This is a genomic window from Dactylosporangium sp. CA-233914, assembly GCF_050942935.1.
Lineage (GTDB): Bacteria > Actinomycetota > Actinomycetes > Mycobacteriales > Micromonosporaceae > Dactylosporangium.
In genome coordinates this window covers 1-56,797 of the sequence record NZ_CP192030.1, presented here as the reverse complement: position 1 = coordinate 56,797, position 56,797 = coordinate 1, and the positions used below count along the sequence as shown (strand labels likewise).

Here is a 56,797-nt window from a genome sequence, read left to right as displayed (position 1 = left end):
TGCGGGTTCCGCTTGCGCGTTCTTGAATTCGCCTCGCTTCGCCTCGGGCTTTTCGGCTTGGCTGGTTTGGGGCGTCGGGTTCGTGACTTTGGGGCGCTGGGCTTGCGACTGTTGCTTTTGTCAATGCCTGGTGTGGGGCGGTCTCCGCTAAGCACACCGAGCCGGACTGGTGAAACGGCCGGGGGCCGGCGTTTGATGGGGCTTTGTCTGGCGGGTCTGCCGTCCGCTGGCGCACTGTGTGCGCGGGTATGCTGCCGTCTCGTGAGCGTTGCACTTGTCACCGGGTCGGCCGGACTCATCGGATCTGAAGCCGTGCGCCACTTCGCCTCGCTGGGGCTGGACGTGGTCGGCATCGACAACGACATGCGCAAACGGTTCTTCGGCGCCGAGGCGTCCACCGCGTGGAACGTGGTCCGCCTGACGAGTGACCTGGCCGAGAGCTACACCCACCAAGACGTGGACATCCGGGACCGGGACGCGCTCGCGGCGATCTTCAAGAAGTACGGCAAGGACATCGCCGTCGTCATTCACACGGCGGCCCAGCCGTCCCACGACTGGGCGCTACGCGACCCCTTCACCGACTTCGACGTCAACGCCGGCGGCACGCTCAACCTGCTGCAGAACGTCCGCGAGCACTGCATCGAGGCGCCGTTCATCCACTGCTCGACCAACAAGGTCTACGGCGACCGCCCCAACTCGCTGCCCTACGACGAGCTCGAGACCCGCTGGGAGATCGTCGCCGGCCACGAGTACGAGAACGGCATCAAGGAGGACATGTCGATCGACGCCTGCCTGCACTCCGTCTTCGGCGCCTCCAAGGTCGCCGCGGACGTGATGGTGCAGGAGTACGGGCGCTACTTCGACATGAAGACGGCCTGCTTCCGCGGCGGCACGCTCACCGGCCCCGCGCACTCCGCGACCGAGCTGCACGGCTTCCTCGCCTACGTCATGCGGTGCAACATGGAGCGCCGCACCTACAAGATCTTTGGGTACAAGGGCAAAATGGTCCGCGATGCGATCCACTCGCACGACGTCGTGTCGGCCTTCGAGGCGTTCTTCCGCAACCCGCGCTCCGCGGCCGTCTACAACCTCGGCGGCGGCCGGCACTCCAACACTTCGCACCTCGAGGTCTTCAAGCTCGCCGAGCGGATCACCGGCAACGAGATGATCACCGAGTACCACGAGGCCAACCGAGTCGGCGACCACATCTGGTGGATCGGCTCCAACGAGCGGTTCCAGCTGGACTACCCCGACTGGAAGCAGGTCTACGACGTGCCGATGATCTGCCAGGAGATCTACGAGGCCAACGTCGGCAAGTGGACCCCGGCAGCCTGACGTGATCGACCAGGGCAAGCGCAACGTTCTCGGGGTCGAGGTCAGCGCCGTCGACTACGACGGCGCGGTGGACAAGGTGATGAGCGCCGCCCGCGAGGGCCGCCCGCTGGCCGTCACCGCCCTCGCCGTGCACGGTGTCATGACCGGCGTGCAGGACAAGGCCCATGGGGCCCGGCTGAACTCCTTCGACCTGGTCACGCCCGACGGGCAGCCGGTGCGGTGGGCGCTCAACCTGCTCCACCACGCCCGGCTGGCCGACCGCGTGTACGGTCCCGACCTCACCCTCAAGGTGCTGGAGGAGAGCGCCCGCGAGGGCCTGCCGGTGTACTTCTACGGCTCCACCCAGCAGACCCTGGACCGGCTCGCCGCCAAGCTGCACGAACGCTTCCCCGACCTCAAGATCGCCGGGATGGAGCCCTCCAAGTTCCGCACCGCCACCGCCGGCGAGCCGGAGGAGATCGCGGCCCGGATCAAGTCCTCGGGCGCACGGGTCGTCATGGTCGGCCTCGGCTGCCCTCGCCAGGAGATCTTCGTCTACGCGATGAGACCCTTGATCGACGCGCCGATGCTAGCCGTCGGCGCCGCCTTCGACTACCACGCCGGCGGCCTGAAGAACCCACCACCGTGGATGCAGAAGTACGCTCTGGAGTGGCTGTGGCGCCTAGGCCTGGAGCCGAAGCGCCTCTGGCGCCGATACATCCTGCTCAACCCCAACTACCTGGCCCGCCTGGGCGCCCAGAAGGCCCACCTGTGGAGGGCCGCACCACCAGCTCCAGCCACAGAGCCACTGAGAACCTTCGCGGTCTAGGCCGGGCCAGGCCCCACGGCACCCGCTGGCCGGCCACCATCACCAAGCCGGTCCGGAACCGCCCTCGGGCTGGTCCTCAGCGGCTGGATCGCGAACCCGTCCCGCTCACCGCTTCTTGCCGCCAGCGCCAGGGCCGCCAGCTTTCGAGACAAGCCAGTCCCGGAACCGCCCCTCGGGCTGGTCGCCGGCGACTCGGTCACGAACCCCGCCACGATCTGCTCCGCACCGCTGCTTGGTGCGGGCGCCGGTCCGGCTGCCTTCAAAGAAGGTCGGTCCGGTCCTGCTCAGGTTGGCCCGGTCGTTCGGCCCTGTGCGAACACTGGCATCCCCTCGACGGGCGGCCGCCATCCGCCGCCACGCCCAACCCGTCGGCTGGGCCGCGCGGCTTCTCACCGGCCGGGCGTCTGGGCGTTTGGTCACGGACATGCCGATGGGCGCTCTTGAGGCGGCCATTCGCGTTATCCCGGAAATTTTGGGATATCTCACACTTACGACAGATTGTCCGATCAAGCCGGTTCAGCGGCCGGTGAGGGCGTCCACCTTGGCCGTGCGGCGCTTGAACGTGCCCCGCTTGTCGAAGGCGCGCTCGGCCGGCCACAGCATCAGGGCCAGCGGCGCGGCGATGTACCAGCGGTCGAGCAGCACGTAGGCGACGATGTTGGCCACCACGCCCAGGGCGTACAGACCGATGAGCCAGTCGACCCGCTTCTCGCCGAGCCCGCGCTTGTTGTACGCATCCAGCACACCGAAAGCGCCGATGCTCAGGGCCAGCAGGCCGCCACCGCTCACAAAAGCGAAGATCAGATCGGTCACGTCACTCACCCTTGCTCCCCGCTACACCGGCAAACTCCGACCCAAGCTAAGCGGACATTTCACGATCGACCATCAACTTTGCGACACGCCGATCAACCGAAGGTGGCGCGACCAATCGGACATTCAGCCGATATCACTGATCTTGCGCTTGGTCAGGATCGGGCTGGTCAGGATCGGGAAGCGCCGGAGCGGGTGCTCATGACGGGCCCCGGCCACGCGGCCCGCGCATCCGGAGCCCGTCCGACCTCCCCAGGTCGAGTCCTCCCTGCGTTTCTACAGGGTGTGAATCGACCTGTCGATAGACAGGCGGGATGCGCTCGGCGCACTACTTGAGCTGACGGGACTCCTGGGAGTAGATGAGCTCCAGGATGCTGCGAGCCGCCTCGAACCAGCGGTCCAGCCACTCCTGCTGCGGCAGGGTGCCCTTCGGCGGCAGCTCCATGAGCAGGCCGCGCAGCAGCGGGTGGTCGGCCATCGAGCCGCTCGGCGTGTCCAGCCAGGAGTCGCGGCCGAACATCGGCTCGGTCAGCGGGTTGGTGTTCAGCGAACTGCTGCTGAGCGAACTGCTGCTGAGCGATCCCCCCGTGAGCGGGCCGAGGTCCGCGACCAGTGAGGACTCGGGGAGCTTGGGCGGCGTCATGTCCAGCGGCATCGACGCCCGGTCCAGCGGCGAGCCGTTGCGCGGGGACAGGTCGTCGAGGGGCCCGTCGCCGATGCCGTCCCGGCGACCGCCCGGACGGTAGCTACCCAGTTGCCCGGAGAAACGGTCGTCGGTCTTCGACGATCCGTTGCCGAAGTTGTCGGGGCCAATGTTCACGGTAGGAAGCCTTATCTCACTCGGGGGAAGTGCCCGTAATACGGTGGATTCGCGGCACTCATACCTATAACGACGGTCCTGGTGGAAGGGCCACGCTCCCCCGACGAAAACGGCCGGCCCGCCCCGCAGGCATTACACCGCGGAAACGGGCCGGCCGGCCGTGCCCGGCGTGTCGTCACGCCAGGTCGAATTCCCCGCCCTTGGTGCCGTCGACGAACGCGGTCCACTCCTGCGGAGTGAACAGCAGCACCGCACCGGCCTTGTCCTTCGAGTCGCGGAGGGCCACCGCTCCGCCGGCGAACGCCACCTCAACGCAGTTGTCCGAGTACGGACCGCTGCGAGTGCTCTTGCGCCACGCGGCACCCTCGAGGTCGACGATGAAGCCCTTGGCTTCGATTTCCACTACAGCTCCTTTGTCAGTTTCACGAACATGGACACTGACTCGTCCGGACGGAGTGCGTTGGCGCGCAAGTAGTCAAAGATGAATCCGTAGCGCTGAAGCTCGTCGTCCTTCTCGAGAAAGAGACCGCCGGCCGCGTGCGAGGCGAACACGAAGTTCTGCCCGGCAGACTCGTCGTACAGCAACATCGTGAATGCCCCGTCCATCCCGGCGTGCGCGCCGGCGGAGAAGGGCAGGACCTGCAGCGTCACGTTCGGCCAGCCGGCCGCCGTGCTCAGGTGCTCAAGCTGGCGACGCATGACCGCCCTCCCACCGACCGGGCGGCGGAGGACTGCCTCGTCCAGCACCACCCAGAGATCGATCGGGTCATCCTGAGTGAGTAACGATTGTCGGCCCATCCGGACACGCACCCTTTTCTCGACATCTGTGGCACCGATGTCGGGGCGGGCGGCATGGATCATGGCCTGGGCGTACTCCTCGGTCTGCAGCAGGCCGGGAACGACGAGAGCTTCGTACGAGCGGATGTGGTCGGCGGCGGCCTCGAGCCCTACGTAGGCGCCTGTGAGCACGTCGCCGTACAGCTGCCACCAGCCCTTCTGCCGCGCCTCCCGCGCGATCTTGAGCAGCTGGTCGGCGTATTCCGGATCGACGCCGTAGATGTCCAGCATGTCGCGCACGTCGCGCGGCGTGACGCCGGTCTGGCCCGTCTCGATCCGGGAGATCTTCGAGCCGGAGCATTCGAGCCGCTCGGCGACCTGGTCGATGGTCACGTGCGCCGCATCACGCAGCCGGCGCAGTTCCATCCCCAGCTGACGGCGCCGGAGGGTCGGGCTGCCTCGTCGACTTGCCACGGTTTGTCGCACCTCCGCGCCGCAGACCTACGTAGATAACTTACGTATTGATCAGCGCTACATCGTAGAGCCGCGCAGGGCGACTCGGTACGAGAATCTGCGACTCATACGCGCGGTGGAACCTTCTTCTTGCAAGTTGCATAACTGACCGCCGTGGTGCAACCTGTCCGTACTGCTGGGATCACGGACTGTTCACGTAGCGGAGCAACCCGCCCCTAGGTGGACGCGACGACCAACGATTCGGACCAATCGGCGGTTACGGACCGCACCCCCGCGAAGGTGCCCCGTTGCCGGCCTTCCCCCCAACAAGCCGAGACGGAAGACGGGAGTCCCACCGTGTTACCGAGGACCGGTGATGTGCTGCGCGTGACGAAGACCGCGAGCGTGCAGTTCAAGCAGCCCATGCTGTTCCGGGTGATCCGAGTGCACGACTGGCAGACGTACGACGGCTGGGCCTGGCTGGACGGCTACCAGCTCAACGCCGCGGGCGACGCGGTCGAACGCCGCTCGATCTTCGTCCAGCTCCAGGGCCTGCAGCCGGGCTTCGTTTCCCGCAGCCAGCGCGCCGTCACCCCGTTGCGGGCCGGTCTGCCGGTCCCCGTCGGCTGAGTCGCGGCTCGACCGACAGGGCGCAAGCCGGCTCGTCGAGGACCTCGCTGCCGCTCAGCCGGCTCGTCGAGGGCCCCGCTGCCGCTCAGCCGGCCGCCGAGGCACTCGGGCCCGGGCTCGACGGGACGGTCGAGGGCGCGGCGGCCGCGACGATGAGCGTGACGGTGTCCCCCGGGTCGACCGTCTCGCCCTCCCCCGGCTCCGACGCCAGCACTTCGCCCGGCGGCAGCGAATCGTCGGCGCGCCGCTCGACCTTCACGTTGAGCCCCAGCACCTGCAGCTTCACCGTAGCCTCGGCCAGGCTGTCGCCCCGCAGCGGCGGGATGACGACCGGCGCGGGGGCGGGGGCGCTGGACGAGGGGGGCGCCTCCGAGGACGGCGCCGCCGACGACGGAGCCTCGCTGGAGGCCGGCGGGGGCAACGGCGAGGCGGTCGCCGCGGTCGACTCCACCCCGCCGGGCGCGTTCTGCCCGTTCTCCGTCGCGCGATAGATGAGGTACAGCCCGAAGCTCAGCGCCGCCACCAGCACCAGGGCGACGATGCCGACGATGACCGGGGTGAACCAGGACCGCCCCTGGTACGGATCCTCTTCCTCGTCCACCCACTCCTGGGGCGCGGGCCGGCGCAGGCCGGGATCGCCGGGCGCGGGCACCCCGGCCCGGGCCGACCACCGCTCCCGCTCCTCGACGGGCGGCTGAACCCCAGTGGCGTCGATCGGTCGCTGGGCCCGGGTTTCGTCCGCGGCTCGGGGGTGCACCTGGGTGGCGTCGGCGTCCTGTTCCTCCTCCACCGCGTCGCCGCCGGCGAAGGGCCAGAACGGCTGCGTCGAGGACTCGTCGGAAGGATCGCCGGCACGGTTCACCATGTCTCCCAGTTCACCACCTTGTCCGACTTGTCCGGCGGTTCGCCGCTACGGCGCCACCCATCTACTCTCTCCCGACACGCTACGCGTCCGGAAAACGGCGGAAAGTGGCAGGCGCTACGAGGCCGGACGGCGATCCGGTGACGGCAAGGCAGACGCTGCGGGGCGAGGACCATGACGGGAGGCCGGCCACCGCGCGTGCGAGGTCGCCGCGCGATGGCCGGTATGGCGCCGGGAAGACGCTGCGTGGCCGGTCGGCGGCGGGGTGAGAGCGCCCGTTGACGTTCCCACGACACCGACTCGCCGGGGTGGACGGCTGGGCGTACGCTGCGCGGCATGGCGGCGAGAAGCTGGGCTACCTCAATATTCACGGCGATCGGCGTGTCGGCCGGCGCAGGTGCCGCGCAGCTCGGTCTCGGCTACGGCCTGGGCATCATCTCCTGGCAGCCGACGGGCGACAGCGCGACGGTCTGGGTGAGCGGCCTCGCCTGGGTGACCTGGCTCGCCGCCTCGTCGACGGTCATCGGCGCCGTCTGCGCCGACCGGCTCGCCGGCGGCGGCACCCCTGTCCCGGCCAACCCGGACAGTGTCGGCGGCCGGGCCCTGATCGTGGCCTGGCGGGTGGTGATCGCGCTCGCCGCCGCTGTCGGCTCGCTGATCATCGTGCCGCTGGTCGCCATCCCGGCGCGCACGCCGCGGCCGGACAACGCCGTGCCGTACTTCACCGCCGGCGGCTACGCCATCGCCGGGCTCATCGTCGGTCTGCTCGTGGCGGTCGGCGCCGTCGCCGCCCGGGCGGTCGCCGCGAACGTCATCGCCTCGTCGGCCTGGCTGTGGACCCTGGCCGTGGTCGCCGTCGCCGATGTCGTGCACGCCGACGGCGACACCGCGACCGCGGCGCAGCTCGGCACCTGGCAGTTCACCGACGCGACGTGGATCCGCGGGATGGTGAACCTCCCCAGCGCCCTGCTCATGATCGTTGCCGCGCTCGTCATCGGCGCCCTGGCCGCCTGGCCGGCCACCCGCCGCGGCGAGAACCGCGTCGGCGTCGCCATCTCCGGCTTGACCGGCCCGTTGCTGGTCGCGATCGCATACCTGCTGGCCGTCCCCGCCCTCGGCGAGCACGACCAGCACCTGTCGGCCTTCGTCATCGCCCCCTACGCCATGTTCGCCGGCCTGGCGGGGTCGATCATCGTCTCGTCGATCGGCCCGAGCGGCTCCCGGGCCCGCTCCCGCGCCGAGCGCCGCCGCGCCACCGAGGAGCGCGACGCCCGCTCCGCCGCCGACTACTCCGAGTGGACCGCCGCCCTGGCCGAGGCCGACGCCGCCGACAACCGCCGCCGCGGCTCGTCGCCCGACAGCGACGAGTCCCCGACCGACCCGCTGCGCCCGTCGGACTCCGCCCGCCCGTCCTGGTCGCGGGAGCCGGTCGCGGTCGGCGCGGCCCCGGAGCTCGACTCGGCCGTGGACCTGGAGTCGGACGCCTACGCGCCGTCGCGGGCCTACGGCAGCACGTACACCTCCGACTCCGCCAAGCGCGCCTACGCCGAGGACACCGTCGCGGAGGAGCCCGCCACCCCGCCCAGCTCCAAGGGTTCGACGCCGACCGGCACCGCCCGCGCCTCCGCCGCCCCGCTGTGGCCGACCGAGGCGACCACCGAGGCGACCACCGAGGAGGCACCGGCCAAGCCGCCGCGGGGCCGGGGCCGGGGCCGCGGCAAGTCCGCGGAGTAACCGGGGGCACCAAGCGACCCTGACGGGCCGGACGGATCGGGGGATGTCGGGGCGTACGCGAGGCGTGCTTGCATATCTCGATGTTCGCGAAACTCGGCGCGCTCATGGCCCGCGGGCGCTGGGTGGTGGTCGGCGTCTGGCTGGCGGTGACGATCGCCGGCGCGGTGTTCGGTGGCGGGCTGTTCGATCGCCTGGTCACGACGGGGACCAACCGGGCCGACAGCGAGTCCGCCGCCGGGCAGCGGCGCATCGACGAGGTGGCGCCGACCGGGTCGATCGTGTTCGCGGTGATCGAGGGCGTCGCGCCGTACGACCCGGCGCTCGTGGCCACCGTCAGCGACGCGGCCAAGGAGATTCGCGGCTGGCCCGGGGTCAAGGAGGTCCACGACCTCTACACCGGCGTCGGCGGGCGCATCGGCGCGGACAACCGCAGCGTCAGCGTCCAGGTCGAGCTCGAACCCGGCCTCGCGGATGCCCCGCGCGAGGCGCTCGAGGATCGGGTACGTGACCGGCTCGAGCGCATCGCGGCGCCGAGCGTGGCGGTCGGCGGTACGAAATTGGCGGAACGGGCCTTTGCCGACCAGTCCGTGCACGACCTCGCGATCGGTGAGAGCATCGCGTTCGCGGCGCTGCTCGTGGCGCTCTTCCTATTCTTCGGCGGGCTGCTCGCCGCCACGCTGCCGCTGGCCGTCGCGGTTGCCGGGGTCACCGGGTCGCTGCTGGTGCTGCTCGGGCTGAGTCACGTCACGCGGGTGAGCGAGTATTCACTGAACGTGGTGAGCCTGCTCGGCATCGGGCTCGCGGTGGACTACTCGCTGCTGATCGTCGCGCGGTACCGCGAGGAGCTGGCGCGTCACGAGCCCGCCGAGGCGCTGAGCGTGGCCATGGGCCGGGCCGGGCGCGCGGTGGCGATCTCCGGGCTGGCGGTGACGTTGACGCTGGCCGGGCTGACCGCGTTCGCCGAACCGCTGCTCGCCGCGGTCGCCCTGGGCGGGGCGGCGGTGGTGGCGCTGGCGACGGTGGCCGCGCTGACGCTGGTACCGGCGATGATCGCGCTGTGCGGATCGCGAATCCGGCCGAGGCGAGCGACCGGAACAGCGCGAGACCGGGCGGGTCTGCTGGCCCGGCTGGCAGCCCGGGCGCAGCGGGACCCCGCGCGGGTCGCGCTCGGGGCGACCGTCGGGCTGCTGGTGCTGGCCGCGCCGCTGCTCGGGGCGAATCTGGCCAACTCCGATGCCCGGGCGCTGCCGGGGTCGAACGAGGCGCGGCGGGCGTACGACATCTGGGAATCAAAGTTCTCCAACAGCGAGCCACCGGCGGTCACGGTGCTCCTGCGGGCCGGGCCTGAGCGGGCCGACGTCCGCGATCTGATGAACCGAATCGGCAACGAGCTGCACGGTGAGGTGCTGCGGCAGGACGTGCGCGGCGACGTGCCCGACGGGTGGACCATCCTCGACCTGACGCCCAAGGGCGGGGTCGGCGACGCGCAGGGGTACGACCTCGTGCGCCACGTGCGCGCCATGCCCACGCCGTTCGCGAAGTGGGTGACCGGGCCGGCCGCCGAGGTGGTCGACTATCGCGACTCGCTCGCCGGGCGCCTGCCCGCGGCGGCGCTCATCGTGCTGGTCGTGACCGTGGTACTGCTCTTCGCGCTGACCGGTTCGCTGGTCATCCCGGTCAAGGCCGTCCTCATGAACCTGCTGACCCTGGCCGCGACGCTCGGGGTGCTGGTCGTGGTGTTCCAGTGGGGCTGGGGGCAGATCCCCCTGTTCTTCGACTCCTGGGGCGGGCTCGACCTGACCACGCCGGTGCTGCTGTTCGTGTTCATCTTCGGTCTGTCGATGGACTACGAGGTGTTCCTGCTGGCGCGGATCAAGGAGGAGTACGACCGGCGGCCGGACACCGATCGCGCCGTGCTGCGCGGCATCGCCCGCTCGGGGCCGGTCGTCACCGCGGCGGCCGTGTGCATCGGGATCGTGTTCCTCGGCTTCGCCGCCGGCGGCCTGGTCGCGGTGAAGGAGATCGGGGTCGGCATGACCGTCGCGCTCCTCATCGACGTGACGGTCGTGCGCGGGCTGCTCCTGCCGTCCCTCATGAGCATGCTGGACCGGTGGAACTGGTGGGCGCCGCGGCTCCGGCGCCGACGTCTGTCATAATTGAGATATTGACAGGGGTCGCGGTCCAGTCGCTCGAGTACCCTTCCTCAACATGTCTCCAGTAGCGGAGGGCTTCGCCGCGGCGCTCCGAGCCGGCCGTCTGGCCAGGGGACTCACCCAGGATGAACTGGCGGCGCGGGCCCACCTCGGCGTCCGCACCCTCCGCGAGCTCGAGCGCGGCCGCGTCGCCCGCCCGCAGCGCAACACCCTGTCGCTGCTGGCCGACGCCCTGAACCTGACCGGCGCCGACCGCGACGCCTTCCTCAGCGCCGCGATGAACCGCCCCCAACTTTCGCCGCCGGGCGCCCCGGACCCCAGCGGCGACGACTCCCCGAACGGCGGCCGGCACCGCGCGAGCGCCCGCCCGGGCCGGGGCACGCTGCCGCTGCCCACCATCCCACCCATGTTCGGCCGCGACGCCGACATCACCGAACTGCTGGCCTTGCTCGCAAGCGACCGGCAGGAGCCCGGATCGGCCGCGGAGGTCGTCGCGCTGATCGGGATGGCGGGCGTCGGCAAGTCCGGGCTCGCGCTGGCGGTGGCCCACGCGATGGCGGCGGCCGGCCGGACCGCCGTCGCGGTGACCGTCACGAACATATCCCAGCCCACCGACATTTTCTCCGCCGTCGCCTCCGTCTTCGGGGTGGCCAGGGCCGAGGAGCTGACCGAGCGGTACGGCTCCCGAAGCGCGCCCCCGGCGTTGTTGGTGATCGACGGCGTCGACCGGGCCCCGAGCGCGTCGATCGAGGCGATCGCCTGGCTGCGCGCCCGGGTCCCGGCCATCCGGATTGTCGTGACGAGCCGGAGACCACTCGCCGCCGAGGTGCCGGGCGCCGTCGACTGGCAGGTCCAGCCGCTCGAGGTGCCGGCGACCCGGCCGCAGGACCCGGCGGCGCTGCGCCGGCTGCCGGCGGTGGCGCTGTTCGTGGAGCGGCTGCGCGCCGTGCGCCGGGAGCCCGCCCGCGACGACGAGATCCCCACGATCGGGGAGCTGGTGCGCCGGCTCGACGGGCTGCCGCTGGCGATCGAGCTGGCCGCGGCGCGGGGGCGGGTGCTGGAGCTGGGGGAGCTGCTCTCGCGATACGGCAACCGGATCCTGGACCTCGCGCCCACGGACCCGGCGGGGCGCCGGCTGCGTGACACCGTCGCGGACAGCTATCAACTGCTCGCCGATCGCGAGCAGGCGGCGCTGCGCCGGCTATCGGTGTTCCGCGGGAAATGGTCCGTCGAGCTGGCCGAGGCCCTGCTCGAAGGGGTGGTCGAGGACGTCGAGGCGGTCCTCGACCGGCTGGTCAGCCTGGGGCTGGTGAGCGTGCGCGGGCCGGGCGACCTGCGGTTCCGCCTGCTCGACGTGGTGTTCGACTTCGCCTCGGAGCGGTGCGCGGAGGCCGGTGAGCTGCGCGCCGCGCGGCAGCGGCACGCCGACGTCGTCACGCGGGCCGTGGTGCGCGTCTCGGCGGAGCTGACCGGGGCCGGCAGCGCGGCGGCGGTCCTGCGGCTGGACTACCTCAACAGCGACATCCGCGCCGCGCTGCGATACTCCGCGGTGCGTGACCCCGAGCTCGCGCTCCGCCTCGCCGGAGCCCTTCCGAGGTGGTGCCGGCTGCGCGGACGCGACGTCGAGGGGTACCACCTGCTACGCCGCCTCCTCGACGACCGCCGCACGCAGGCCTGTGATCCGGGCACGCGCGCGTGGGCCCAGGTCGGCGCGGCCATGCTCGCCTCCGCGCACGGGCGCGGGGCCGGCGAGCTGTGCGCGACCGAGTCGGCGCTGGGGGTACTCACCGATCGCGGCGACGTCACCGGCGAGCTCACCGCGCGGGCGCTGCTCGCCGGGGTCTGGCAGGCGCTCGGCGGCCCGGACGAGGCGCGCCACCACAACGAGGCCGCGCTCGGCCTGGCCATCCGCACCGGGCGGGCCCGCGAGATCGCCGTCGCGCAGAACAACCTCGCGTGGCTCGACGTCCTGGTCGGCGACCTGGGCACGGCGGCCTGGCGGCTCGAGGGCGCCGGCCGGCGCGCGGCCGAGGCCGGCGACGCCCGCCTGCGGGCCGTGATCGAGGCCAATCTCGCCGAGATCGCACGGCTGGACGGGCGCTTCGACGAGGCCGTCGCCCTGGCCCGCCGCGCCGCGACCGCGATCGCCGAGGTGGGCGACCCGGCCCATCGTGTGCGCGTCCTGGGCACGCTCGGCCAGACCTTCGCCGAGACCGGGCGCCACACCGAGGCGTTGCCGGTGCTGGCGGAACTGGCGTCAGTACCCGACAGTGCCGGCACATCCGCCCTGGTCAACGGCTACCTGGCGCTGTCGCGCGGGGAACGAGCCCAAGCGGCGAGCGCGTTCGAGGTCGCCGCGAACCTCCTGGCCGGCCGCGACGATGCCCGTGACGTGCTCGAGGCCCTGGTCGGCCTGGCCGTGACCGCCGGACCCGCCCGGCGCGACCGCGCCCTGCAAGAGCTGTCGGGCCTGCGTGAGCGAGCCCGCATCCGGCTCCTCCCCCGCGAACATCGCCTGCTCGACACCCTGGTGGGCACGGACGAAGACCCCCTGGGTGCGTGGACACGCCTACCCACCTAACTTCGCCCGTGCCCGCGGAAGGCTAGCCCGATTCCGAGTTGTACCGCACGCGCCGCCCAGACCTGCCGGTAATCCTGCCGGTAGGCGCCCGCTGACGCAGCGTCGCCAACGAAGGTGGAAGGTGTGATCGCTCAGGCGGCCGCGGAACGCATCGACGGCACACCCGAGGTCGCCTCCGGCCGGACCGCGTCGCGGATCTTGCGCAGGCCGCCCAGCAGGGCGTCCAGCTCTGCGGCCGAGAGCGGGCCGGTGAACCACGCGTCGATCAGCGTCAGGTGCCCCGGCAGGACCTCGCGCATCTTGGCCAGCCCGACCGGCGTGATCACCGTGAAGGAGCCCCGCCGGTCCGTCGGGCAGGCGCGCCGCGTCGCCAGGCCGTCCCGCTCCAGGCGATCGACGACCCGGGTCACGCCGCTGGTGGAGAGCCCGGTCTGGGCGGCCAGGTCCGTCATGCGCAGTTCGCCGCCCGGCGAGCGCGCCAGCCGCACCAGCACCTCGAAATCGACGTTACCGAGCCCGTGCTCGGCCAGCTGGACGTTGAGCCGCGCGTTGACACCGGAGAAGGCCTCCATGAACAGGCCGATGGCGGTGATTCGCGGATCTTCCAGCATTTCGTCGGTCACAGTGCAAGCCTAACAGAGAGCTTGACGCACGAGAGTCTGTCGAGTGTATATTTGCCGCGACAATCTTCTTCGTCACCGCACAACTGAGGGAGTCACCATGACGGCACCCGCCAACACCCGCGAGTACAACGGTCTCACCATCCCCACGCCCGGCAAGTTCGAGATCGACCCGGCCCACACGCGCGTCGGCTTCGTCGCCCGGCACATGATGGTGAGCAAGGTGCGCGGCGGCTTCACCAGCGCCAGCGGCAGCATCGTCGTCGCCGAGAACCCGCTGGAGTCAAGCGTCGAGGTGAGCATCGACGCGGCCAGCATCGACACCGGCGTGGCGGACCGTGACGGCCACCTGCGCAGCCCCGACTTCCTCAACGTCGAGCAGTGGCCGGCGCTGACCTTCAAGAGCAAGCGCGTCACGGGCCTGTCCGGCAACGAGTTCAAGCTGGTCGGCGACCTGACGATCCGCGACGTCACCCGCGAGGTCGAGCTCGATGTCGAGTTCGAGGGCCACGCCAAGAGCCCGTGGGGCCAGGAGGTCATCGGCTTCTCCGCCACGACCGAGATCGACCGCGAGGAGTTCGGCATCACCTGGAACCAGGCGCTGGAGACCGGCGGCGTGCTCGTCGGCAAGAAGGTCAAGATCGAGATCGGCGCCGAGGCCGTCCGCCAGGGCTGAAATCTCACGGCATATCCGATAAAACGCCAACGTCGGAGTTTGGCCATCGTGCAGAGGGTGGGCGAAATCTCCCACCCTCTGCAAGGTTTCGCTCACCCTCGGCTGACTTCATGTCCGCTTTGTCCCTAGCGGTACATCTGGACTGCTCCTAACGTGAGGGGTCCAAGATGGGCCAGGGGGCATGCATGGGCCAGGACGTCACACGGGGATCCTTCTCGCGTGAGGACCGCGCTCGCTACAGACGTAAGGTGCGCCGCTGCCTCGACGTCTTCGCGCTCATGCTCAACGACTTCCGCTTCGACTCCGACCGGCCGATGACCGGCCTGGAGATCGAGGTCAACCTCATCGACCCGGACGCGCAGCCCGCCATGCGCAACGCCGAGGTCCTCGCCGACCTGGCCGACCCGACGTTCCAGACCGAGCTCGGCCAGTTCAACCTCGAGATCAACGTGGCGCCGCGGGTCATCGAGGGCGACGGCCTGGAGGTGTACGAGCGCGAGGTCCTCGCGAGCCTCGTGCACGCCGACGAGCGGGCCCGCAAGTCCGACGCCCGGCTCGTGCTGATCGGCATCCTCCCCACGCTGCGGCCGGAGCACCTGGTGCTCGCGAACATGTCCAACGAGCCGCGATACCGGCTGCTCAACGACCAGATCATCAACGCGCGGGGCGAGTACATCGCGCTGGACATCCGCGGCGAGGAGCGCCTCGAGGCGCAGTCCGACTCGATCGCCGGCGAGTCCGCCTGCACGAGCATCCAGTTCCACCTGCAGGTGGCGCCGGAGGATTTCGCGATGTACTGGAACGCCTCCCAGGCCATCGCGGGCGTCCAGGTCGCCGTCGGCGCCAACTCGCCCTTCCTGTTCGGGCGGCGCCTGTGGGCCGAGACCCGCATCGCGCTGTTCGAGCAGGCCACCGACACGCGGCCGGAGGAGCTCAAGGCGCAGGGCGTGCGGCCGCGGGTCTGGTTCGGGGAGCGCTGGATCACCTCGATCTTCGACCTGTTCGAGGAGAACGTGCGCTACTTCCCGCCGCTGCTGCCGATCACCGAGGACGAGGACCCGGTGGCGGTGCTCGAGGCCGGCGGAGTGCCGCGGCTGGGCGAGCTCCGGCTGCACAACGGCACCATCTACCGATGGAACCGGCCGGTGTACGACATCATGAACAACCGTCCTCACCTGCGCGTCGAGAACCGGGTCCTGCCGGCCGGCCCGACCGTCGTCGACCAGCTCGCCAACGCCGCGTTCTACTTCGGCCTGGTCCGGGAGCTGTGCGAGCAGGACCGTCCGATCTGGACGCAGATGTCGTTCTCGGCGGCCGAGGAGAACTTTCACATCGCCGCCCGCGAGGGGCTCGACGCGCGGGTCTGGTGGCCCGAGCTCGGCGAGGTGGCGGTCCCCGACCTCGTGCTGCGCGAGCTGCTGCCGCTGGCCGAGGCCGGGCTGGACCGCTTCGGGGTGCGGGCGGCGATCCGCGACCGGCTCCTCGGCGTCATCGAGGGCCGGTGCCGCACCGGGATCAACGGCGCCGCCTGGCAGACCCGGGTCGTGCACGGGCTGGAGGAGCGCGGCCTGGACCGGTCCGCGGCCCTCCGGCAGATGCTGCAGCGATACGCCGAGGGCCTGCACGAGAACGTCCCTGTCCACACCTGGCCGATCTAGAGCCCCATCGACCGCGAGATGATCATCCGCTGGACCTCGGACGTGCCCTCCCCGATCTCCAGGACCTTGGCGTCGCGATACATGCGCCCGACCGGCGTCTCGTTCATGAACCCGTAGCCGCCGTGCACCTGTGTCGCCTCGCGCGCGTTGATCATCGCCGCATCGCTGGAGGCGAGCTTCGCGATCGCCGCCTGGCGCTTGAAGTCACGCCCACTGACCAGCCGGCTCGCCGCGTCGTAGTACGCCAGCCGGGCCATGTGCGCCCGGCTCTCCATATCCGCGATCTTGAACTGGATCGCCTGGAAGTCCCCGATCGCGTGGCCGAACGCCTGCCGCTGCCGGGCATAGGCGACCGACTCGTCCACGCAGCCCTGGGCGAGCCCGACCCCGAGCGCGGCGAACGCGACCCGGCCCTCGTCGAGGATGCGCAGGAACTGGGCGTAGCCGCGGCCCCGCTCGCCGAGCAGGTTCTCGGCCGGCACGCGCACGTCCTCGAAGGTCAGCTCGTGGGTGTCGGAGGCGCACCAGCCGACCTTGGAGTACGCGGGCTGAACGGTGAAGCCCGGCGTGCCGCTCGGCACGATGATCGCCGAGAGCTCCTTGCTGCCGTCGGGGTTGACGCCGGTGACCGCGGTGACCGTGACCAGCGCGGTGATGTCGGTGCCGGAGTTGGTGATGAAGGCCTTCGACCCGTTGATCACCCACTCGCCGCTCGCCTCGTCGAGCACCGCGCGGGTCCGGGTGCCGCCCGCGTCGCTGCCGGCGCCCGGCTCGGTCAGGCCGAACGCGGCCAGCGCCTCGCCCGAGGTGAGACGGGGCAGCCACCGCTCCTTCTGGGCCGGCGTGCCGTAACGGTAGATGGGCATCGCACCGAGCGAGATCCCGGCCTCGAGGGTCACGGCGATCGACGAGTCGACGCGCGCGAGCTCCTCCAGGGCGACGCAGAGCGCGAAGTAGTCGCCGCCCATCCCGCCGTACTCCTCCGGGAAGGGCAGCCCGAACAGCCCCATCTTCCCCATCTGGCGGACCAGGTCGTAGGGGAACGCGTGCCGCTCGTAGTAGTCGCCGATCACGGGGGCGACCACGTCGTGGGCGAACTCCCGGACGCTGTCGCGCAGCGCCTCGAGCTCCTCGCCGAGAGAGAAGTCGACCATGATTTTCCACCCTCCTCAGACCGGTGTGACGCCGTGCCGGCGGCGGGAGAACGCGCGGTCCTTGCCCCGGGCCGCGGCGAAACGGCGCACCAGTTCGCCGCGCAGCGCCGCCGGTTCCACGACGGTGTCGACGACGAGCTCGCCGGCCAGCCGCATGATGTCGATGTCGCGCTCGTAGTCGGCGCGTCTGGCCGCCACGAACTCGGCCCGCGCGCCCTCGTCCTCCATCGCGGCGATCTTGTTGGCGTAGACCGCGTTGACCGCGGCCTCGGCGCCCATGACCGCGATCTTCGCGGTGGGCAGCGCGATGGTGGCGTCGGGCTCGAAGCCGGGGCCGGCCATCGCGTAGAGGCCGGCACCATACGCCTTGCGGAGCACGACGCAGATCTTGGCCACGGTCGCCTCGGAGATCGCGGTGATCATCTTGGCGCCGTGACGGATGATGCCCTGCTTCTCCACCGCGGAGCCGACCATGAAGCCGGGGACGTCGGCGAGGAAGAGCAGCGGGACGTTGAAGGCGTCGCAGAGCTGGACGAACCGGGTCGCCTTGTCGGCGGAGTCGACGAAGAGCACGCCGCCCTTGAACATCGAGTTGTTGGCGACGACGCCGACGGCCTGGCCGTCGAGGCGGCCGAAGCCGACCGTGAGCTCGCGCGCCCACAGCGCCTGGATCTCGAAGAACGAGTCCTCGTCGAGCAGGCCGCGCACGACCTTGCGCATGTCGAAGGCCTGCCGCTCGCTGGCCGGGATCTCGGGCATACCGGTCTCGGCCCGCGCCGGCGCCGCCGGGGGCTCGGCGGTCCAGTTCGACGGGAGGTACGACAGGTAGCGCCGGACGGTCTCGATGGCGTCCTGCTCGGTCTTGCACAGGAAGTGCCCGACCCCGCTCTCGGCGCAGTGCACGCGGGCGCCGCCCATGGCCTCGAGCGTCGTCTTCTCGCCGGTGACCATCTCGACCATGCGGTCGGATCCGAGATACATCGACGCGTTGCCCTCGACCATCGCCACGACGTCGCAGAACGCCGGGATGTAGGCACCGCCGGCGGCCGAGGGGCCGAAGAGCGCGCAGGCCTGCGGGATGCTGCCGCTGGCCCGGACCTGCGTGTGGAAGATCTTGCCGGCGCCGCGGCGGCCGGGGAAGAGCTCGACCTGGTCGGTGATCCGCGCGCCGGCGGAGTCCACGAGGTACACCATCGGCACACCGGTCGCGTAGGCCTGTTCGATGCTCCGGATGATCTTCTCGACCGTCCGGGCGCCCCAGGAGCCCGCCTTGACGGTGGAGTCGTTGGCCATGAGGCAGATCGGCCGCCCGTCGACGGTGGCCGAGCCGGTTATCACGCCGTCGGCCGGGAGCCCGTCGGCCAGGGCGTTGGCGAACAGCCCGTCCTCGACGAAGGAGCCCTCGTCGACGAGCAAGGCGACCCGCTCCCGGGCGAAGAGCTTGCCCCGGGCGGCGTTGGCCGCATGATACTTCTCCGCGCCGCCGGCCTCGACCCGCTTGCGCGTCTGGCTGAGGGCATCACCCTCCATGGTGCGACCTCCGCGTCGGCTGCCTGAACGATCGTTCATACCTAACGATCGTTCAGGCTAGCCGACGCGGAGGTGAAGTACCAACAGTGCGGAGACGGACCTTTTCCGGACACGGGTCGGCTTGTGCCATAGGGTCCTGGTACCCCCTGTGGATCAGGGGGTACCGCTACCGCGTCAGCAGGAGAGCGCGACCGCCCCGCCCGAGCTCTGGGCCTGCGAGAAGCCCAGGATCGAGACCGCGTTGCCGCTGATGTTGATCGGCAGCTGCAGCGTGGTGTCCAGCTGGTTGCCGTTGAGCAGGCCCGCGTTGAACCCGGTGGTCCAGTCGCTGCAGCCGCCCTTCACCGCGGTGGCGCCGCCGTTGCCCATGCCGTTGCCGTTGCCCCGGCCGTCGTGGTGACGGTGGTGACGACGGCCGCCGTTGTCGTCGCCGTTGCCGTTCCCGTTGCCGTTGCCGTTGCCGTCGTACCCGTTGTCGTCGCCGACCCCGTTGCTGTTGCCGTTGCCGTAGCCCGGGTTGCTGGCGGGCGACAGGCCCGCGCCGGTGCCGGTGTGGTGCTTCTTGCCGGTGTTCTTCTTCTTGGCGTGCTCGCCCAGGTCGATCGACTTGTGCGACTTGTGCGACTTGTTGCTCACCTTGTGCGTCGTCGAGGCGTTGCCGTTGCTGTTGGCGTAGGCGCCGTTGTCCGAGCCGTTGTCGTCGCCGTAGCCGCCGTTGGCGTTGGCGTCGCCGCCGTAGCCGCCGTTCGCGCCGCCGTCGCCGTCGTACCCGCCGTTGCCGTTGCCCTGGCCGTTGCCGTTGCCGTGCCCGTGCCCGTGGCCGTGGCCGCCGTTGTCGGAGCCGTTGCCGTTGCCCCAGCCGTCACCCTTGACCGCGGTCGCCCCGCCGCCGCAGCTGGCGCTGGAGAAGCCGAGGATCGCAATCGAGTTGCCGCAGAGGTTGATCGGCAGCTGCAGCGTGGTGTCCAGCTGGTTGCCGTTGAGCAGGCCCGCGTTGTAGCCGGTGGTGTGGCTCGCCTCGGTGCGCGCGCTCTCGGTGGCCTGGGCGCTCTCGCCCTTGACCGCCCAGGCGCCGCCCTGGCTGGACGCGCTGGAGAAGCCGAGGATCGCGATCGAGTTGCCGCTGACGTTGACCGGCAGCTGCAGCGTGGTGTCGAGCTGGTTGCCGTTGAGCAGGCCCGCGTTGTAGCCCGAGGTCCAGTCCTCGGTGCGGTTCGCGGCGCTCTCGGTGTAGTCGCCGTTGGCATCGCCCGCGTAGGAGCCGTTGCTGCCCGCGTTGTAGTTGCCGTTGCCGTTGCCCCGGCCGTCGCCGCCGTGGCGGTGGTGGCGGCGCCCGCCGTTGTCCGAGCCGCCCAGGTCGCCCTTGACCGCGGTGGCACCGCCGGCCGAGGAGGCGCTGGAGAAGCCGAGCACCGAGATGGCGTTGCCGCTGACGTTGACCGGCACCTGCAGCGTGGTGTCGAGCTGATTGCCGTTGAGCACGCCGGCGTTGTAGCCGGTCGTCCAGTCCTCGGTGGTGGCGCTCTCGGTGGCGCTGGCGCTCTCGGCCTTGACCGCGGTCGCGCCGCCACCGCAGTGCGCGTCGGCGAAGCCGAGCACGGCGATGGAGTTGCCGCAGACGTTGACCGGCACCTGCAGCGTGGTGTCGAGCTGATTGCCGTTGAGCAGGCCGGCGTTGTACCCCGTCGTCCAGTCAGCGGCGTGCGCGGCCCCGCCCGAGACGAGCAGGAAGCCCGCGGAAAGCACGCCCACATTGAGCGACTTACGAACCCACGTCTTCATGTGGAAGTGAGACCCTTCGGTAGTTATCGATCCTCGGTACTGCATAGGTGGGCGCGGTACGGAGCCCGAGACCTGCGTGCGGGCAGGCCCGGACCGGCTCCGCCCTGTCGACGTGCGCCCGATGGTGTTGCGTGTTGCGTGTTACGAGATGCCGCGGTGGTCGATGCGGGTCCGCTGGGACCAAGGCTTGCGTTCCGTCGGCCCGCAGCGCGTCGCGTCGGCTGGCCGGAACGGCCTCAGTCGGGTGAGACTGTCGGCATTTCGGCTGCGAGCAGCCGCAGTTCGACGTCCTCGACCGCTTCCGGCCGGAAGGTGAGCACCTCCGCGCCGGCCGGTGCGGCGGGCAGGTCGGCGGCGCCCCCGTCCTGCTTGACGCCCGAGCCGGTGCTCGGCGCCCCCGAGGCGAGACCCGCCGCCGGTGACGCCGGAACGGGCGCCGGGCGGGGCAGCAGCGGCACGTGGTGCGTACCCTGCGCTTCGGTCCGGTCCGCGACCGGCTTGACGTGCGCGCCGGTGAGCGCCGCCTCGGCGGCCCGCAGGGCGCGGAGACGGTCGGCCGCACGGGCGGCGACGGCCGGGTCGACGCTGGCACGAACGGTGCCGGTCGCCGCGACGGTCGCGTCGCCGGCGAACCCTGCGCGGACCGGCACGGCCTGGACGGCCGGCTCCTGCGTCCGCTTCGCGTGGTTCCGCTTGATACCGGCCTTTGCCGGCCTCTTGATACTCGCGTGCTTGGCGCTCGACGCGTCTGCCGCCGCCGAGCGGGCCGCGCGGTCCACGGTTTGGACCGGCGCCTTGGTCAGTGTCACCGTCCGGTGCACGGTCCCGGTCACGGGTGCGGCGGCCTTCACCACCGTGAGCACTGTGGTGGTAACCAGATCACCACGCTGGTTGTTGAGAGCCCGGTGCTGGTCGCCGCTCATGCCGGTGTGCCGCGCGCCGCCGTCGCCTCCGCCGTCGCCTCCGCCGTCGCCGATGAGCAGGCTGGTCACCGGCGAGAGCAGTGTCGGCTGCTGGTCGAAGCCATCCGAGCCGCTGGAGGCATGTGCCGCGGCGGCCGACAGCAGCCAGGCGACGCCGGCGAAACTGGCGACGATCAGGCCGCGGGCGGCATATCCACCCAGCCCGAGTCCGCGGCGCTTCGCAGATGCCGATTCGGCCCCGGGCCCGGACTTCGCGCAGCGGGAAACGGCCGGCAGCGAAGCCGTGCGCGGGTTGCGCGCGCTCCTCGACTGGGCCATCTCCGCCTCTCAGTACGGCTCAATGTCGGGCATACACCCCACATGTGACTGTTTCCGTACTGAGCAACGAACCGTCGAGGCCGGGGACACGCCACAACACCGGGCGAATCGGACACAAGCCTCAGAGGGGGATTCTCGGGCCCGCCTTGAGCACTCCCGACGGCAGTTCCCGCCCCACGATCTCCTGGGCGAGGCGTGCGGCCTCGATCAGCGCCCCGAGGTCGATTCCGGTGTCGTACCCCATGTCGTGCAGCATGTGCACCACCTCCTCGGTGGCCACGTTGCCGGTGGCGCCCGGTGCGTAGGGGCACCCGCCGAGCCCGCCGACGCTCGCGTCGAACTCGGTCACCCCCAGGCGCAACGCGGTCAGGACGTTCGCCAGCGCCGTCCCGCGGGTGTTGTGGAAGTGCAGCAGCAGCGGTACGTCCGGATGCCGGTCGCGGACCAGCCCGACGACCTCCTCCACCCGGCGCGGGGTGCCCATCCCCGTGGTGTCGCCGAACGCGACCCGGTCCGCTCCGTCGGCGATCACCCGGTCGACGATCCCGGCGACCCGCTTCGGGTCGACATCACCCTCGAACGGGCAGCCGAAGCTGGTCGCGATGATCACCTCGGCGCTCGCGCCGGCCCCGTGCAGCAGGTCGATCAGCCCGGCGATGTCGTCCAGCGACTCGGCCGTGGACCGGTTGACGTTGCGCCGGTTGTGCGTGTCCGACGCGGAGACGACGACCTCGATCTCGCAGAAGCCGGCGGCCAGGGCGCGCTCGGCGCCCTTGGTGTTGGGCACCAGCGCGGAGTACTGAATCGAGGGGTTCTTGGTGGCTCGCTGCCACACCTCATCGGCGTCGGCCATCTGCGGAATCGCCTTGGGGTGCACGAACGAGACCGCCTCGATCCGGCCCGCCCCGGTCCCGGACAGCGCGTCGAGCAGCCGCACCTTGGCGTCGGCCGGCACCGGGTCCTCGTTCTGCAGCCCGTCGCGCGGCCCGACCTCGCGTATCGATACGAAACTCACTTCTTCACCTCGCGCATCCGGGCGACGATGCCGGTGTCATAGTCACCGGAGACGAACTCGGGATTGTCGAGCAGCTCGGCGAAGAACGGCAGGTTGACCTTGGGCCCGGCGACCTCGAACCCGGCGACCGCGGTGCGCAGTTTCGCCAGCGCGCCGGCCCGGTCGGCGCCGTGCACGATCAGCTTCGCCATCAGCGAGTCGTAGTTCGGGGTCACGGTGTTGCCGGCCGTGTATCCGGAGTCGACCCGCACACCCGCCCCGCCCGGCTCGACCCACGTGGTGATCGCGCCCGGCCCCGGCAGGAACCGCTTCGGGTCCTCGGCGTTGACCCGCACCTCCATCGCGTGCCCGGTGACCGCGAGCGCGTCGGGGTCGAACGTCGGCTCGAGCCCGGAGGCGACCCGCAGCTGCTGCTCGACCAGGTCGATCCCGAACACGGCCTCGGTGACCGGGTGCTCGACCTGCAGCCGGGTGTTCATCTCCAGGAAGTAGAACCGGCCGGCGCCCGGGTCGAACAGGCACTCGACGGTCCCCGCGTTGCGGTAGCCGACCGCCTCGCCGGCCCGCACGGCCGCCGCGAGCAGCTCGGCGCGCTGCGCGGCGGTCAGCGCGGGCGACGGCGTCTCCTCGACGAGCTTCTGGTTGCGCCGCTGCACGGAGCACTCGCGTTCGCCGAGCGCGACGACCCGCCCGTCCGCCAATCCCAGAATTTGTACTTCGATGTGCCTGACGCGCGGAAAGTAGCGCTCGATCAACACGGCGCCGTCGCCGAACATCCGCTCCGCGAACGCGCGCACCTTGTCGTATTCGGCCCGGAGCCGCTCGGCGTCGTCGGCGACCGCCATGCCCATGCCCCCGCCGCCGGCCGCCGCCTTGACCATGACCGGGAACCCGATCTCCTCCGCCGCCCGCAGCGCCGCGTCCGCGCTCGTCGCCGGATCGGTCGTGCCGGGCGCCACGGGCACTCCCGCGGCCGCCATCAGGTTGCGCGCGTTGATCTTGTCGCCCATCGCGGCGATCGCCTCGGCGCCGGGCCCCACCCAGGCCAGCCCGTTGTCCACGACGGCCCGCGCGAACCCGGCATTCTCCGACAGGAAGCCGTATCCCGGGTGGATCGCCTCGGCGCCGGTCGACTTCGCGGCGGCCAGGATCGCCTCGATGTTGCGATACGACTGCGCCGGGTTCGCCGGCCCGATGAGCACCGCCTCGTCCGCCTCGGCGACGAACGGCAGCCCAACGTCCGCCTCCGAATAGACCGCCACCGTCCGTATCCCCAGGCGACGCCCGGTCCGGATCACTCGGCGAGCGATCTCTCCACGGTTCGCGACAAGCAGCGAGCGCAGCATCATTGCGGCGGATCTCCTGTGGAAAACTCTGTGGATAGAAGGGCGAGCGGCCTGTGGATAACTCCCGTTATCCCTGCAAGGCGGAGAGGGTCGCGGCCCGGAGCAGCTCTGCCCGCCGGGTCCGGTCGACCTCACCCCCGAGGAACGGCGTCGAGTTCATGAGACCGAACGCGGCATGCGCGAGGACGCGGGCCTCCCCGTCGGTGAGCTCGCCCCGGCGCAGCGCGGTAAGCGTGCTTACCCACTCCTCGACATACAACCGCTGGAGCCGGCGAATCTGCCGCCGCGGCTCCTCGGGCAGCCGGTCGAGCTCGTGCAGGTGCAGCGCGATGACCGCCGGGTTGGCCAGCGCAAACTCGACGTGGAAGTCCACGAGCGCGGCGAGCGCGGCCCGCGGGTCGTCCCCGGCCTCGGCGATGTGCGCCTGCCCGCCGGCAAGCAGTTGCTCGCTCACGGGGATGAGCGCCGCCGCGAGCATGGCCTCCTTGCCCGCGAAGTGGTGGTACAGCGCCGGCCCGGTGACGCCCGCGGCCGCCCCGATATCGTCCATGGACACGCCGTGGTATCCACGCGCGGCGAAGAGCCCGACGGCGATCTCAAGAATCTCCTCCCGCCGCGACCGCCGCCGCGGCACCTGCCCACCCTGCTGACCAGCGGGCCCGGCACCCCGAGTCTGCGCGGGCGGTCGTACAGCTTGCCGTTCCAGCGTCATGAAGAAAGCCTATCCTGGTGTCAAGCCGCCAGCTGAACGCTCGTTAAGCACATTACGCCCCATCATTGCCCCCACCAAACCCCACCCGCTCCAGCACCACATGACACCGCCCAACCGGACACACACGTCGCGGTGGCGCACGCTGATGCGTAGCGTTCCGAATACAGCGCATGACGACACCGCCCACGCCGCTCACTGATGTCCGCAGGCCCTCCGCGGACGCACGAACAGCACAGGCAAACAACCCGCGCCCACCACCGCGCCGCTCGCCAACGTCCCTGCACCGAGATCCCGACGCGGGATCGCCACCCGGAGTCGCTGCGCCAGACCGCCAGCCGGAATCGCCACCCAGACCGCCGCGCCAGACCGCCGCCGGAATCGCCGTGCCAGGCCGCCAGCCGGAATCGCCGCCGGAATCGCCGCGCCAGACCGCCAGCCGGAATCGCCACCCAGACCGCCGCGCCGGACCGCCGCCCGGGATCGCCGTGATGTCGACCGCTCGGTGGCGTCTCGAACGGCTCGTGCAGTGAGGCCATGGCCATCCGGTCGCCTGCGGTCCGCTCCCGGGCGGCCAAGCATGCCCTCACCGACGTCGGACGCCTCGACCGGCGCCGGTCGACCCCCGAGCCGTCGATCCACGCCCTGCAGCAGCTGCTCCAGCTCTAGGGCTTCGATCTCCGCGTCGAGGTCCGTCGCCGACCGGGGCTGGGCGACTCGCCCCGGCAGCTAGGACAGGACCACCAGCTCAACCCGGCAGCCAGGATCGCCGGTTCGCCGCCCGCGCCGAATGCCTCACCAGCCGCCGCGCGAGGTCCGGGCGTGGGCGGCGTCCGTCCCGGCGGCCGGGTCGTCCACGCGGGTCTCGTCGCGGCGCACAGATCGTGCATGCGGGTCTTCCCGGGGTGGACAGGTCGTGCATGCGGGTCTCGTGGCGGCGGACGTTCGCCGCGACGGCCCGTCGCGAAAGGGGCCAACGCGAAAGGGGCCAGCGCGAAAGGCCGCCTGCTGGGTGGGTTCGCAGCAGGCGGCCGGCAACCCGCGGGCGGCCTCGGGCGTCGTCACCGTTCCAGCGGGTGCGACAGGCACCGCCTTCACTGGGAGAGATAGGTGCTGCGGATCTCTTCGGCCTCCTCGGGGCGGCCCTGCGCTTCCAGGGATTCGGCGAGCATCCAGGCCGCGTTCTGTTCGAGCTGGGAGCCCTTCGGGGCGGCGCCCAGCACCGAGCGGAGGCGGACCTCCGCGGCCGCAGGGGCGCCCGCGCGCATCTGGATCTCCGCGTGCAGGAAGTCGGCCTCCAGCGCGTCGCTCAGGGAGCCGATCTCGTGCAGGGCCGCCGCGGCCCGCGCGGAGCGGTCTGCGGCCTCGTCCAGGCGCTCCGCGCCGATGTAGATGCGCGCCGCGTCCGTGTCCAGCTTCGCGTGCTGCCAGATCAGCCAGGGCTCGCCCGCATCGGCGGTGGCGTCCAGCGAGCCGACCAGGGCGTCGGCCTCGGCCAGGGCGGTCAGGGCGGCCGGGATGTTGTCGGCCCAGCGCAGGGCCAGGGCGCGCATGCGGCGGCAGAACATCTCCGCCTGGACGATGCCCGCAGCGCGGAAGGCCTCCGCGGCCCCGGCGAAGCGTTCGGCGGCCTGGGCGTCGCGGTCGGCCTCGTAGAGCAGTTGGCCCGCCTCCTGCAGCATGCGGCCGCGGGCGGGCAGGTTGTCGAAGCCGTCGAGGTTGGTCGCGAGGGTCTCCAGCAGGCCGAGCGCCAGGTCGATCTCGCCGAGCTCGTGGTAGATCTGCGACAGCAGGTATCGCGTCTGGTCGGCCTGCTCCTGGGCGCCCGAGCGGTCCAGGGCGTCGACCGCGCTCTCCGCCGCCTCGGCCGCGTCCAGGGGCTGGCCGGCATGGTGGTAGGCGGCGGCGAGGTCGTAGCGCAGCAGCGCGGCGGGGCCGTCCTCGCCGTGGGCCACGTGGTCGGCGACCGCCTCGACGAGGTCGTCGATCGCGTCGGCCGGGCGCTCGGCGGCCAGGCGGGCGCGGGCCCGGCCGACCAGGGCGGAGAGGCGCTGGGAGCGGTCGGTGGCGAGGGCGAGCGCGGCGGTGAAGCCGGACATGGCCTCGTCGAAGCGCTCCAGGTTGCCCAGCGCGTGGGCGCGGATCAGTGCGGTGATGCCGGCGGCCGGCGGGGTGCCGAGCGCCTCGTACTCCGCCAGCGCCTCGTCCGCGGCGGCCACCACCTCCTCGTGCCGCTCCAGGATCAGCAGGTCGCGGGCGCGGCGGGTGATGAGCTCGGCCCGCAGCGACGGGCGCTGCGGCTTCTCGGCGAGGGCCGCGTCGACGGCGGCCAGCGCCTCCTCGATCCGCTCCAGCCGCAGCAGGACGGACTCGGCGCGCAGCCGGGCCTCGGCGCGCCGGTCGGGGTCGGCGTCGGGGTGGGCGATGATCCGCTCGGTCAACGACGTCAGCTGGGCCAGCGTCTCCTCGTCGGCGGGGCGGGAGAGCATCGCCCGGGACTCGGCGGCCAGGGCGGCCAGGTCCTGACCGAGGACCCGGTGGGCCGCGGCGACCTCCACGAACAGGGCCTCGGCGGCCGGGCCGCCGTCGTCGCGGACGGCGATCAGCCGGGCGCGGCCGTCGAGGCGGCGCACGGCCTGCTCGGGTGCTGGGTGCGGGTGCAGCTCGTCGAAGCGCCCGAACGCGGCCGCGGCGGCGTCGATGCGGTGCTCGTCGTAGAGCTGCCAGGCCCGGTCCAGCAGCTCCGTCGCGTCGGTGGGCAGCTCCTCGGCCGGGACCGGGGCGGCCGCGGTGGCCGGCGGGGTCGCGGACTCGGTGCGGCGGGCGACGGCGCTCAGCGGCAGATACTCGACCAGCGGCGGGGCGGCGAGCGTCGCCTCGACGCCGCTGGAGATCGCCGTCGTGTCGTTGCGCTCGTCGAACTTGGCCGCCCAGTCGCGGGCGCGCGCGGCGAGGCGGGCGGCGAGCGCGCCGGCCGTGGTGGCGCCGAGGGCCAGGGCCGGGTCGAGCCGGCCGAGCAGGAGTGCCCCCGCGGCCGAGAACCACATGTCGGCCTGCGGGCTGGGGGAGCGCTCGAGCCACGGCAGGTGGCGCTGCAGGATCTCCAGGCCCCGGGTCTCGTTGCCGGTGCGGGCGCAGAACTCGATGTGGTCGGCGATGCTCTGCATGTCGGCGAGGTTGCCGCGCAGCCGCCGGTAGGCCTGCCGGTGCGCGTCCGCCGCCTCGCTCAGCCGCCCGGTGCGCGCATATGGCACCAGCAGCGACGTCAGGATCGACTGCGGCTGCTCGACGCAGGTCAGCCGGCCAGCGAGCACCGGCGCGGCCATCGCCACGGCCTCCTCGTCCAGGCCGCGGGTCACCAGGTGGTCGACCTTCTCGCCCGGGTCGCAGCCGGCGCAGTCGGAGTTGCGGTCCCGGGGCGCGGCGCACCACTTGGCATACCAGTCGTCGGCCGCCGGATCGCCGACGTGGGCGGCGACCTGGTAGCGATACGCATACACGGCGTGCAGGCTGTGCCCGCCGGCCCGGAACCGGCGCTCCATGTCGTCGAGCACGTCGTAGGTGCGCCCGAGCGGCACGGCCGGGAACTTCAGCAGCCCGTTGACCATGTACTTGAAGTGCCACAGCAGCGTGTGCTCGTCATGCTCGTCGAAGCGCTCCGGATGCGCGTCATACTCCGCGCGGCACCACGAGAACGTCACGAACGACTTGGCCGGCTCGCCGCCGTGCACGTAGGCGGACGTCGCGAACAGCCGCGAGGCCAGGCGCAGCTCGTCGTGGCTACCCGCGTCGGCGTGCTGCATGACCTGCTCGACCAGCGCGATCTGGGCACCGCCGTAGGGCATCCGGTGCGCCTCGCGCAGCAACGACCACAGCTCTTCTTCAGTCTTCACGTCCGACCGCCTTGTTGAGCAGGCCCAGGAACGAGCCGTTGAGCAGCGCGGCGTCAGCCGGCCGCAGCGGATGGTGGCCCAGCAGCAGGGCCTGGCCGTAGAGCCCCTCGACCGCGAGGCGGACCAGCTCCTCGTCGGGCAGCTCGGTAACCCGCCGCACGAGCGGGTTGCGGTAGTTGAGGACCAGCTGGGAGCGGTCCTGCTCATCGGTGCGGGCGAGCGCGTCGAGCACGTCGGCCCAGACCTCGTCGACCCGCTCGCGGGTGGCGCGCAGCTCCGCGGCGAAGTTGGCCGAGCGGCTGGTCAGATACATCGCCGGGACGCCCGCCGGGTCGTAGGCGCGCAGCACGACCTCGCAGCCGAGCCGGTCCAGGGCCCGCTGGGCCAGCTGCACGAACGGGCGCTTGGCCAGCTCGACCTCCGGCTCCAGCGCGTCGAAGGCGGTGCTGAGGTCGCCGGGCTCGACCCGCTCGATGAGCGCGCCCGGCTCGACCTGCGGCAGCCGCTCGATGATCTCGGTGTCGTAGCTGTATCCGGCGTTGACCAGCGGCAGGCCCTGGGCGGCGGCGACCGCGCCGATCTGGCGGAACTCGTCGACCTGGGCCGCGTAGCGCACCAGGCCGTGCTGGGCCCGGAAGTCCGCGAGCGTCATCCGCCCGGTGTTGGTCTCCATCGGCCACCAGCGCTCGACCAGGCGCAGCATCTCGTCGTCGTGCAGCGCGAGCGCCTTGACGCCGAGGTGGTGCACGTCGAGGAACTCGCCGAGCCGGCGCGGGTTGCGCCCGGCCAGCTGCATGAGCCAGCCGCGCAGCTGGTCGCCGAGGGCCTCGCGGACCGCCTCCAGCAGCGAGTCCTCGTAAAGCGCCTCGCGGCTCGCGGTCGGGCGCAGCTCGCTGGTGTCCACAACGCAGCGGGCGAAGAACGCCCAGGGCGGCAGCACGCCCTCGGCCCCCTCGGCGAGCAGCATCCGCTTGAGATAGACCCGGTGGCCGGCGCGGGCCGCGGGGTTGGCCGGGGTCGGCAGGACGAACGCCACGCCCGTCAGCCCGGCCGCGGGCACCCGCAGGTCGATCACGTCGAACGGCACGAAGCCGAAGATCTCGCGACAGTACTCACTGAGCCTCTCCCGCCGCCCCGCCGCCCCCGACAGCCACGGCAGCCCGTCGCCGCTGACCGGCACCCCGGCGACCTCGACCCGGAACGGCAGGATCGAGCCGTAGAGCCCGGCGAGCTCGACCACGGCCGGGCGCCGCAGCCACTCCTCGGCGTCGCGGCGGGGCACCAGCGTGACCGTCGTGCCCACCTCGGCGCGATGGTGACCCGGGCCGGTCTCCACGCTGTAGCGGCCGTCGCCGTAGCCGCGCCAGAGCACCGCCGGGCCGTCCGCGGCGCGGGTCAGCACCCGGATCTCGTCGGCGACGAGGAAGCAGGACAGCAGGCCGATGCCGAACTGCCCGAGGAAGTCGTGGCGGGCGAAGCCGAGGTCGTCACGCTTGGAGCTGCGCCCGATGGTGGCGAGGAACTGATGGACCTGCTCCTCGGTGAGCCCGACGCCGGTGTCGAGCACCCGCAGGGTGCCGTCGCCGGTGACGTCGGGCGGCTCGATGCGGATCATCGCGGGCGCCGCCGGGTCGGCGGCGCGGCGCGCGGTGATCGCGTCGACGGCATTCTGCAGCAGCTCCCGGACATAGACCCGGGGGCTCGCGTAGAGGTGGTGGCTGAGCAGGTCGACGATGCCGCGTAGGTCCACTTGGAACGTCCGGTCCACGCGGGCACGCTACCGCGTGGGTCTGACATTTCCCGCCCCGGTTTCCCCGGGGAAGATCCGCAAGCGCCGTCCGGGCCGGTCGTCGACTATCTTCGGCGGGTGAATCTTCAAGCAGCGGCCGACAGCCTGACCGGTCTCTCCGTCGGGGACGCGCTCGGCGCGCCGTTCGAGATGAAGCCGGCGCTGCCCGACGGCGCGGCGTTCGAGCTGCCACCGGCGCCGTGGCGGTGGACCGACGACACCGAGATGGCGTGCTCGCTGCTGCAGGGGCTGCAGCGCGACGGCCGGGTCGACCAGGACCGGCTGGCGCTCGCCTTCGCGCTGCGGTGCAGCGCCGACCGCGGCTACGGTCGCGGCGCCGTCTCGCTGCTGGCGAGCCTGCGCGACGGGGTGCCGTGGCGCTCGGCGGCGGCCGCGCTGTTCTCAGGGCGCGGCTCGGCCGGCAACGGCGCCGCCATGCGGGTCGCGCCGCTGGGCGCTTTCTTCTGCGCCGACCCGGACCTCGCCGCCCGGCAGGCAGTGCTCTCCGCGGAGGTGACCCACCAGCATCCGGAGGGCGTGGCCGGCGCGGTCGCGGTGGCCCTGGCGGCCGCCCACGCCGCCGCGGCGCCGAGAACGGGCGGGCCCGGCCTGCTCAGGGAGGTACTGCATCATCTGCCGCCCTCGGACGTGCGCGACGGCCTCGGCCGGGCCGTGCGCATCGCCCCGGCCACCGACCCGCGCGAGGCCGCCGCGGACCTCGGCAACGGCTCCCACGCCCTGGCCCAGGACACGGTGCCGTTCGCACTGTGGGTGGCGGCGACGCGCCTCGACGACTACCCCGCGGCGATGGAGGCCTGCGTGCGGGCCGGCGGCGACGTCGACTCGGTCTGCGCGATCGCGGGCGGGGTCGTCGGGGCCCGGGTCGGGGCGGCCGGGATTCCCGCGGAATGGATCGGCGCCCGTGAACCGCTGCCGGAATGGTTCCAGAGGCCACAGTAACAGTAGGTTACGAATACCGGATCGCGCAGGCGAATGCATAGATTGACGAAAGCCCATTGGATCCTGTGGGTGATTCTGGGCATGAGCTGCAGTACCGTGTGATCCAACCACGCCCCTCATCCGGCCGTATGAAGGTTTTTCGGGGTCGCCGGGGGTAACAATGTGCTCATGTCAGACCCTGCCGCGACCTATCGACTCGGTATCGTGTCGACCTATCTGCCGCGCCGATGCGGTCTCGCGACCTACACCGCGGACCTGCGCGAGGCACTGGGTGTCGCCACCGACGATCTGGAAACAGTCGTCGTGGCCATCGACCGTGACGGGCTCACCTACGGCGACGAGGTCGTCGCCACCATCAACCAGGACCGCATCGAGGACTACTCCGCGGCGGCCCGCGTCCTGCGCGAGGCCGGCGTCCAGGTCGTGCTCATCCAGCACGAATACGGGATCTTCGGCGGGCCGGACGGCTCCCACCTGCTGGAGCTCACCCGGGCGCTCAACGCCTGTGGCATCCCGTACCTGCTGACGCTCCACACGGTCCTGACCCGCCCGTCGCCGGGGCAGGCCGCCACGCTGCGCGCCCTGTGCGCCCGGGCGGCCCGGGTCACGGTGTTCACCGAGACGGCGCGCCGGGTGGCCATCCGCACCGGGATCGCCGCCGGCCACCAGCTCGTGGTCGTGCCACACGGCGCGCCCGAGGCGATGCGCCGCCCGCCGGCGCCGGCGACGCTGCGCCCGGAGCTGCGCGAGCTGCTCGACACCGTGCGGGGCAAGCCGACGCTCACCACGTTCGGCCTGCTCGGCAAGGGCAAGGGCATCGACATCGCGATCGACTCGCTCGCCGAGGTGGTCAAGAAGCACCCCGACGTGCAGTACATTGTCGCCGGCACGACCCACCCCGAGATCAAGCGCCAGGAGGGTGAGGTCTACCGCGACGGGCTGCGGGCGCAGGTCTCACGGCTGGGTCTCACCCGCAACGTGCACTTCGTCGACGCCTTCCTGGCCCTCGACGAGCTCTCCGCGATCCTGCACGCGAGCACCCTGTTCGTCACGCCGTACCGCCAGCCGGAGCAGATCTGCTCGGGCGCGCTCACGTTCGCGCTGGGCGCCGGCCTGCCGGCGGTGTCGACGTCGTACAGCTACGCCGAGGACATGCTCGCCGGCGGGGCCGGCCGCGTGGTGCCGATCGGCGATGGGGCCGCGCTCGCCGCCGAGATCATCGACCTGCTCAGCGACTCCCGGGCCCTCGCCGCGGCCAAGACGGTCGCCGAGGCGTGCGCGGCCTGGCTGCCGTGGCCGGCGGTGGCGGCCCGCGAGGCGGATCTGTTCGCCGACGTCGTACGCCAGGCCCAAGCCGCCACGGCCCGCCCCGGCCACGCGACCGCGGCCGTGCCGCCGCTCAACCTCGACCACCTCACCCGGCTCACCGACGAGATCGGCATCCTGCAGTTCTCCCGCGGCCCGAACCCGGACGCGGCCTCCGGCTACTGCGTGGACGACGTGGCCCGGCTCGCGATCGTCGCCGCGGACCTGCTGGCGGTCGGCACCGACATGAAGCAGACGGCCCTGGCGACGCGCTGGCTGCGCCAGTCGATACGGTTCCTCACCGCCGCCTACGACCCGTCCGGCGGGATGCACAACGTGCTCAGCTACGGCGGGACCTGGCAGGACTGGCCTCACATGGGCGACCACGTCGGCCGTACGGTCTGGGCACTCGGCGTGCTCGTGGGCACCCCGGCGGTGCCGGACGACATCCGGCGCCCGGCCGCGGCGCTGCTGGACGAGCTCGGCCCCCGAACCGAGGGGCTGGCGGGGCTGGGGCTGCGCTCGGCGGCGTACGCGCTGATGGGCCTGGCCCGGGCCGGCCGGGTGGAGCAGGCCGCACCGCTGCTGGCCCGGCTCGACGACGCCCTGGTGGAGACGTCGTCGGCCGACCCGGCCTGGCGCTGGTTCGAGCCGGAGCTGACCTACGACAACGCCCGCCTGCCGCAGGCGATGCTGCTCGGGGCGGCGCTGCTGGAAGACGACGACGCGGCCGCGCGGGCCATCGCCGCGCTGGACTGGTACGCCCAGCACGTCGGCCTGGTCGACGGCACCCTGCGCTGCGTGGGCAACAAGTGGCACCACCGCGGCGAGGCGGCCTCGGTGTGGGTGGCCGACGACGGCGACGAGCAGCCGATCGACGCCGCCGCGATCACCGAGGCGCTGGTGGACACGTGGCAGCACACCGCCGACCCGCACCTCGCGCGGCTGGCCGGCTGGGCCTTCGCCTGGTTCCTCGGCCGCAACCGGGCCGGTGCGCGACTCTACGTCGACGCCACCGGTGCCTGTCAGGACGGTTTGTCTGCTACTGAGCCAAATGGGAACCAAGGCGCCGAGTCCACGCTAGCCTATTACCAAGCGCTCTTCAGCCTGCTCAGGGCCGGCCTGGCCGCATTGCCGCATCCGGTGGCGCCCACGGTCCCGGTCCCGACCTCGCTGCCGACAACTACGCTCACGAAGTCCACGAAGCCCACCAACAAGGGCCGCGTGGTCGGACGGGCATCGGCCGGCTTCAGCGCGACCGCCACACCGCCCCGTCTGCGCTCCACAGAGGACCATTCCGATGCACTTTGACGCGGAGCTCTTCCACCGGGAAGCCACCAACCCCGTGCTCACCGCGCGGGACTGGCCGTATCCGATCAACAGCGTCTTCAACCCGGGCGCGTGCCTGCACAACGGCGACACGGTCCTGCTCTGCCGGATCGAGGACCGCCGGGGCATCTCGCACCTCACCGTCGCCCGCAGCAAGGACGGGCGCACGGGCTGGGTCGTCGAGGGCAAGCCGCTCATCGCCGACGATCCGACCGACGCCAGCAGCTGCTGGGGCGTGGAGGACCCACGGGTCACCTACGTCGAGGAGCTGGGCGGATACGTGATCGCCTACACGGCGTACGGCCCCGGCGGCCCCTGCGTCGCGCTCGCCCGGACCGAGGACTTCATCACGGTCGAATCCCTCGGCATCGTCATGCCACCCGAGGACAAGAACGCATCCCTGCTGCCCCGCAAGATCGACGGCCGATACGTGCTGTTCCACCGGCCGGTGTCGGTCCTGTCGGCCCGCGCCGACGTGTGGCTGTCCAAGTCGGAGGACCTGCGCTCGTGGACGACGCCCGAGCCGGTCATGCAGTCGCGCTCCGGCCCCTGGTGGGACGCCACCCGGATCGGGATGGGGCCGCCGCCGATCGAGACGCCGCACGGCTGGCTCGCGGTGTACCACGGCGTCAAGCAGATGGTCGCGACGTCGATCTACCGCGTCGGGCTGGTCATGCTCGACCTGGACGACCCGACCAAGGTCATCCGGCGTACCCCGAGCTGGGTCCTCGGCCCCGACACCGAGTACGAGCGGGTCGGCGACGTGCCCAACGTGGTCTTTCCGACCGGCCTCGTGCACGACGAGACACGTGACGAGCTGCGCCTGTACTACGGCGCGGCGGACCTCACCGTGGCGATGGCGAGCGCCCGGTACTCCGAGGTCGTCGACTATCTGATCTCGCTGCCACCCGAGGACGAGTAGCAGCCGGAGGGGGCCCGTCGCCGGGCCCCCTTCGCGCTATCTGGGCTCGGGCCCCTTCGCCACGGGCACGCGGACCAGGTTGCCCCACTCCGTCCACGAGCCGTCGTAGTTGCGCACGCGCTGGTAGCCGAGCAGGTGGGTCAGCACGAACCAGGTGTGGGACGAGCGCTCTCCGATTCGGCAGTACGCCACGATGTCGTCGTCCGCCGCCAGCCCCAGCTCGTCGGTGTAGATCCCGCGCAGCTCGTCGACCGGCTTGAACGTCCCGTCGTCGCGGGCCGCCTGCTTCCACGGCTTGCTGACCGCGCCCGGGATGTGGCCGCCCCGCAGGGCGCCCTCCTGCGGATAGTCCGGCATGTGCAGCAGTTCGCCGGTGTACTCCCCCGGCGAGCGGACGTCGACCAGCGGGCGGCCGGCCTCGATGTGCTCGAACACGTCCTCGCGGAAGGCGCGGATCCGGGCGTCATCACGGGGTACGGCCGGATAGATCTCGGCTTCCCGGGCGGCCACGTCCCTGGTCATCGGGCGCCCCTCGGCCACCCACTTCGCCCGGCCGCCGTCGAGGATGCGCACGTCGCGGTGGCCGAAGAGCGAGAAGACCCACAGCGCGTAGGTCGCCCACCAGTTGAAGTTGTCGCCGTAGAAGACGATCGTGTCGTCGGGGCCGATGCCCTTGGCCCCGCAGAGCGCGGCGAAGCCCTCGCTGTCGACGTAGTCGCGGGTGACCTGGTCGTTGAGCTCGGTGTGCCAGTCGACCTTGACCGCTCCCGGGATGTGACCGGTGCCGTAGAGCAGCACGTCCTCGTCGGACTCGACGACGACGAGGCCCGGGTCGCCGAGGTGTTCGGCGAGCCAGGCGGTGGTGACGAGCCGGCCCGGATGCGCGTACGCCCCGAGCTCCGGCGCTGGATCGGAAGCAACAGCCATATCTGCGACCCTAGCCCCGGTGCGAGCCGTTCCCCGGTGCGTTTCCGTTCCCGTCCCGACCGGGCTCACCCGCGCCGTTTCAGCTTTCGCTGAGCGGTGCCAGTTCCGGGCGCTTCGCCGTCACCATGTCGCCCGACGACCGGCCCGTCAGCCGCCGCTTCACCCACGGCGCCAGGTGCTGGGTCGCCCACTTGGCGTCGGCCGCCTTGCGCGACATCCACGACAGCTCCTCGGGCGGCGCCGGCGCGACCAGCCAGTCCGGGTCGCACTCGACCCCGATCCGCGTCAGCACCTGGGCGGCGACCCGCCGGTGCCCGGCCGGCGACAGGTGCAGCCGGTCGATCCCCCACAGCCGCGGGTTGGCGAACTCGGGGTCGTCCCAGAGGCTCACGACGTGCGCGCCGTGCTTGCACCCGACCTCGCCGATCGCGTTGTTGAACAGGTCCACCCGCGGCCGCAGCATCTTGGCGCCCGGCATCCGCCCCGACATGTCCGCCCACCGGAACAGCACGACGTCCGCCCCGGTCCCCCGCATCTTCTCGATCGTCTTGTCGAGCCGCGCGATGATCGTCTCGTGGTCGAACGTGCGCCGCAGCGCGTCGTTTCCGCCCCCGGCGAAGCTGACGAGGCCCGGCTTCATCGCGATCGCGAGCGGCACCTGCTCGGCCACGATGTTGTCGAACAGCCGCCCGCGGACGGCCAGGTTCGCGTATCGGAACTCCGGCCGGTCGGCGGCGAGCACGCCGGCCACGAGGTCGGCCCAGCCGCGGTAGCCCTTCCCGTCGGGCCGCGGATCGTCCAGGCCCTCGGTAAAGCTGTCGCCGACCGCTACGAAACTCGCATATTGCCCCACCACTGCCTGTTCCTCCCCGTTTCCTCTGCCCGTCTCGCATCCTGTCAGGGGCATTTGGACGGCGGAAGCGACTTTGCCGCAGACCACACCCGGCCGCTGCAGCTGTGGATAAAGCCTGTGGATAACACCTGTGGGGTTGTGGAAAACCTTGTGTGTAACCCGGTGGCCGTCTGTGGACAACCGGCGGTTCCCGGCGGAGCCACTCGTAGCATGGAGCCGTGAACGCCTGCCGAGCACATCAGCTGAGCTGGGTTTACTGGTAAGCGAAAGTAGGGTGACCCATGATCTTTGTGCCGTACCACCTCGACGAGCGGCTCTTCGGGCTCGAGGCCGACCTGCCCGGCGCGCCCGAGACCGTGGTGACCGTCGAGCTTCCGGACGGGGACATCTGGGCGCGGCTCGCGTCGCTGTATGACCGGGTGGCCAACGCGGTGGCGGGCGAGGTCGAGCAGGGGCGGCGGCCCGTCGTGCTGTCCGGGGACTGCGCGGTTTCGCTCGGCGTGGTGGCCGGTCTGCAGCGGGGCGGCGAGGACGTCGGGGTTGTCTGGTTCGATGCTCACGGGGACGTGCAGACGCTGGAGACCACCACGTCCGGCTACATCGGGGGCATGCCGCTGCGGCTGCTCGTCGGGTATCGGCCCGGGCTCATCGCCGAGCGGATCGGGCTGCGCGCCGTGAGCGAGGAGCGTGCGGTGCTCGTCGATGCGAGGGATCTCGATCCCGCGGAGGAGGAGTATCTGGCCGGGGCTACGCTCATGCGGTACAACATCAATGAAATTCGACCCCCGGACGGTAAGTTTCTGATCCACGTCGATCTGGACGTCGTGGATCCGGCGGAGCTGCCGGGGTTGATGTTCCCGGTCGGCGGCGGGCCCTCCGGCGGCGCGTTGCTCGCCGCGGTCGGCGAGCTCGTAGCGACCGGGCGGGTGGCCGGAATCGACGTCGCCTGCACCTGGCGGCCCGATGGCGGCGACGCTCGGCGGCGGAACTTGGTCGAGGCACTAACTAAGAGTCTCTAAAGCAAACCCACAGAGTTTCCAACCCGCAGTAATCGCGCTCCTGCGGACCGTGAAGACGGAGCGCGAAACTGCTTCACGATTGGCCGAACGCGTGACCCGAGAATCGCTTGTCTAGGGAATATTGGTACCCGTGAGAGGACGGCATCGGGCAGCGGACCTGCGCAGCAACGGGTTCGTCGCCCTCGCGGCCGGCATGATCCTTCCCCTCGTCGCCATCGGTGCCGTCTACGGCGGATATCGGGTCATGTCGACGTCGGGCTGCACGGGGACGGTTCGCCTGTCCGTCGCCGCCAGCCCGGAGATCGCGCCGGTGATCAAGGACGCGGCGGCCCAATGGGTGAAGACCGGGCCGCGCGTCGACAACGAATGCGTCGCGGTCGACGTGGTCTCGGTCGCCTCCGCCGAGGTCGCCGCGGCGATCTCCGGTGAGGGCGGGGCGACCGTGCCCGGCATCGGCCAGGCCGACGGCAAGACGCAGGTGCCCCAGATCTGGATCCCCGACTCGTCGATCTGGCTGCAGCGCATGCGTTCGGCCCGCGGTGACCTGGTGCCGCTCGCGGCGCCGTCGCTCGCCCGCAGCCCGATCGTCCTGGCCGTGCCTCAGCCGACCGCGAAGCAGCTCGGCTGGGACGAGAACAAGGTCACCTGGAAGCAGGTGCTGCAGCAGATCGTCGGCGACAGCCGGATCATCCCCGGCATCGTCGACCCCAACCGCGACTCGGTCGGCGTGTCGATGATGGTGGCCATGGCCTCGGTGAAGGACCAGTTCGGGCCGGAGGGCGACGCGCTCACGGTCGGGGCGGTGAAGTCGCTGATGTCGGGCAAGTCGGAGGAGCAGTCCGGCCTCGTCGCGCGCTTCCCCCGCGACGCCGACCCCAAGACGCTCTCCACCGCGGTGACCCTCGCCCCGCTGTCCGAGCAGGCGCTGCACGCCTACAACGCGGCCGGGCCGGCGGTGCCGCTCATCGCCGTCTACCCCGACCCCGCGCCGATCGCCCTGGACTTCCCGTTCGCCGCGATGCCGCGCCTGTCACCCAACCGCGCGGCGGCCGCCGAGCAGTTCCGCACCCAGCTCGCCGGCACCGCGTTCCGCAACCTGCTGGCCCAGCACAAGCTGCGCGCCAACGACGGCACGGTCGGCACGGGCATGACGCTCAGCCCGAGCGCGCCGCCCGGCGGGCAGGTGACTCCGGTGCCCGAGACCTCGGTGGTCTCCAAGGCCCTGCAGATGTGGGTCGAGATCAACCAGCCCTCGCGCATGCTCGCCGTCGTGGACGTGTCCGCGGCGATGAAGACGCCGGTGCCGAGCGCCGGCGGGATGACGAAGGAGCAGGTCGCCGTCCAGGCCGCCCAGGGCGGCCTGGACCTGTTCCCCGATTCGTGGGCCGTCGGGCTGTGGTGCTTCGCCACGGCGATGCCCGGCGGCCATGACTATCAGGAGCTCGTCCCGATCGGCCCGCTGACCTCGCAGCGCGACCAACTGCGCGGCGCGATCGGTGGCCTCAAGGCCACCGCCAAGGGCGGCAGTGGGCTCTATGACACGATCTACGCCGCCTACCAGACGGTGCTGCAGGGCTGGGACCCCTCTCGCGGCAACTCCGTCGTCGTGGTGACCGGCGGCAGCAACAACGACCCGAGCGGCCTGTCGCTCGACGGGCTGGTGAGCGCGTTACAGCGGGCCGAGCGCCAGGACCAGCCGGTGCAGATCATCATCATCGGCGTCGGGGCCGAGGTGAACCAGGCCGAGATGCAGCGTATCGTCGATGCCACGGGCGGCGCGGTCTTCGTCGCGCCCGACCCCTCGAAGATCGCCGAGATCTTCATGAAGGCCCTCGCACTCGACGACGGACGCTGACCTTGCGACTTGATCTCTCTCCGGCGCTCGACGCGCCGTCCCTGCTCGCCCTGCCCGTCCGCGACGCGCTGCCCAAGATCTCCGACGTCGACTCCGTGCGGGTCGCGCCGATCGACCCGGATCTTGCCGACACGGCGGCGTTCTGCGCGGCGTACGACGTCACCCTCGAGCAATCCGCGAACTGCGTGATCGTCGTGGGCAAGCCCGCCGGCATCTACGCGGCCTGCGTCATCCTGGCGACCACCCGTGCCGACGTGAACGGCACCGTGCGCAAGCTGCTGGGCACCCGCAAGGCGAGCTTCGCGCCGATGGACGACGCGGTCGGGCTCTCCGGGATGGAATACGGCGGGATCACGCCCATCGGACTGCCCGCCGACTGGCCGGTCTACATCGACTCCCGCGTCCCGGGCGTCGAGCAGGCCGTCATCGGCAGCGGCATCCGCGCCAGCAAGATCGTCCTGCCCGGCTCGGTGCTGGCCTCGATCCCGGGCGCCACCGTGGTCGAGGGGCTAGCCCTCTGAGACTTGGCGCTTGAGGCGCTGCAGGATCGCCGTCCCGCCCCGCACCCGCAGCGGGCTGATCGCGTTGGCCAGCCCCATCCGCTGGTAGAGGTCGTTCGGCACCGCCAGCACCTGCTCCACCGTGGCGCCCTCGAGCCCCTCGGCGAGGATGCCGGCGAAGGCGCGCGTGGTCGGGGCCTCCGGCGGGCAGTCGAAGTACAGCTGCACGGTCTTCGCCCCGGTGACCTCCGCCTTGAGGAAGAACGGCGTCTGGCACTCCGGGACCTGCTCCATGCCGGCATGCCCCTCGAACTCGGCCGGCAGCGGCTTCACGGCGTCGGAGTATTCCAGCAGCATCTCGAGGACCACGTCGCGCGGCGCGGACGCGAACTCGTCGACGATCGCGGCCAGCTTGTCGGGCATCTCCACCCTGTTAACGTACCGCTGTGCCGATGCTGATCGCGGATGTGATTTCGCCCGGAACGCTCACCGGGACGCGGCAGCCAACGCTGGCCGGCGACGGCGTGACGCTGCGCCCGTGGCGGCTCGCGGACCAGCCCGCGGTCGTCGAGGCGTATTCGGACCCGGGCATCCAGCAGTGGCACTGCCGCTCGATGACCCCCGACGAGGCGGCCGCCTGGCTCGCGGCGTGGCCGGAGCGCTGGACGACCGAGGCGCGGGCCGGCTGGGCGGTCACGACGGGGAACGACGAGGTGGCGGGCCAGATCAGCCTGCGGAACCTGATGCTCGCCGACGGGCAGGCCGAGGTGTCGTACTGGGTGCTGCCCGCCTTCCGCGGCCACCGGATCGCCCCGCGGGCCCTGGCCGCGCTGACCGGCTGGTGCTTCGCCACCCTAGGCCTGCACCGCCTCGAGGTCCGGCATTCGGTGCGGAATCCGGCGTCCTGCCGCGTCGCGCTGAGGTCGGGTTTCACGGCCGAGGGCGTGCAGCGCGGTGCGGTACTGCACGCCGACGGCTGGCATGACATGCACCTGCACGCGCGCCTTGCCACGGACTCCTAATTGTTAGGCTGCGCCTTGCTGATGCCGCCGAGCACCGAGTCAGGGTCGATCTCCTCGGCCAGGTCACCGATCGACACGATGCCGACGAGGCCGTTATTGTCGTCGCACACCAGCACGCGCCGGACCGCCTGATCCCGCATCAGCAGCGCGGCGGAGTGGATCGAGTCCTCCGGGCGTACGGTAACCAGCTCCTTGGTGAGGATCTCGCCGATCGTCGTCGCGGCCGGGTCGCACCGCTCCGCCACCGCGCGCACGACGATGTCGCGGTCCGTGACCAGCCCGGTGAGCTCCGGCCCGTCCGCCACCACCACGTCGCCGATATCCTGCTCACGCATGGTCCGCGCCGCCTCGGCCAGCGTCGTCTCGCTCGGCAGGTAGACCACGTTGGTGGTCATCACGTCCCGGACTGTCTGCATCGTCATGAGATTGCCCTCCCGACCGTCAATGCAGATCTGTTACCCACCCCGCGATTCGTTTAACGAACCCTACGATCGTCAATATGCCGCCGTCCCCAGCGTTCACACGACCGCCCGGCGTACGCCACCCGATCACCCTGGCCCCGGTGGCGCCAAGGCCGGCGGCCACGGCGCCTGCCGGGGCCGATCGCCCCTGAGCGGAAGCTCATCGACGAGTTCGACCCGGACGCGCTGCCGCCCCTCAGCTAACAAGCTCCGCCATGCGGTCAATGACGAAGTCGGCACCGGCGAGCTGAAGGCGTTCCCGCTTACCGCCCTTGTTCGCGAATCCAACGGTCACAACGCCGGCGCCCCGCCCAGCCTCGATGTCGCTGATCGAGTCACCGACGAACAGCACCTGATCGGACGCGACCGAGTTTGAGCAGCGCCAGATCCATGCCGTCGCAACGCCCCACCACCAGGTCAACGTGGTCGAAGAGCCCACGCCGGCGCCGATAGACCTCGACAGCCTCGACAGCGTTGTTGCTGACAATGCCTCCCCGCCGCCCCGATGCCCGCACGGCCGCGAGCACATCGTCCAGTCCGGGCGTGGCGCCGGCGGTCTCGGCAGCCGAAACCTCGGCCTCACGCACAGCGGCAGCAATCAGCCGAACCAACTGCTCATCGCCGAGCAAGACGGCTCCCTGCAGCACCTCCAACGGCCCCCGACCGCCAACGCGATGACCCGAGCGGCCGCAAGCGCACTCAGTTCCGCAGCGATGACCGGAGCCGGAGAGCACGCAAAGAGGTCGGCAACGGGCCCGTCAAAATCAAGACAACTCAGCACCCCGCACGACGTCGGCAAGCAATTCCGTCACTCCTCCGGACTACTTCCTGGTCACGCTGGCGAACAAGAATTTCGGATCAATCCGAGTGTCGCCACGAGCATCATGTCTTGGCCGCCATCGACCCAGTACACCTTTGCCTGGTAGATGCGGCCGCTGCGATCGAGCGTCGACCAGTCCTCCTGAAAGGCGACGTCAAGCCCCGAGGCGAGCTGATCTGCGCACTCGCGCCGCTGCACGCCGAACAGATCGACGCGAGTGCACCGCGGGGTTCATGCGCAACGGCACTTCGCGATGATGCTCATCGCCAGAACGTGGAGCCGCTGTACGGGTGGTCGAGGCGGACCGGAGCGCGACATCTCCGGCGAGGCTCTGATGGCCGTTCGCCGGAATGGGGAGCTGCGGTGAGGCTTCCCGGGTGCCTACCGGGCGGGCGCGCAACCGCAGGGCGCGCCGCGCCAGGCAGAACGCTGCGTCCGGATCTGGTCCCGACGATGTCGCAGTTTGACGCCTCCCGGGCGACGGGATGCTCAGCTTCGGCTGCCTGGTGTTGGCCATTGCCGCAGGTTGCGGCGAGATCGATACTGTGCGTGTGAGGCAGCGGATCTCATGATTTGGTTGCGCTGGCGGCGGGGTGAACGTTTCGTGGTGTCTTCGCCCCGGTCAGTGGACGACGCGCATGCCGACTGGACGACGGCCTCGCAGCTCATCGGGGCCAATTCGGGGCGAGCTTCGGACCCGCCGGGGTTGTGCGGGGCAGCGTCAGAGACAACACCATCGAGCTAGTGGCAATGCACGCTGGTCTGGGAATCACGTCGCCGACGGTTCTGCGGGGTCGGCTGGTGGCGACGAGCACCGGATCTCAACTGGACTACCGGCTGGGCTGGAACTTGCCCTTCCGTGTGCTCAGCACGTTCGTCATCGGCGTGTTCGTGCTGGCCTTCCTCATCAGTGCGGCAGCCGCGGTGTACCGCATCGTGACGGGCCATGTCGAAGCCGCAGGCGGTCCCGCCGTGGCTGCCGGGATCACGATCGCTATCGTTCTGCTCTTCCTCGGTCTCACGACAGTGGCACGATGGTTGAGCCGCGGCCAGGTGGCCCTCCTTCATTCCTGGGTGGCCGAGCGGCTTCAGCCGCAGAGCTGACCTTCTCGATTTCCGTCCACCCGACCAACGCATCAAAGAGAAGGCAGCACGACGAGCCGCAAAAGGTTCAGCGGGCGTCGCGGCACAAGACGCCGACCATCACGCTGGAGACCTATGTGCACTGGTGGCCGAAGCGCACCAGGCAGCGCGGGCTCATCGGCGCCGCACTCAGACAGGCGCCGGGGCGCAAATGGACACAGATCAGACCGGGCTGGTCCAACTTGGTCCGGGCGATCTTGGCGTCTGCGGAACTGCAGGTCAGACGCCGTTAAGGGTGGAAGCGAGGGGACTCGAACCCCTAACCCCCGCCTTGCAAAGGCGGTGCTCTGCCAGTTGAGCTACGCCCCCGCTCGCCGGGGTGGTGCGGGCGTGTGCCCGCGCCGGGCTACAGACTAGCGCAGGTCCGGGGCAGTCGTCGCCTCGTGCCAGAGGGCGCGCTCTTCGCTGGCGGCCTTGACGCGCTTCGCGACGTAGGCGGCGGCGCCGACGACGGCGACTACCAGAAGCACCTTTTTCCACATGTGGGGCTAGCTGGAATCGAACCAGCGACCTCAGAGTTATCAGCTCTGCGCTCTAACCGACTGAGCTATAGCCCCGCTAACACCGGTTTCGCATCCCTCGTCTGAAGGCGCGCCTCGCGGTGCGAACAGAAGGTTACCGTACCCCATGCGCCCGCCTCAAACCGGTTCCCCCCTGGCGCGGCGTGCCGGGCGCCAGGGGTGGAAAACCGCTGGTCAGTCCTTTTCGGCGAGAGTGAGCTCGATGCCGCCCACCAGGTCGGCGCACACGTTGTAGATGAACGAGCCCAGCGTTGCCAGGGCCGTGAAGAGGACCACGTTGACGACGCCCAGGAGGGCGGCGCCGCCGATGACGCCCTTCGCGGTGATGCGGAACGTGTCCTGGCCCGAGCCGCCGGTCGAGTTGACCAGGTCAGCCAGGAGTTTGTTGATGCTCTTGAAGACGTCCATCGCGTCCAGGGCGAGGTAGAGCACCGAGGTCGCGACGATCAGGACGACGAAGAGGACGAAGCTCACGGCGAAGGCGAACTTCATCACCGACCACGGGTCGATGCGCTTGAGGTGCAGCCGGGCGCGGCGCGGGCCGCGGCCGACGGCGGAGCTGACGGTCTTGCGGGCCGCTCGGACGGCCTCCGTGACGCGGGCCGAGCCGCTGACCGCGGGGGCCGGCGTGTTGATGGCCTGGGTGGCCGCAGCGGCCGGAGTTCGCACCGCGGCGCGGGCGATCGCGGACACGCTCGCGGTGCCGGTGGCCGAGCCGCTGGTCGGCGCGGTGCCCGGCATGGACACCGGTGGCGGCGTCGGGCCGGAACCGGGCGTCTGGATCGGCACGGTGAGCGAGTCCGGCGGCGGGGCCATGCCCGGGGCACGCATGAACTTCGGCGTGCCGCCGGTCGTGGTCTCGCCGGCCGGGCCGGCTCCGTTGATCGAGCCAGGCTCTCCACCGGCGGCAGGCGCCCCCGAGTCAGATCCCGTCATGGCAGCCTCTCCGGCCTGCTTGGCCTCATCGGTTGCCGAGGCGGTCCCCGACTTCGCCTGTGTGTCAGTCATCAACTAGTCCTGTTCGTCGGGCTCATCGGCGTTGCGGGCGATCGCGACGATGGTCACACCCTCAGGAAGGTCCATTAGCTTGACCCCCATTGTGTTCCGATCCCTCGTACGCCGTACAGGCTTCACGGGAGTCCGGATCACGCCACCATTCGAGGTGATGGCGAACAGCTCGTCATCCGGACTGATCACCACCGCGCCGACGAGACCACCGCGCCGCGACGTGATTTTAGCGGTGAGGACGCCCTTGCCGCCGCGCCCTTGCACCGGATATTCCTCGATGGGAGTCCGCTTGGCAAAACCACCGTCGGTGGCCACCAAAACGTCCAGATCCATCCCCTCGCGCACAACCTCCATGGCGAGCAGCTCGTCGCCGTCGGTGAACCGCATCCCGATCACACCCGAAGTCGCCCGGCCCATGGGCCGAAGCGCGTCGTCGTTGGCGGTGAAGCGGATCGCCTGCGCCTGCTTGCTCACCAGGAGCAGGTCGTCGGCCGGGCCGAGCAGGGCGGCACCAACCAGCTCGTCTTCGTCGCGCAGGTTGATCCCGATGATGCCACCAGACCGGTTGGAGTCGAACTCCTCCAGCTTGGTCTTCTTCACCAAACCATCCTTCGTCGCCAGGACGAGGTACGGCGCCACCTGGTAGTTCGGGATCTCGATCACCTGCGCGATGTGCTCGTCGGGCTGGAAGGCGAGCAGGTTGGCGACATGCTGACCCTTGGCCGCCCGGCTCGCCTCGGGCAGCTCGTAGGCCTTTGCCCGGTAGACCCGACCTTTATTCGTGAAGAACAGCATCCAATCGTGCGTGGAGCACACGAAGAAGTGGCTGACGATGTCGTCCTGTCTGAGTGTCGCACCCGAGACGCCCTTTCCGCCGCGCTTCTGCGAGCGGTAGAGGTCGACCTTCGTGCGCTTCGCGTAGCCGGTCCGCGTGATGGTCACCACAACGTCCTCGCGGACGATGAGGTCCTCCATCGAGACCTCGCCGTCGAACGGGATGACCTGCGTGCGGCGGTCGTCGCCGCGGCGGGCCACGATCTCGGCGAGCTCCTCGGAGATGATCTGCCGCTGCCGCTCGGGCTTGGCCAGGATGTCCTTGTAGTCCGCGATCTCGATCTCGATCTTCGCCAGCTCGTCGAAGATGCGCTGGCGCTCCAACGCCGCGAGGCGGCGCAGCTGCATGTCGAGGATCGCGGTGGCCTGGATGTCGTCGATCTCGAGCAGGTTCATCAGGCCGGTCTTGGAGTCCTCGGCGCTCGGCGAGCGCCGGATCAGGGCGATGACCTCGTCGAGCATGTCGAGGGCCTTGACCAGACCGCGCAGGATGTGCGCGCGCTCCTCGGCCTTGCGCAGCCGGTAGCGGGTCCGCCGCACGATGACGTCGATCTGGTGGGCGACGTAGTAGCGGACGAACTGAGCCAGGTTGAGCGTGCGGGGCACGCCGTCGACCAGCGCCAGCATGTTGGCGCCGAACGTCTCCTGCAGCTGCGTCTGCTTGTAGAGGTTGTTGAGCACCACCTTGGCGACCGCGTCACGCTTGAGCACGATCACCAGGCGCATGCCGGTGCGGCCGGAGGACTCCTCGCGGATGTCGGCGATGCCGGCGAGCTTGCCCTCCTTGACCAGGTCGGCGATGCGCTCGGCGAGGTTGTCGGGGTTGACCGCGTAGGGCAGCTCGGTCACCACGAGGATGGTCCGGCCGCGGACGTCCTCCTCGACCTCGACGACGGCGCGCATGCGGATCGAGCCGCGGCCGGTCCGGTAGGCGTCGATGATGCCGGCCGTGCCGACGATGAGGCCCTTCGTGGGGAAGTCGGGACCCTTGACGATCTTGATCAGCTCGTCGAGCGTCTCGGCCTCGTCGGCGTCGGGGTGGTCCAGGCACCACTGCACCGCCGCGGCGATCTCGCGCAGGTTGTGCGGCGGGATGTTGGTCGCCATGCCGACCGCGATGCCGGTGCTGCCGTTGACCAGCAGGTTGGGGATGCGCGACGGCAGGATGGTGGGCTCCTGGGCCCGGCCGTCGTAGTTGGGGACGAAGTCGACGGTCTCCTCGTCGATGTCCCGCAGCATCTCCATCGCGAGCGGGTCGAGGCGGGCCTCGGTGTAACGCATGGCCGCGGCCGGGTCGTTGCCCGGCGAGCCGAAGTTGCCGTTGCCGTCGATCAGCGGGTAGCGCAGCGACCAGTTCTGGGCCATGCGTACGAGCGCGTCGTAGATCGAGGCGTCGCCGTGGGGGTGGTAGTTGCCCATCACGTCGCCGACGACGCGGGCGCACTTCACGTAGCCGCGGTCGGGGCGGTAGCCGCCGTCGAACATCGCGTAGAGGATCTTGCGATGCACCGGCTTGAGGCCGTCGCGCACGTCGGGGAGGGCCCGGCCCACGATCACGCTCATCGCGTAGTCGAGGTACGACCGCTGCATCTCGACTTCGATGCCGACCGGCTCGATTCGACTGGCGACCGCAGAACCACCCTCGGCCGGAGTCTCTTCCGGGTTCTCAGGGGTGGGAGTCGGTTCCGTCACGCTGAATATTCCTTCTCTTTAGCCAGGTCTTCTCGCCGGAAGATCAGATGTCGAGGAACCGGACGTCCTTGGCGTTCCGCTGGATGAACGAGCGGCGGGCTTCCACGTCTTCGCCCATGAGGACGCTGAAGAGCTCGTCGGCGGTTGCCGCGTCGTCCAATGTCACTTGGCGCAGCATCCGGGTCTCCGGGTTCATCGTGGTCTCCCACAGCTCCGGGTAGTTCATCTCGCCCAGACCCTTGAACCGCTGGATGTCGTCCGGCTTGGCGTTGGGCTTGGACCGCTGCCGCAGCTCGATCAGGCCGTCGCGCTCGCGGTCGGTGTACGCGTATTGCGCGTCGTCACCCTTCTTGTTCCACTTGATCTTGTACAGCGGGGGCGCCGCGAGATACACGTGCCCGAGCTCGATCAGTGGCCGCATGAACCGGAACACCAGCGTCAGCAGCAGGGTCTGGATGTGCTGGCCGTCCACGTCGGCGTCGGCCATCAGGATCAGCTTGTGGTAGCGCAGCTTCTCGATGTCGAACTCGTCGTGGATGCCGGTGCCGAGCGCGGTGATGAGCGCCTGGACCTCGTTGTTCTTCAGCACGCGGTCGATGCGCGCCTTCTCGACGTTGAGGATCTTGCCGCGGATCGGCAGGATGGCCTGCACGCGCGGGTCGCGGCCCTGCTTGGCCGAGCCGCCGGCCGAGTCGCCCTCGACGATGAACAGCTCGCAGTTGCGCGGGTCGTTGGACTGGCAGTCGGCCAGCTTGCCCGGCATCGAGCCGGACTCGAGCAGCGACTTGCGCCGCGCCAGCTTGCGCGCCTGCGAGGCGGCCAGGCGCGCCCGGGCGGCCTGCGAGGCCTTGGTGATGATGGTCTTGACCTCGGCCGGGTTGCGGTCGAACCAGTCGACGAGCCACTCGTTGCACACCTTCTGCACGAAGCTGCGCGCCTCGGTGTTGCCGAGCTTGGTCTTCGTCTGACCCTCGAACTGCGGGTTGGACAGCTTCACCGAGATGATCGCCGCGAGCCCCTCGCGGATGTCCTCGCCGGTGAGCTTCTCGTCGCCCTTGAGCAGCTTCTTGTCCGCGCCGTACTTGTTCACCACGGAGGTGAGCGCGCTGCGGAAGCCCTCCTCGTGGGTGCCGCCCTCGTGGGTGTTGATCGTGTTGGCGAACGTGTAGACGCTCTCGCCATACGACTCGTTCCACTGCATCGCGATCTCCGCCGCGATGCCCTCGCCCTCGGCGCCGAACTCGATCACGGAGCGGTGGATCGGAGTCTTGGTCGCGTTGAGGTGCCGCACGAAGTCGGCGATGCCGCCCTTGTAGCAGAAGACGACCTCGCGTTTCTCGTCCGGCACGTCCGGGCGCTCGTCGCGCAGCGCGATGGTCAGGCCCCGGTTGAGGAAGGCGTACTCCTGGATGCGCCGGTAGATCGTCTCGTAGACGAAGACGGTCGTCTCGAAGATCGTCGCGTCCGGCCAGAACGTGACGCTGGTGCCGGTGCGGTCGGTCGGCTCGCCCTTCTGCAGCGGGTCGGGCTTGGAGTTGTTGTACCGCTGGCGCCAGACGAAGCCGTCCTTGTGGATCTCCAGGTCGATGCGGGTGGACAGCGCGTTGACGACCGAAATGCCGACGCCGTGCAGACCGCCGGAGACGGCGTAGGCCTTACCGTCGAACTTGCCGCCGGCGTGCAGCACGGTCAAGGCGACCTCGACACCCGGCTTCTTCAGCTTCGGGTGCAGGTCGACCGGGAAGCCGCGGCCGTTGTCCACGACCCGAACGCCGCCGTCCGCCAGCAGCGTGACCTCGATGGTGTCGCAATAGCCGGCCAGCGCCTCGTCGACCGAGTTGTCCACGACCTCCCACACCAGGTGGTGCAGGCCGCGCTCGCCGGTCGAGCCGATATACATACCGGGCCGCTTACGGACCGCCTCGAGCCCCTCGAGGACGGTGATCGAAGAGGAGCCGTAGGACTGTTCGGGCTTGTTAGCTACCACCCTCGGTCGCTTTCTCGCACTGGCCGGCCGCGCGGTGGGCGCCCCGGGTCTCGTGCGGAGTCGGTGCGGGCGCGCCCGGGGGCGGCAGAAGGCACGCCGAAGGCCGGCGCCGCTGCGGCAGCGGCCTGACCATGGCGGGCCGACCACCGCTGTGACGCACACGCGGGATGTGATCGACTGTTCTGTGAGCCGATGCAATCTTACTGTGTCGGTACGACATTTTCGCATCGGGACGGCGCCTGTAATGGTCGTAGGGGCCCGAACGATGCAGGGCGAAGGTCCCCCTATGCAGGAGGGGTCCTGGCGCCTGGTGGCGGGCGGCACAGGCAGTACGGCATCCGGATCCGGCTTTTGGAGCTTCCGGGGGTCGCGCAAGGGGCCGTTCGTGCCGTATGTTCCCCGCCGCGGGGGCGGGCGAAAGATGAGGGGTGCGATGGGGCTGGACAACGTCGCCGTGCAGTGGCCGCGCACCGGTCGGTTCTACGACCCGGTCGCGCCGGCCGAGTTCGTCGACTTCGCGGACCTGGCCGAGAAGCTGCCACTGCACGCCGGGCCGGCCGCCGCGCTCGCCGACCACGTGGCGAAGACGGGCACCGTCCGCGTCACGGGATACACCGAGCTGGTCGACCTGCTCTTCGGGCTCAACGGCGTGCTCTTCGCCACAGATGCGGCCGCCGAGGATGAGGATCCGGTCATCAGCCCGGACGACTGCGCCTGGATCGCCGGCGGGCTGGAGCGGTTCGTCAACGGCCACCAGGAGCACGGCGACGAGATCACCTTCGAGACCGTGAGCGCGGTGCTGCGCAAGGCGCTGGAGGGCTCCCGCCTCGCCGAGCAGCAGCTGCGGTGGCTGCAGAGCCGGCTCGACGCGCTGCGGGACGACGCCGGCAACGCGCCGCAGTGGTCGTACTCCATCTCCGAGCTCGACGTGCTGGCCAAGTTCTACCGCCGCTGCGCCAACCGCGGCTTCGCGGTCTACGCGGACTTTTAGCCGTACGTGTCCCGGGGCCCTCGCCCCCGGATGCGCCGCGGCCCGCTGCTCCACGACGGCGTGCTCGGGCCGTGGATGTGCAGCCGCTTCACCACGTTGTGGCCGACCTCACGCGCGATGCCGGCCAGCATGCGGGCGGCCAGCATGCGCAGCTGGGTGGCCCACGCCGTCGACTCGGCCTCGATGGTCAGCTCGCCGTCCTCCAGCTTGAGCGGGCGGCTGTGGGCGGCGATGTCGGCGCCGACCACCTTGTCCCACTCGCCGAAGATGCGCGCCTCGGCCTTCGGCCGCGCCCAGCCGCGCTGCTTGACCAGGCGCTCGAGGACGTTGCCGAACAGCTGCGGATCGCGGGGGTCCGGGCCCGGTCCGGTGTACCCGCCCCGCCGGCGCGTCTGCCCGTCGACAACGGGCTTCCGGCGCGGCTTCGCGCGGTGCTTCGCCAGCGCGGCCTCAACCGCGGCCCGGGCCAGCTCCGGCCCGGTCTGTTCGGAATTATCGGAATTGTTAGACACGTCGCACCTCACCCCCGCCGACCTCGAAGCGCGCCCCGCGCAGGGCCGACGGCACATCATTCTCCACCGCGCAGGTCACGATCACCTGGCTCGCCCCGCCGACCAGCCCGGCGAGCCGGTCCCGCCGTCCGGCGTCGAGCTCGGCGAACACGTCGTCGAGGATCAGGACCGGCTCGACGCCGTCGTCGCGCAGCAGCTCGTACGCCGCCAGCCGCAGCGACAGCGCGAACGACCAGGACTCCCCGTGGCTCGCGTAGCCCTTCGCCGGCAGCTCGCCGAGGGTCAGCGTGAGCTCGTCGCGGTGCGGCCCGGCCAGCGTCACGCCACGCTCGATCTCCTGTTGCCGCGCCTGCGTCAGCGCCTCCAGCAGCGCCGCCTCGAGGTCGTCACCGAGCGGGAACGACGCGTTGTAGGCGATCCGCGCGTCGGAGCGGCTGGCGCTGACCGCGGAGTACCCCTTGGCCACGTGCGGCGCGAGCGCCTCGACGAGATCGAGCCGGGCGCGCACCAGCGTGGCCCCGTGGCGCGCCAGGTGCGTGTCCCACACGTTCAGGGTCGACAGGTCGCCGCCGCGGCTGCCGCCGGTCTTGCGGGCCAGGTACGAGCTGCGCAGGAGCGCGTTGCGCTGCTTGAGCACCCGGTCATAGTCGGAGCGCACGCCCGCGAAGCGGGGCTGGCGGGCGACGAGCAGCTCATCGAGGTACTGCCGCCGCTCTGAAGGGTCTCCGCGAACCAGCGAGAGATCCTCGGGGGCGAAGAGCACCAGGCGCAGCGCGCCGAGAATGTCGCGCGTCCGGGTGACGGGCGAGCGGCCCAGGCGCGCCTTGTTCGCGCGCCCCGGCTCGATCGAGAGCTCGATCAGCAGCTCGCGCTCGTCGTGGACGACGGCGCAGCGGACGACGGCGCGGCCGGCGCCGAAGCGCACCAGCGGCGCGTCGGTGGCGACCCGGTGCGACTCCAGGGTCGCCACGTAGGCGAGGGCCTCGACGAGGTTGGTCTTGCCGACGCCGTTTGGCCCGACGAGCACGCACGGCCCGGGGCCGAACTCGACGACCACCCGCTCGTAGCTGCGGAAATCGACGAGCTCCAGGCCCCGGACGTACAAAACTCAGTCCTTCTTGACCGCGTGGCCGCCGAACTGGTTGCGCAGCGCGGCGACGGCCTTCATGGCCGGCGAGTCGTCCTGGCGCGAGGCGAAGCGGGCGAACAGCGAGGCGGCGATCACGTTCATGGGCACGGCGAGGCGGATGGCCTCCTCGACGGTCCAGCGGCCCTCGCCCGTGTCGTCGGCGTAGCCCTTGATGCCGGCGAGGTCCGGGTCCTCGTCCAGCGCGCGGTCGAGCAGGTCCAGCAGCCACGACTGCACGACCGAGCCGGCCCGCCAGCTCTTGATGACCTCGGGGATGTTGTCGACGTACTCCGACGCCTCGAGCAGCTCGTAGCCCTCGGCGAAGGCGTGCATCATGCCGTACTCGATGCCGTTGTGGACCATCTTCGCGTAGTGCCCGGCACCCGGGCCGCCGGCGTGGGCGAAGCCGAACTCGCCGGCCGGCTTGAGGCCCTCGAAGATCGGCATGCAGTGTTCGACGTACTTCTTCTCGCCGCCGACCATGAGCGCGTAGCCGTTGGTCCGGCCCCAGATGCCGCCGGAGACGCCCACGTCGAGATAGCCGATGCCCTTGGCGCCGAGCCGCTCCGCCCGCGGCTTGTCGTTGCTGAATCGCGAGTTGCCGCCGTCGATCACGATGTCACCGGACGACAGCAGGCCCGCGAGCTCGTCGATGGTGGGCTCGGTGAACTGCACCGGGACCATGATCCACACCACGCGCGGCGCGGCGAGCTTCTCGACGAGTTCGTTCAGGGACGCCACATCGGTGACGTCCGGGTGGTGGTCGTAACCGATGACCTCATGCCCGGCGGCGCGCAGCCGTTCGCGCATGTTGAAGCCCATCCTGCCCAGGCCGATGAGACCGAGCTGCATTTGTGGTGCCTCCGAATCAGCTGCCGATGCGAACCGGCATGATCAAGTACCAGTACCCAGGGATGATTTCTCCATCATCCTTGGCCGGGGACATGACCGCAGGCTTCTTCGGGTCGGTGAACGACAGAACGGCGATCGGGGCATCGAGGGCCTTGAGGCCGTCGAGCAGGTACTGGTGATTGAAGGCGATCGTCATCGGCTCGCCCTCGTACTGGCAGTCCATCGCCTCGCTGGCCTTCGCGTCCTCGCTGCCGCTCGCCTCGACGACCAGACCGTCGGTGCTGAAGGACAGCCGCACCGGCGTCTGGCGCTCGGCCACCAGGCCGACGCGCCGGACCACCTCGTTGAGTGCCGCGACCGGGACCCGTGCCTGCGCGTTGTGAGTGTCCGGCAGCAGGGCCCGGACCTTCGGGAAGTCGCCGTCGAGCAGGCGCGACGTCGTGCGGCGGGACCCGCCGGCGAAGCCGATCATGCCCTCGCCGATCTTGCCCCGCGACAGCGCGACCGACACCTGGCCACCGAGCGGGCCGAGGGTCTTCGCGGTGTCGTCCAGGGTGCGGGCGGGCACCAGGGCGGCGAGGCTCATGTCGGGCTCGTCCGGGTGCCACATCAGCTCGCGTACGGCCAGCCGGTAGCGGTCGGTCGCCAGCAGCGTGAGCTTGGTGCCCTCGATCTCGATCCGCACGCCGGTCAGCATCGGCAGGGTGTCGTCGCGACCGGCGGCGATGGCGACCTGGGCCACGGCGCCGGCGAACACGGCCGACTCGACACTGCCCGCGGACTCGGGCATCTCCGGCAGGGTCGGGTAGTCCTCGACGGGCATCGTCGGCAGCGTGAAGCGCGCGCTGCCGCAGGTGATCTCGACGTGCGCCCCGACCGCGGCGACGTCGACCGGCTTGGCCGGCAGCGCCTTGGTGATCTCGGCGAGCAATCGGCCAGACACCAGCGTGGCGCCGTCGGCATCGGCCTGGACCTCGACGGTGACCTGGCTGGAGACCTCGTAGTCAAAGCCGGACACCTGCAGACGGCCGTCGGCGACGCGCAGCAGGACGCCGGCGAGAACTGGCACCGAGGGGCGGCTGGGCAGGCTCTTGGCCGTCCAGGCGACGGCATCGGCGAGCGCGTCGCGCTCGACTCGGAACTTCATCGCGGTCCTCCCGCATTCTCTTCGGTACTACATGTTCGCCGCTCGTCGCGCGCCAGGTCCCGCAGCCGCCGGGTTTTCGCTCCGGGGCGTACGTCCTGGCGGCAGGCGCCGATGCCGCGTCGGGTGCTGTGGGTCCGATTCTCGCCGATGTGCATGGGAGCTTCGTCGAGCGGTGGCCTGCGGTCTCGGCTCGTCCGGTCAGGCTCGCTCATCGAACCTTAGGGCCTCCCGGCACGGATCGTGCACCGACCCCGCCGAGTCCGGCGGCCCGAACTTGTCCACCAACCGATGATTGCTTTTTCTCTCTTCTTAAAAGAACTTACCTTCGTAATCATAGGTGGTGTGGAAACTGTGGATATCCCTCGTTTTCGCAGCTCAAGGCACTTGTCACCCTTTGGATGAGCTGTGCATGGAGCGGTGGATACAACCCTGTGGATTGTGGACAACGGGTTATCCACAGGCGTTGTCCACAGGCTGTCCACCGGTAATCCCCAGGGTTTTTCCACTTCTGTGGATAACGTATGGCCCGAAGTTTGCTCACGTTAAGTAGCTGTCGAGTCACTCTTCGGATACATCCACATGTCTTCCACACGAAATCCCCAGAAGTTATCCACAGCCTGTGGGTAACGCTTGTGGGCAATCCGTAGTCACCCGGTCACTCACCCTCGGAATTTGGCACAAACGAAGTTATCCACAGGTTTTCTGTGGACAGCGTGTGGATACTGTGGACAACCATCGCCGCCGGGATTGCCCGAGCCTGTGGATCGCCTGTGTACAGCGTGTGGATAACTTGGGGCCACATGGCGACTAGTACCAGGTCAGGCTAGCTGTGACACCGGTGGAAAACCCGTTGTCCACACCCTGTGATCAACGCCGGTGGACGAACGGATCCTGTGGAAAAGGCTCGGGTTCGCGCCCGTCAGGTCGTCTGCTTGATGCGGTTCGTCAGCTCGGCGATCTGGTTGTAGAGCGAACGCCGCTCGGCCATCTGCTGCCTGATCTTGCGGTCGGCGTGCATGACGGTGGTGTGGTCGCGGCCGCCGAAGGCCTGCCCGATGCGGGGCAGGGAGAGTTCGGTCAGCTCGCGGCAGAGGTACATCGCCACCTGGCGCGCGTTCACCAGCACCCGCGAGCGGCTGTGCCCGCGCAGGTCCTCCAGGCTCACCCCGAAGTAGTCCGCTGTCGAGGCCATGATCTGGTCCGCGGTGATCTCCGGCCCGGAGCCGTCCGGGATGAAGTCACGCAGGACCTCCTCGGCGAGGCTGAGCTCGACCGGCGAGCGGGTCAGGTTGGCGAACGCCGTGACCCGGATGAGCGCACCCTCCAGCTCGCGGATGGACGAGGCGATTCGCGACGCGATGAACTCCAGCACGTCCGGCGGCGCGAACAGCCGCTCCTGGGCCGCTTTCTTCTGCAGGATCGCGATGCGCGTCTCGAGGTCCGGCGGCTGGATGTCGGCGAGCAGGCCCCACTCGAACCGCGTGCGGAGCCGGTCCTCGAGCGTGGCCAGCTGCCGCGGCGAGCGGTCGGAGCTGATGACGATCTGCTTGTTCGCGTTGTGCAGCGTGTTGAAGGTGTGGAAGAACTCCTCCTGCGTGCGCTCGCGGGTCTCCAGGAACTGGATGTCGTCGATCAGCAGGATGTCGACGTCGCGGTAGCGGCGCTGGAAGGCCTGCGTCTTGTCGTCGCGCAGGGAGTTGATGAAGTCGTTGGTGAACTCCTCCGTCGACACGTACCGCACGAACCGCGCGTTGCCCAGCATCGTGGCGTACTGCCCGATCGCATGCAGCAGGTGCGTCTTGCCCAGCCCCGAGCCGCCGTAGATGAACAGCGGGTTGTAGGCCTTGGCCGGCGACTCGGCGACGGCGACCGACGCGGCGTGCGCGAAACGGTTGGACGCGCCGATGACGAAGGTCTCAAAGGTGTACTTCGGGTTGAGCCGGTTTCCCGCCGAGTCCCCGGCCGGCGTGGTCGCGCCCCGGCGGTCCTCGCGGCCGGTGCCCGGCGTCGACGGGCGCGGCGGCGGCAACTCGTCCAGGGGCGGGTCGTTGCGGTCGTACTGCTTGAAGCGGCCGGCCTCGGACGCGGCCGCCTCCACCGCGGTCCCGGAGTATTCGCTCCGCCAGGAGTCTGGAGGCTTGCTCTCGGACCGCCAGGAGTCGGCCGGCTTGTTGTTGTCGCCCGGAAGGTCGAACAGGCGGTCGTGCTCCGGACGGTGTACCTCGGCGTGCCCGCGGTACACCTCATGGCCTCGGGTGTCCGCCGGCAGCTCGAGCGATGTCTGCTCCATCGGGCTCGGGCCCGGCTCGCGCAGCGACGCCGACGCGCCGTTGGACCAGTGGGAGGCGGACGGGGCCGGCAGCGAGGGCGCGTCCTCGGGCGGGCGGACGGTCACGGCGACCTGGATGGGCCGGCCGAGCAGGTGTGAGAGCGCCTCGGTGATGACCGGGCGGAGCCGGCTCTCGATCATGTCGCGCGAGTACGGGTCGGGCACGGACAGCAGCGCGGTGTCCTCGACGATCGCCCGCAGCCGGGTCATGCGCAGGTACGCCCGCTGCTGCGCCGAGTCGAGCCCGTCGGCGAGCTGGTTCGTCGCTGCATGCCAGATCGCTGCGAGGTCGGTGTCCGTCAC

The 56,797-nt window shown here is 70.5% G+C and carries 48 protein-coding genes and 2 tRNA genes; 18 read left to right on the top strand and 32 right to left on the bottom strand.

Annotated features, from left to right (window positions below):
* Positions 1-261: 261 nt before the first annotated feature.
* Positions 262-1,335 (top strand): NAD-dependent epimerase/dehydratase family protein, encoded by a 1,074-nt coding sequence (locus ACQPY0_RS00250; protein WP_432982756.1) that lies wholly within the window; start codon positions 262-264, stop codon positions 1,333-1,335.
* Position 1,336: 1 nt separating this feature from the next.
* On the top strand, positions 1,337-2,143 hold the full coding sequence (locus ACQPY0_RS00245; protein WP_432982753.1) for a WecB/TagA/CpsF family glycosyltransferase: 807 nt from the start codon (positions 1,337-1,339) through the stop codon (positions 2,141-2,143).
* Between the two features lie 516 nt (positions 2,144-2,659).
* On the opposite strand, the gene ACQPY0_RS00240 is transcribed toward ACQPY0_RS00245, so the two are convergent.
* The 4 genes from ACQPY0_RS00240 to ACQPY0_RS00225 all read right to left on the bottom strand — a co-directional run bounded on the left by ACQPY0_RS00240 (position 2,660) and on the right by ACQPY0_RS00225 (position 4,976).
* The gene (locus ACQPY0_RS00240; RefSeq protein ID WP_432982750.1) at positions 2,660-2,956 is read right to left on the bottom strand and encodes a hypothetical protein; all 297 of its coding nucleotides are present in this window, start codon (positions 2,954-2,956) and stop codon (positions 2,660-2,662) included.
* Between the two features lie 325 nt (positions 2,957-3,281).
* Complete coding sequence (locus ACQPY0_RS00235; RefSeq protein ID WP_432982747.1) at positions 3,282-3,773, bottom strand: hypothetical protein; 492 nt, start codon at positions 3,771-3,773, stop codon at positions 3,282-3,284.
* Positions 3,774-3,948: 175 nt separating this feature from the next.
* Positions 3,949-4,176 carry a DUF397 domain-containing protein gene (locus ACQPY0_RS00230; protein WP_432982744.1) on the bottom strand — a complete coding sequence of 76 codons (228 nt, stop codon included), beginning with the start codon at positions 4,174-4,176 and terminating at the stop codon, positions 3,949-3,951.
* Positions 4,176-4,976, bottom strand: a complete 801-nt coding sequence (locus ACQPY0_RS00225; protein ID WP_432982741.1) for a helix-turn-helix domain-containing protein — start codon at positions 4,974-4,976, stop codon at positions 4,176-4,178. Before ACQPY0_RS00225 ends, ACQPY0_RS00230 begins: the two co-directional genes overlap by 1 nt.
* Positions 4,977-5,360: 384 nt before the next feature.
* Here ACQPY0_RS00225 and ACQPY0_RS00220 point away from each other — a divergent pair, with 384 nt between their 5' ends.
* Positions 5,361-5,633 carry a hypothetical protein gene (locus ACQPY0_RS00220; protein WP_432982738.1) on the top strand — a complete coding sequence of 91 codons (273 nt, stop codon included), beginning with the start codon at positions 5,361-5,363 and terminating at the stop codon, positions 5,631-5,633.
* Between the two features lie 85 nt (positions 5,634-5,718).
* Here ACQPY0_RS00220 and ACQPY0_RS00215 read toward each other — a convergent pair whose 3' ends face one another.
* A complete protein-coding gene (locus ACQPY0_RS00215; RefSeq protein ID WP_432982735.1) occupies positions 5,719-6,498 on the bottom strand; it encodes a PASTA domain-containing protein in 780 nt (259 codons plus the stop codon).
* A 333-nt stretch (positions 6,499-6,831) separates the two neighbouring features.
* On the opposite strand from ACQPY0_RS00215, the gene ACQPY0_RS00210 reads away from it, so the two are divergent.
* From ACQPY0_RS00210 to ACQPY0_RS00200, 3 genes are all read left to right on the top strand, one after another.
* Positions 6,832-8,229 carry a hypothetical protein gene (locus tag ACQPY0_RS00210; protein ID WP_432982732.1) on the top strand — a complete coding sequence of 466 codons (1,398 nt, stop codon included), beginning with the start codon at positions 6,832-6,834 and terminating at the stop codon, positions 8,227-8,229.
* Positions 8,230-8,309: 80 nt separating this feature from the next.
* Positions 8,310-10,385, top strand: coding sequence for an MMPL family transporter (locus ACQPY0_RS00205; RefSeq protein ID WP_432982729.1), 2,076 nt, complete (start codon positions 8,310-8,312; stop codon positions 10,383-10,385).
* A 52-nt stretch (positions 10,386-10,437) separates the two neighbouring features.
* Positions 10,438-12,963, top strand: coding sequence for an ATP-binding protein (locus ACQPY0_RS00200; protein WP_432982726.1), 2,526 nt, complete (start codon positions 10,438-10,440; stop codon positions 12,961-12,963).
* A gap of 131 nt (positions 12,964-13,094) precedes the next feature.
* Here the strand turns inward: ACQPY0_RS00200 and ACQPY0_RS00195 are convergent, their stop codons facing one another.
* Positions 13,095-13,586 carry a MarR family winged helix-turn-helix transcriptional regulator gene (locus ACQPY0_RS00195; RefSeq protein ID WP_432982723.1) on the bottom strand — a complete coding sequence of 164 codons (492 nt, stop codon included), beginning with the start codon at positions 13,584-13,586 and terminating at the stop codon, positions 13,095-13,097.
* Between the two features lie 97 nt (positions 13,587-13,683).
* Here ACQPY0_RS00195 and ACQPY0_RS00190 point away from each other — a divergent pair, with 97 nt between their 5' ends.
* Together ACQPY0_RS00190 and ACQPY0_RS00185 are read left to right on the top strand one after the other, a co-directional pair.
* Positions 13,684-14,259 carry a YceI family protein gene (locus tag ACQPY0_RS00190; RefSeq protein ID WP_432982720.1) on the top strand — a complete coding sequence of 192 codons (576 nt, stop codon included), beginning with the start codon at positions 13,684-13,686 and terminating at the stop codon, positions 14,257-14,259.
* Between the two features lie 185 nt (positions 14,260-14,444).
* Positions 14,445-15,917, top strand: a complete 1,473-nt coding sequence (locus tag ACQPY0_RS00185; protein ID WP_432982717.1) for a glutamate--cysteine ligase — start codon at positions 14,445-14,447, stop codon at positions 15,915-15,917.
* Here ACQPY0_RS00185 and ACQPY0_RS00180 read toward each other — a convergent pair.
* The 7 genes from ACQPY0_RS00180 to ACQPY0_RS00150 all read right to left on the bottom strand — a co-directional run bounded on the left by ACQPY0_RS00180 (position 15,914) and on the right by ACQPY0_RS00150 (position 24,697).
* The gene (locus ACQPY0_RS00180) at positions 15,914-17,071 is read right to left on the bottom strand and encodes an acyl-CoA dehydrogenase family protein (protein ID WP_432982714.1); all 1,158 of its coding nucleotides are present in this window, start codon (positions 17,069-17,071) and stop codon (positions 15,914-15,916) included. The genes ACQPY0_RS00185 and ACQPY0_RS00180 overlap by 4 nt on opposite strands.
* 15 nt (positions 17,072-17,086) lie before the next feature.
* Positions 17,087-18,601, bottom strand: coding sequence for an acyl-CoA carboxylase subunit beta (locus ACQPY0_RS00175; protein WP_432982711.1), 1,515 nt, complete (start codon positions 18,599-18,601; stop codon positions 17,087-17,089).
* Positions 18,602-18,775: 174 nt separating this feature from the next.
* The gene (locus tag ACQPY0_RS00170; RefSeq protein WP_432982708.1) at positions 18,776-20,383 is read right to left on the bottom strand and encodes a chaplin family protein; all 1,608 of its coding nucleotides are present in this window, start codon (positions 20,381-20,383) and stop codon (positions 18,776-18,778) included.
* A gap of 236 nt (positions 20,384-20,619) precedes the next feature.
* Positions 20,620-21,624: a hypothetical protein gene (locus ACQPY0_RS00165; RefSeq protein WP_432982705.1), complete on the bottom strand. Its 1,005-nt coding sequence runs from the start codon at positions 21,622-21,624 to the stop codon at positions 20,620-20,622.
* 121 nt (positions 21,625-21,745) lie between these two features.
* Positions 21,746-22,639, bottom strand: a complete 894-nt coding sequence (locus ACQPY0_RS00160; RefSeq protein ID WP_432982702.1) for a hydroxymethylglutaryl-CoA lyase — start codon at positions 22,637-22,639, stop codon at positions 21,746-21,748.
* Positions 22,636-23,985: an acetyl-CoA carboxylase biotin carboxylase subunit gene (locus tag ACQPY0_RS00155; RefSeq protein WP_432995890.1), complete on the bottom strand. Its 1,350-nt coding sequence runs from the start codon at positions 23,983-23,985 to the stop codon at positions 22,636-22,638. The genes ACQPY0_RS00160 and ACQPY0_RS00155 overlap by 4 nt, the downstream gene beginning before the upstream one ends.
* 67 nt (positions 23,986-24,052) lie before the next feature.
* Positions 24,053-24,697, bottom strand: a complete 645-nt coding sequence (locus ACQPY0_RS00150) for a TetR/AcrR family transcriptional regulator (protein WP_432982699.1) — start codon at positions 24,695-24,697, stop codon at positions 24,053-24,055.
* 534 nt (positions 24,698-25,231) lie between these two features.
* Here ACQPY0_RS00150 and ACQPY0_RS00145 point away from each other — a divergent pair.
* A complete protein-coding gene (locus ACQPY0_RS00145) occupies positions 25,232-25,363 on the top strand; it encodes a hypothetical protein (RefSeq protein ID WP_432982696.1) in 132 nt (43 codons plus the stop codon).
* A gap of 425 nt (positions 25,364-25,788) precedes the next feature.
* Here the strand turns inward: ACQPY0_RS00145 and ACQPY0_RS00140 are convergent, their stop codons facing one another.
* Both ACQPY0_RS00140 and ACQPY0_RS00135 read right to left on the bottom strand, forming a co-directional pair.
* Positions 25,789-28,587, bottom strand: a complete 2,799-nt coding sequence (locus ACQPY0_RS00140) for a hypothetical protein (protein ID WP_432982693.1) — start codon at positions 28,585-28,587, stop codon at positions 25,789-25,791.
* Entirely contained in the window at positions 28,577-30,355 is a 1,779-nt protein-coding gene (locus tag ACQPY0_RS00135) for an HSP90 family protein (protein ID WP_432982690.1), read from the bottom strand. Before ACQPY0_RS00135 ends, ACQPY0_RS00140 begins: the two co-directional genes overlap by 11 nt.
* Positions 30,356-30,454: 99 nt before the next feature.
* On the opposite strand from ACQPY0_RS00135, the gene ACQPY0_RS00130 reads away from it, so the two are divergent.
* From ACQPY0_RS00130 to ACQPY0_RS00120, 3 genes are all read left to right on the top strand, one after another.
* Entirely contained in the window at positions 30,455-31,336 is an 882-nt protein-coding gene (locus tag ACQPY0_RS00130; RefSeq protein WP_432982687.1) for an ADP-ribosylglycohydrolase family protein, read from the top strand.
* Positions 31,337-31,504: 168 nt separating this feature from the next.
* Positions 31,505-33,952 (top strand): glycosyltransferase family 4 protein, encoded by a 2,448-nt coding sequence (locus tag ACQPY0_RS00125; protein ID WP_432982684.1) that lies wholly within the window; start codon positions 31,505-31,507, stop codon positions 33,950-33,952.
* On the top strand, positions 33,942-34,892 hold the full coding sequence (locus ACQPY0_RS00120) for a hypothetical protein (RefSeq protein WP_432982681.1): 951 nt from the start codon (positions 33,942-33,944) through the stop codon (positions 34,890-34,892). The genes ACQPY0_RS00125 and ACQPY0_RS00120 overlap by 11 nt, the downstream gene beginning before the upstream one ends.
* A gap of 36 nt (positions 34,893-34,928) precedes the next feature.
* Here ACQPY0_RS00120 and ACQPY0_RS00115 read toward each other — a convergent pair whose 3' ends face one another.
* Together ACQPY0_RS00115 and ACQPY0_RS00110 are read right to left on the bottom strand one after the other, a co-directional pair.
* On the bottom strand, positions 34,929-35,819 hold the full coding sequence (locus ACQPY0_RS00115; RefSeq protein ID WP_432982678.1) for a sulfurtransferase: 891 nt from the start codon (positions 35,817-35,819) through the stop codon (positions 34,929-34,931).
* Positions 35,820-35,898: 79 nt separating this feature from the next.
* Positions 35,899-36,726, bottom strand: coding sequence for an SGNH/GDSL hydrolase family protein (locus ACQPY0_RS00110; protein WP_432982675.1), 828 nt, complete (start codon positions 36,724-36,726; stop codon positions 35,899-35,901).
* 227 nt (positions 36,727-36,953) lie between these two features.
* Here ACQPY0_RS00110 and ACQPY0_RS00105 point away from each other — a divergent pair, with 227 nt between their 5' ends.
* The 3 genes from ACQPY0_RS00105 to ACQPY0_RS00095 all read left to right on the top strand — a co-directional run bounded on the left by ACQPY0_RS00105 (position 36,954) and on the right by ACQPY0_RS00095 (position 40,067).
* Entirely contained in the window at positions 36,954-37,691 is a 738-nt protein-coding gene (locus ACQPY0_RS00105; RefSeq protein WP_432982672.1) for an arginase family protein, read from the top strand.
* A gap of 130 nt (positions 37,692-37,821) precedes the next feature.
* Positions 37,822-39,546, top strand: a complete 1,725-nt coding sequence (locus ACQPY0_RS00100) for a VWA domain-containing protein (RefSeq protein WP_432982669.1) — start codon at positions 37,822-37,824, stop codon at positions 39,544-39,546.
* A 2-nt stretch (positions 39,547-39,548) separates the two neighbouring features.
* Entirely contained in the window at positions 39,549-40,067 is a 519-nt protein-coding gene (locus tag ACQPY0_RS00095; RefSeq protein ID WP_432982666.1) for a YbaK/EbsC family protein, read from the top strand.
* On the opposite strand, the gene ACQPY0_RS00090 is transcribed toward ACQPY0_RS00095, so the two are convergent.
* Complete coding sequence (locus ACQPY0_RS00090) at positions 40,056-40,469, bottom strand: SufE family protein (RefSeq protein ID WP_432995888.1); 414 nt, start codon at positions 40,467-40,469, stop codon at positions 40,056-40,058. The genes ACQPY0_RS00095 and ACQPY0_RS00090 overlap by 12 nt on opposite strands.
* Positions 40,470-40,498: 29 nt before the next feature.
* On the opposite strand from ACQPY0_RS00090, the gene ACQPY0_RS00085 reads away from it, so the two are divergent.
* On the top strand, positions 40,499-41,068 hold the full coding sequence (locus tag ACQPY0_RS00085; RefSeq protein WP_432982663.1) for a GNAT family N-acetyltransferase: 570 nt from the start codon (positions 40,499-40,501) through the stop codon (positions 41,066-41,068).
* Here the strand turns inward: ACQPY0_RS00085 and ACQPY0_RS00080 are convergent.
* From ACQPY0_RS00080 to ACQPY0_RS00070, 3 genes are all read right to left on the bottom strand, one after another.
* Positions 41,065-41,490, bottom strand: coding sequence for a CBS domain-containing protein (locus ACQPY0_RS00080; RefSeq protein WP_432982660.1), 426 nt, complete (start codon positions 41,488-41,490; stop codon positions 41,065-41,067). The two genes, ACQPY0_RS00085 and ACQPY0_RS00080, sit on opposite strands and share 4 nt — an antisense overlap.
* 235 nt (positions 41,491-41,725) lie before the next feature.
* Positions 41,726-41,881, bottom strand: a complete 156-nt coding sequence (locus ACQPY0_RS00075) for an HAD family hydrolase (RefSeq protein WP_432982657.1) — start codon at positions 41,879-41,881, stop codon at positions 41,726-41,728.
* Positions 41,865-42,158 carry a hypothetical protein gene (locus ACQPY0_RS00070; protein ID WP_432982654.1) on the bottom strand — a complete coding sequence of 98 codons (294 nt, stop codon included), beginning with the start codon at positions 42,156-42,158 and terminating at the stop codon, positions 41,865-41,867. Before ACQPY0_RS00070 ends, ACQPY0_RS00075 begins: the two co-directional genes overlap by 17 nt.
* A 992-nt stretch (positions 42,159-43,150) precedes the next feature.
* On the opposite strand from ACQPY0_RS00070, the gene ACQPY0_RS00065 reads away from it, so the two are divergent.
* The gene (locus ACQPY0_RS00065; protein ID WP_432982651.1) at positions 43,151-43,453 is read left to right on the top strand and encodes a hypothetical protein; all 303 of its coding nucleotides are present in this window, start codon (positions 43,151-43,153) and stop codon (positions 43,451-43,453) included.
* Positions 43,454-43,728: 275 nt separating this feature from the next.
* Here ACQPY0_RS00065 and ACQPY0_RS00060 read toward each other — a convergent pair.
* The 6 genes from ACQPY0_RS00060 to gyrB form a co-directional block, all read right to left on the bottom strand.
* Positions 43,729-43,801 (bottom strand) — tRNA-Ala (locus ACQPY0_RS00060).
* A gap of 44 nt (positions 43,802-43,845) precedes the next feature.
* On the bottom strand, positions 43,846-43,974 hold the full coding sequence (locus ACQPY0_RS00055) for a DLW-39 family protein (RefSeq protein ID WP_345120593.1): 129 nt from the start codon (positions 43,972-43,974) through the stop codon (positions 43,846-43,848).
* Position 43,975: 1 nt separating this feature from the next.
* Positions 43,976-44,049: transfer RNA gene (locus ACQPY0_RS00050), tRNA-Ile, on the bottom strand.
* A 138-nt stretch (positions 44,050-44,187) separates the two neighbouring features.
* Entirely contained in the window at positions 44,188-45,021 is an 834-nt protein-coding gene (locus tag ACQPY0_RS00045; RefSeq protein WP_432982648.1) for a DUF3566 domain-containing protein, read from the bottom strand.
* 3 nt (positions 45,022-45,024) lie between these two features.
* Positions 45,025-47,445, bottom strand: coding sequence for a DNA gyrase subunit A (gene gyrA / locus ACQPY0_RS00040; protein WP_432995886.1), 2,421 nt, complete (start codon positions 47,443-47,445; stop codon positions 45,025-45,027).
* 145 nt (positions 47,446-47,590) lie between these two features.
* Positions 47,591-49,534, bottom strand: a complete 1,944-nt coding sequence (gene gyrB, locus ACQPY0_RS00035; RefSeq protein WP_432982645.1) for a DNA topoisomerase (ATP-hydrolyzing) subunit B — start codon at positions 49,532-49,534, stop codon at positions 47,591-47,593.
* 433 nt (positions 49,535-49,967) lie between these two features.
* Between gyrB and ACQPY0_RS00030 the strand changes: the two genes are divergently transcribed.
* Complete coding sequence (locus tag ACQPY0_RS00030) at positions 49,968-50,525, top strand: hypothetical protein (RefSeq protein WP_432982642.1); 558 nt, start codon at positions 49,968-49,970, stop codon at positions 50,523-50,525.
* On the opposite strand, the gene ACQPY0_RS00025 is transcribed toward ACQPY0_RS00030, so the two are convergent.
* From ACQPY0_RS00025 to dnaA, 5 genes are all read right to left on the bottom strand, one after another.
* On the bottom strand, positions 50,522-51,097 hold the full coding sequence (locus ACQPY0_RS00025) for a DUF721 domain-containing protein (protein WP_432982639.1): 576 nt from the start codon (positions 51,095-51,097) through the stop codon (positions 50,522-50,524). The two genes, ACQPY0_RS00030 and ACQPY0_RS00025, sit on opposite strands and share 4 nt — an antisense overlap.
* Entirely contained in the window at positions 51,030-52,142 is a 1,113-nt protein-coding gene (gene recF, locus ACQPY0_RS00020) for a DNA replication/repair protein RecF (RefSeq protein WP_432982636.1), read from the bottom strand. Before recF ends, ACQPY0_RS00025 begins: the two co-directional genes overlap by 68 nt.
* Before the next feature lie 3 nt (positions 52,143-52,145).
* Entirely contained in the window at positions 52,146-53,018 is an 873-nt protein-coding gene (gnd, locus tag ACQPY0_RS00015) for a phosphogluconate dehydrogenase (NAD(+)-dependent, decarboxylating) (RefSeq protein WP_432982633.1), read from the bottom strand.
* 16 nt (positions 53,019-53,034) lie between these two features.
* Positions 53,035-54,165: a DNA polymerase III subunit beta gene (gene dnaN, locus ACQPY0_RS00010; protein WP_432982630.1), complete on the bottom strand. Its 1,131-nt coding sequence runs from the start codon at positions 54,163-54,165 to the stop codon at positions 53,035-53,037.
* 919 nt (positions 54,166-55,084) lie between these two features.
* Positions 55,085-56,797, bottom strand: coding sequence for a chromosomal replication initiator protein DnaA (dnaA, locus tag ACQPY0_RS00005; RefSeq protein WP_432982627.1), 1,713 nt, complete (start codon positions 56,795-56,797; stop codon positions 55,085-55,087).

Bases quoted from the DNA above. Each gene is read 5' to 3' on its own strand.
- ACQPY0_RS00170 (WP_432982708.1), bottom strand. From the start codon at position 20,383: ATGAAGACGTGGGTTCGTAAGTCGCTCAATGTGGGCGTGCTTTCCGCG.
- ACQPY0_RS00155 (WP_432995890.1), bottom strand. From the start codon at position 23,985: ATGCTGCGCTCGCTGCTTGTCGCGAACCGTGGAGAGATCGCTCGCCGA.
- ACQPY0_RS00025 (WP_432982639.1), bottom strand. From the start codon at position 51,097: ATGATGTGCCGTCGGCCCTGCGCGGGGCGCGCTTCGAGGTCGGCGGGG.
- ACQPY0_RS00150 (WP_432982699.1), bottom strand. From the start codon at position 24,697: ATGACGCTGGAACGGCAAGCTGTACGACCGCCCGCGCAGACTCGGGGT.
- ACQPY0_RS00225 (WP_432982741.1), bottom strand. From the start codon at position 4,976: ATGGAACTGCGCCGGCTGCGTGATGCGGCGCACGTGACCATCGACCAG.
- ACQPY0_RS00125 (WP_432982684.1), top strand. From the start codon at position 31,505: ATGTCAGACCCTGCCGCGACCTATCGACTCGGTATCGTGTCGACCTAT.
- ACQPY0_RS00180 (WP_432982714.1), bottom strand. From the start codon at position 17,071: ATGGTCGACTTCTCTCTCGGCGAGGAGCTCGAGGCGCTGCGCGACAGC.
- gnd (WP_432982633.1), bottom strand. From the start codon at position 53,018: ATGCAGCTCGGTCTCATCGGCCTGGGCAGGATGGGCTTCAACATGCGC.
- ACQPY0_RS00200 (WP_432982726.1), top strand. From the start codon at position 10,438: ATGTCTCCAGTAGCGGAGGGCTTCGCCGCGGCGCTCCGAGCCGGCCGT.
- ACQPY0_RS00185 (WP_432982717.1), top strand. From the start codon at position 14,445: ATGGGCCAGGACGTCACACGGGGATCCTTCTCGCGTGAGGACCGCGCT.
- ACQPY0_RS00165 (WP_432982705.1), bottom strand. From the start codon at position 21,624: ATGGCCCAGTCGAGGAGCGCGCGCAACCCGCGCACGGCTTCGCTGCCG.
- ACQPY0_RS00055 (WP_345120593.1), bottom strand. From the start codon at position 43,974: ATGTGGAAAAAGGTGCTTCTGGTAGTCGCCGTCGTCGGCGCCGCCGCC.
- ACQPY0_RS00145 (WP_432982696.1), top strand. From the start codon at position 25,232: ATGGCCATCCGGTCGCCTGCGGTCCGCTCCCGGGCGGCCAAGCATGCC.
- ACQPY0_RS00205 (WP_432982729.1), top strand. From the start codon at position 8,310: ATGTTCGCGAAACTCGGCGCGCTCATGGCCCGCGGGCGCTGGGTGGTG.
- ACQPY0_RS00210 (WP_432982732.1), top strand. From the start codon at position 6,832: ATGGCGGCGAGAAGCTGGGCTACCTCAATATTCACGGCGATCGGCGTG.
- ACQPY0_RS00215 (WP_432982735.1), bottom strand. From the start codon at position 6,498: ATGGTGAACCGTGCCGGCGATCCTTCCGACGAGTCCTCGACGCAGCCG.
- ACQPY0_RS00120 (WP_432982681.1), top strand. From the start codon at position 33,942: ATGCACTTTGACGCGGAGCTCTTCCACCGGGAAGCCACCAACCCCGTG.
- ACQPY0_RS00045 (WP_432982648.1), bottom strand. From the start codon at position 45,021: ATGACTGACACACAGGCGAAGTCGGGGACCGCCTCGGCAACCGATGAG.
- ACQPY0_RS00110 (WP_432982675.1), bottom strand. From the start codon at position 36,726: ATGCCCCTGACAGGATGCGAGACGGGCAGAGGAAACGGGGAGGAACAG.
- ACQPY0_RS00105 (WP_432982672.1), top strand. From the start codon at position 36,954: ATGATCTTTGTGCCGTACCACCTCGACGAGCGGCTCTTCGGGCTCGAG.
- gyrA (WP_432995886.1), bottom strand. From the start codon at position 47,445: ATGCAGCGGTCGTACCTCGACTACGCGATGAGCGTGATCGTGGGCCGG.
- ACQPY0_RS00115 (WP_432982678.1), bottom strand. From the start codon at position 35,819: ATGGCTGTTGCTTCCGATCCAGCGCCGGAGCTCGGGGCGTACGCGCAT.
- ACQPY0_RS00080 (WP_432982660.1), bottom strand. From the start codon at position 41,490: ATGACGATGCAGACAGTCCGGGACGTGATGACCACCAACGTGGTCTAC.
- dnaN (WP_432982630.1), bottom strand. From the start codon at position 54,165: ATGAAGTTCCGAGTCGAGCGCGACGCGCTCGCCGATGCCGTCGCCTGG.
- ACQPY0_RS00090 (WP_432995888.1), bottom strand. From the start codon at position 40,469: ATGCCCGACAAGCTGGCCGCGATCGTCGACGAGTTCGCGTCCGCGCCG.
- ACQPY0_RS00175 (WP_432982711.1), bottom strand. From the start codon at position 18,601: ATGGAGGGTGATGCCCTCAGCCAGACGCGCAAGCGGGTCGAGGCCGGC.
- ACQPY0_RS00190 (WP_432982720.1), top strand. From the start codon at position 13,684: ATGACGGCACCCGCCAACACCCGCGAGTACAACGGTCTCACCATCCCC.
- ACQPY0_RS00030 (WP_432982642.1), top strand. From the start codon at position 49,968: ATGGGGCTGGACAACGTCGCCGTGCAGTGGCCGCGCACCGGTCGGTTC.
- ACQPY0_RS00085 (WP_432982663.1), top strand. From the start codon at position 40,499: ATGCTGATCGCGGATGTGATTTCGCCCGGAACGCTCACCGGGACGCGG.